This window comes from Halomonas sp. GFAJ-1, from assembly GCF_000236625.2.
Taxonomy (GTDB): Bacteria; Pseudomonadota; Gammaproteobacteria; order Pseudomonadales; family Halomonadaceae; genus Vreelandella.
Genome location: NZ_AHBC01000061.1, coordinates 1 through 56,398, shown reverse-complemented (window position 1 = coordinate 56,398; position 56,398 = coordinate 1). Strand labels below are relative to the sequence as shown.

General features: G+C 55.8%; 54 protein-coding genes and 1 pseudogene. 20 read left to right on the top strand and 35 right to left on the bottom strand.

Features of this window, described 5'->3' with window-relative positions; genetic code table 11:
* Both MOY_RS15925 and MOY_RS15920 read left to right on the top strand, forming a co-directional pair.
* Window positions 1-231 (top strand): annotated as a pseudogene (locus MOY_RS15925) (TauD/TfdA dioxygenase family protein); the annotation flags it as partial.
* Between the two features lie 43 nt (window positions 232-274).
* The gene (locus MOY_RS15920; RefSeq protein ID WP_009101801.1) at window positions 275-1,132 is read left to right on the top strand and encodes an alpha/beta hydrolase; all 858 of its coding nucleotides are present in this window, start codon (window positions 275-277) and stop codon (window positions 1,130-1,132) included.
* Here MOY_RS15920 and MOY_RS15915 read toward each other — a convergent pair.
* The gene (locus tag MOY_RS15915) at window positions 1,123-1,827 is read right to left on the bottom strand and encodes an NAD(P)H-binding protein (RefSeq protein WP_009101800.1); all 705 of its coding nucleotides are present in this window, start codon (window positions 1,825-1,827) and stop codon (window positions 1,123-1,125) included. The two genes, MOY_RS15920 and MOY_RS15915, sit on opposite strands and share 10 nt — an antisense overlap.
* 169 nt (window positions 1,828-1,996) lie before the next feature.
* On the opposite strand from MOY_RS15915, the gene MOY_RS15910 reads away from it, so the two are divergent.
* The 8 genes from MOY_RS15910 (at window position 1,997) to MOY_RS15875 (ending at window position 11,329) form a co-directional block, all read left to right on the top strand.
* Window positions 1,997-3,031, top strand: a complete 1,035-nt coding sequence (locus tag MOY_RS15910; protein ID WP_009101799.1) for a phosphotransferase family protein — start codon at window positions 1,997-1,999, stop codon at window positions 3,029-3,031.
* A 25-nt stretch (window positions 3,032-3,056) separates the two neighbouring features.
* Window positions 3,057-4,271 (top strand): ABC transporter substrate-binding protein, encoded by a 1,215-nt coding sequence (locus tag MOY_RS15905; protein ID WP_009101798.1) that lies wholly within the window; start codon window positions 3,057-3,059, stop codon window positions 4,269-4,271.
* A gap of 4 nt (window positions 4,272-4,275) precedes the next feature.
* On the top strand, window positions 4,276-5,958 hold the full coding sequence (locus MOY_RS15900) for an ABC transporter permease (protein WP_009101796.1): 1,683 nt from the start codon (window positions 4,276-4,278) through the stop codon (window positions 5,956-5,958).
* On the top strand, window positions 5,955-6,590 hold the full coding sequence (locus tag MOY_RS15895; RefSeq protein WP_009101793.1) for an ATP-binding cassette domain-containing protein: 636 nt from the start codon (window positions 5,955-5,957) through the stop codon (window positions 6,588-6,590). Before MOY_RS15900 ends, MOY_RS15895 begins: the two co-directional genes overlap by 4 nt.
* Window positions 6,577-7,284, top strand: a complete 708-nt coding sequence (locus MOY_RS15890; protein ID WP_009101791.1) for a TIGR04283 family arsenosugar biosynthesis glycosyltransferase — start codon at window positions 6,577-6,579, stop codon at window positions 7,282-7,284. Before MOY_RS15895 ends, MOY_RS15890 begins: the two co-directional genes overlap by 14 nt.
* A complete protein-coding gene (locus tag MOY_RS15885) occupies window positions 7,274-7,906 on the top strand; it encodes a TIGR04282 family arsenosugar biosynthesis glycosyltransferase (RefSeq protein ID WP_009101789.1) in 633 nt (210 codons plus the stop codon). The genes MOY_RS15890 and MOY_RS15885 overlap by 11 nt, the downstream gene beginning before the upstream one ends.
* A 76-nt stretch (window positions 7,907-7,982) precedes the next feature.
* A complete protein-coding gene (locus MOY_RS15880; protein ID WP_009101787.1) occupies window positions 7,983-10,127 on the top strand; it encodes an FAD-dependent oxidoreductase in 2,145 nt (714 codons plus the stop codon).
* On the top strand, window positions 10,127-11,329 hold the full coding sequence (locus tag MOY_RS15875; protein WP_009101785.1) for an FAD-dependent oxidoreductase: 1,203 nt from the start codon (window positions 10,127-10,129) through the stop codon (window positions 11,327-11,329). Before MOY_RS15880 ends, MOY_RS15875 begins: the two co-directional genes overlap by 1 nt.
* Before the next feature lie 32 nt (window positions 11,330-11,361).
* On the opposite strand, the gene MOY_RS15870 is transcribed toward MOY_RS15875, so the two are convergent.
* From MOY_RS15870 to MOY_RS15860, 3 genes are read right to left on the bottom strand one after another with little or no spacing between them, the layout of a single operon-like run.
* Window positions 11,362-11,781, bottom strand: coding sequence for an META domain-containing protein (locus tag MOY_RS15870; protein WP_443134869.1), 420 nt, complete (start codon window positions 11,779-11,781; stop codon window positions 11,362-11,364).
* Between the two features lie 59 nt (window positions 11,782-11,840).
* Entirely contained in the window at window positions 11,841-12,281 is a 441-nt protein-coding gene (gloA, locus tag MOY_RS15865; RefSeq protein WP_009101781.1) for a lactoylglutathione lyase, read from the bottom strand.
* A gap of 18 nt (window positions 12,282-12,299) precedes the next feature.
* Window positions 12,300-12,749, bottom strand: a complete 450-nt coding sequence (locus MOY_RS15860) for a DUF411 domain-containing protein (RefSeq protein WP_009101779.1) — start codon at window positions 12,747-12,749, stop codon at window positions 12,300-12,302.
* A gap of 75 nt (window positions 12,750-12,824) precedes the next feature.
* On the opposite strand from MOY_RS15860, the gene MOY_RS15855 reads away from it, so the two are divergent.
* The gene (locus MOY_RS15855; RefSeq protein WP_009101777.1) at window positions 12,825-13,904 is read left to right on the top strand and encodes a metal-dependent hydrolase; all 1,080 of its coding nucleotides are present in this window, start codon (window positions 12,825-12,827) and stop codon (window positions 13,902-13,904) included.
* A 30-nt stretch (window positions 13,905-13,934) separates the two neighbouring features.
* Here MOY_RS15855 and MOY_RS15850 read toward each other — a convergent pair whose 3' ends face one another.
* The 8 genes from MOY_RS15850 to rho all read right to left on the bottom strand — a co-directional run bounded on the left by MOY_RS15850 (window position 13,935) and on the right by rho (window position 20,797).
* Window positions 13,935-14,663: an MliC family protein gene (locus MOY_RS15850; RefSeq protein WP_009101774.1), complete on the bottom strand. Its 729-nt coding sequence runs from the start codon at window positions 14,661-14,663 to the stop codon at window positions 13,935-13,937.
* A 47-nt stretch (window positions 14,664-14,710) separates the two neighbouring features.
* Window positions 14,711-15,223 carry a DUF3087 family protein gene (locus MOY_RS15845; protein ID WP_009101772.1) on the bottom strand — a complete coding sequence of 171 codons (513 nt, stop codon included), beginning with the start codon at window positions 15,221-15,223 and terminating at the stop codon, window positions 14,711-14,713.
* Between the two features lie 91 nt (window positions 15,224-15,314).
* The gene (locus tag MOY_RS15840) at window positions 15,315-16,385 is read right to left on the bottom strand and encodes a 3-deoxy-7-phosphoheptulonate synthase (protein WP_009101770.1); all 1,071 of its coding nucleotides are present in this window, start codon (window positions 16,383-16,385) and stop codon (window positions 15,315-15,317) included.
* A 340-nt stretch (window positions 16,386-16,725) separates the two neighbouring features.
* A complete protein-coding gene (locus tag MOY_RS17290; RefSeq protein WP_158003275.1) occupies window positions 16,726-16,869 on the bottom strand; it encodes a hypothetical protein in 144 nt (47 codons plus the stop codon).
* Window positions 16,870-16,954: 85 nt separating this feature from the next.
* The gene (locus MOY_RS17690) at window positions 16,955-17,083 is read right to left on the bottom strand and encodes a hypothetical protein (RefSeq protein WP_257790896.1); all 129 of its coding nucleotides are present in this window, start codon (window positions 17,081-17,083) and stop codon (window positions 16,955-16,957) included.
* Window positions 17,084-17,148: 65 nt separating this feature from the next.
* Window positions 17,149-17,928 carry an NAD(P)H-flavin reductase gene (locus MOY_RS15835; RefSeq protein WP_009101768.1) on the bottom strand — a complete coding sequence of 260 codons (780 nt, stop codon included), beginning with the start codon at window positions 17,926-17,928 and terminating at the stop codon, window positions 17,149-17,151.
* A gap of 42 nt (window positions 17,929-17,970) precedes the next feature.
* On the bottom strand, window positions 17,971-19,464 hold the full coding sequence (gene ubiD / locus MOY_RS15830) for a 4-hydroxy-3-polyprenylbenzoate decarboxylase (protein WP_009101766.1): 1,494 nt from the start codon (window positions 19,462-19,464) through the stop codon (window positions 17,971-17,973).
* Between the two features lie 73 nt (window positions 19,465-19,537).
* Entirely contained in the window at window positions 19,538-20,797 is a 1,260-nt protein-coding gene (gene rho / locus MOY_RS15825; protein ID WP_009101764.1) for a transcription termination factor Rho, read from the bottom strand.
* Window positions 20,798-21,253: 456 nt separating this feature from the next.
* On the opposite strand from rho, the gene ppx reads away from it, so the two are divergent.
* Window positions 21,254-22,792 carry an exopolyphosphatase gene (ppx, locus tag MOY_RS15820; protein WP_009101762.1) on the top strand — a complete coding sequence of 513 codons (1,539 nt, stop codon included), beginning with the start codon at window positions 21,254-21,256 and terminating at the stop codon, window positions 22,790-22,792.
* Here ppx and tilS read toward each other — a convergent pair.
* The 18 genes from tilS to rpsB all read right to left on the bottom strand — a co-directional run bounded on the left by tilS (window position 22,770) and on the right by rpsB (window position 43,494).
* The gene (tilS, locus tag MOY_RS15815) at window positions 22,770-24,059 is read right to left on the bottom strand and encodes a tRNA lysidine(34) synthetase TilS (RefSeq protein WP_009101760.1); all 1,290 of its coding nucleotides are present in this window, start codon (window positions 24,057-24,059) and stop codon (window positions 22,770-22,772) included. The genes ppx and tilS overlap by 23 nt on opposite strands.
* Window positions 24,040-24,996 carry an acetyl-CoA carboxylase carboxyl transferase subunit alpha gene (gene accA, locus MOY_RS15810; protein ID WP_009101757.1) on the bottom strand — a complete coding sequence of 319 codons (957 nt, stop codon included), beginning with the start codon at window positions 24,994-24,996 and terminating at the stop codon, window positions 24,040-24,042. Before accA ends, tilS begins: the two co-directional genes overlap by 20 nt.
* A 132-nt stretch (window positions 24,997-25,128) precedes the next feature.
* Entirely contained in the window at window positions 25,129-28,632 is a 3,504-nt protein-coding gene (dnaE, locus tag MOY_RS15805; protein WP_009101755.1) for a DNA polymerase III subunit alpha, read from the bottom strand.
* Window positions 28,633-28,670: 38 nt separating this feature from the next.
* Window positions 28,671-29,288: a ribonuclease HII gene (gene rnhB, locus MOY_RS15800; protein WP_009101752.1), complete on the bottom strand. Its 618-nt coding sequence runs from the start codon at window positions 29,286-29,288 to the stop codon at window positions 28,671-28,673.
* Window positions 29,278-30,477, bottom strand: a complete 1,200-nt coding sequence (gene lpxB / locus MOY_RS15795; RefSeq protein WP_009101750.1) for a lipid-A-disaccharide synthase — start codon at window positions 30,475-30,477, stop codon at window positions 29,278-29,280. The genes rnhB and lpxB overlap by 11 nt, the downstream gene beginning before the upstream one ends.
* A gap of 30 nt (window positions 30,478-30,507) precedes the next feature.
* Window positions 30,508-31,275 carry an acyl-ACP--UDP-N-acetylglucosamine O-acyltransferase gene (gene lpxA, locus MOY_RS15790; protein ID WP_009101748.1) on the bottom strand — a complete coding sequence of 256 codons (768 nt, stop codon included), beginning with the start codon at window positions 31,273-31,275 and terminating at the stop codon, window positions 30,508-30,510.
* The gene (gene fabZ, locus MOY_RS15785) at window positions 31,272-31,715 is read right to left on the bottom strand and encodes a 3-hydroxyacyl-ACP dehydratase FabZ (protein ID WP_035540934.1); all 444 of its coding nucleotides are present in this window, start codon (window positions 31,713-31,715) and stop codon (window positions 31,272-31,274) included. Before fabZ ends, lpxA begins: the two co-directional genes overlap by 4 nt.
* 135 nt (window positions 31,716-31,850) lie before the next feature.
* Window positions 31,851-32,888: a UDP-3-O-(3-hydroxymyristoyl)glucosamine N-acyltransferase gene (lpxD, locus tag MOY_RS15780; RefSeq protein ID WP_009101744.1), complete on the bottom strand. Its 1,038-nt coding sequence runs from the start codon at window positions 32,886-32,888 to the stop codon at window positions 31,851-31,853.
* 52 nt (window positions 32,889-32,940) lie between these two features.
* Window positions 32,941-33,441: an OmpH family outer membrane protein gene (locus MOY_RS15775; protein ID WP_009101742.1), complete on the bottom strand. Its 501-nt coding sequence runs from the start codon at window positions 33,439-33,441 to the stop codon at window positions 32,941-32,943.
* Between the two features lie 16 nt (window positions 33,442-33,457).
* The gene (gene bamA, locus MOY_RS15770) at window positions 33,458-35,809 is read right to left on the bottom strand and encodes an outer membrane protein assembly factor BamA (protein ID WP_443134868.1); all 2,352 of its coding nucleotides are present in this window, start codon (window positions 35,807-35,809) and stop codon (window positions 33,458-33,460) included.
* Window positions 35,810-35,909: 100 nt separating this feature from the next.
* Window positions 35,910-37,268 (bottom strand): RIP metalloprotease RseP, encoded by a 1,359-nt coding sequence (gene rseP, locus MOY_RS15765; RefSeq protein ID WP_009101738.1) that lies wholly within the window; start codon window positions 37,266-37,268, stop codon window positions 35,910-35,912.
* Between the two features lie 58 nt (window positions 37,269-37,326).
* Window positions 37,327-38,514, bottom strand: a complete 1,188-nt coding sequence (ispC, locus tag MOY_RS15760) for a 1-deoxy-D-xylulose-5-phosphate reductoisomerase (RefSeq protein WP_009101736.1) — start codon at window positions 38,512-38,514, stop codon at window positions 37,327-37,329.
* Window positions 38,511-39,332, bottom strand: a complete 822-nt coding sequence (locus MOY_RS15755; protein ID WP_009101734.1) for a phosphatidate cytidylyltransferase — start codon at window positions 39,330-39,332, stop codon at window positions 38,511-38,513. Before MOY_RS15755 ends, ispC begins: the two co-directional genes overlap by 4 nt.
* Window positions 39,325-40,110: a polyprenyl diphosphate synthase gene (gene uppS, locus MOY_RS15750; protein ID WP_009101732.1), complete on the bottom strand. Its 786-nt coding sequence runs from the start codon at window positions 40,108-40,110 to the stop codon at window positions 39,325-39,327. The genes MOY_RS15755 and uppS overlap by 8 nt, the downstream gene beginning before the upstream one ends.
* A gap of 91 nt (window positions 40,111-40,201) precedes the next feature.
* Window positions 40,202-40,759 carry a ribosome recycling factor gene (gene frr / locus MOY_RS15745; protein WP_009101730.1) on the bottom strand — a complete coding sequence of 186 codons (558 nt, stop codon included), beginning with the start codon at window positions 40,757-40,759 and terminating at the stop codon, window positions 40,202-40,204.
* A 4-nt stretch (window positions 40,760-40,763) separates the two neighbouring features.
* Complete coding sequence (gene pyrH / locus MOY_RS15740; protein WP_009101728.1) at window positions 40,764-41,534, bottom strand: UMP kinase; 771 nt, start codon at window positions 41,532-41,534, stop codon at window positions 40,764-40,766.
* Window positions 41,535-41,653: 119 nt separating this feature from the next.
* Window positions 41,654-42,523 carry a translation elongation factor Ts gene (gene tsf, locus MOY_RS15735; protein ID WP_009101726.1) on the bottom strand — a complete coding sequence of 290 codons (870 nt, stop codon included), beginning with the start codon at window positions 42,521-42,523 and terminating at the stop codon, window positions 41,654-41,656.
* A 218-nt stretch (window positions 42,524-42,741) separates the two neighbouring features.
* Window positions 42,742-43,494: a 30S ribosomal protein S2 gene (gene rpsB / locus MOY_RS15730; protein ID WP_009101724.1), complete on the bottom strand. Its 753-nt coding sequence runs from the start codon at window positions 43,492-43,494 to the stop codon at window positions 42,742-42,744.
* A 350-nt stretch (window positions 43,495-43,844) separates the two neighbouring features.
* On the opposite strand from rpsB, the gene map reads away from it, so the two are divergent.
* The 7 genes from map to MOY_RS15695 all read left to right on the top strand — a co-directional run bounded on the left by map (window position 43,845) and on the right by MOY_RS15695 (window position 51,589).
* Window positions 43,845-44,636: a type I methionyl aminopeptidase gene (gene map / locus MOY_RS15725; RefSeq protein ID WP_009101722.1), complete on the top strand. Its 792-nt coding sequence runs from the start codon at window positions 43,845-43,847 to the stop codon at window positions 44,634-44,636.
* Complete coding sequence (locus MOY_RS15720) at window positions 44,636-47,311, top strand: [protein-PII] uridylyltransferase (protein ID WP_009101720.1); 2,676 nt, start codon at window positions 44,636-44,638, stop codon at window positions 47,309-47,311. The genes map and MOY_RS15720 overlap by 1 nt, the downstream gene beginning before the upstream one ends.
* Before the next feature lie 90 nt (window positions 47,312-47,401).
* Entirely contained in the window at window positions 47,402-48,598 is a 1,197-nt protein-coding gene (gene dapC, locus MOY_RS15715; protein WP_009101718.1) for a succinyldiaminopimelate transaminase, read from the top strand.
* A gap of 8 nt (window positions 48,599-48,606) precedes the next feature.
* Complete coding sequence (locus MOY_RS15710) at window positions 48,607-48,948, top strand: Spx/MgsR family RNA polymerase-binding regulatory protein (RefSeq protein ID WP_009101716.1); 342 nt, start codon at window positions 48,607-48,609, stop codon at window positions 48,946-48,948.
* A 70-nt stretch (window positions 48,949-49,018) separates the two neighbouring features.
* Window positions 49,019-50,044, top strand: a complete 1,026-nt coding sequence (gene dapD, locus MOY_RS15705) for a 2,3,4,5-tetrahydropyridine-2,6-dicarboxylate N-succinyltransferase (RefSeq protein ID WP_009101713.1) — start codon at window positions 49,019-49,021, stop codon at window positions 50,042-50,044.
* Window positions 50,031-51,203 (top strand): succinyl-diaminopimelate desuccinylase, encoded by a 1,173-nt coding sequence (gene dapE, locus MOY_RS15700; protein WP_009101711.1) that lies wholly within the window; start codon window positions 50,031-50,033, stop codon window positions 51,201-51,203. The genes dapD and dapE overlap by 14 nt, the downstream gene beginning before the upstream one ends.
* Window positions 51,200-51,589, top strand: coding sequence for a hypothetical protein (locus tag MOY_RS15695; protein ID WP_009101709.1), 390 nt, complete (start codon window positions 51,200-51,202; stop codon window positions 51,587-51,589). Before dapE ends, MOY_RS15695 begins: the two co-directional genes overlap by 4 nt.
* A gap of 54 nt (window positions 51,590-51,643) precedes the next feature.
* Here the strand turns inward: MOY_RS15695 and MOY_RS17735 are convergent, their stop codons facing one another.
* Entirely contained in the window at window positions 51,644-52,177 is a 534-nt protein-coding gene (locus MOY_RS17735; RefSeq protein WP_009101708.1) for a cold-shock protein, read from the bottom strand.
* Window positions 52,178-52,287: 110 nt separating this feature from the next.
* Between MOY_RS17735 and MOY_RS15685 the strand changes: the two genes are divergently transcribed.
* Window positions 52,288-52,536 carry a SlyX family protein gene (locus MOY_RS15685; protein WP_009101706.1) on the top strand — a complete coding sequence of 83 codons (249 nt, stop codon included), beginning with the start codon at window positions 52,288-52,290 and terminating at the stop codon, window positions 52,534-52,536.
* A 64-nt stretch (window positions 52,537-52,600) separates the two neighbouring features.
* On the opposite strand, the gene ald is transcribed toward MOY_RS15685, so the two are convergent.
* From ald to mutM, 4 genes are all read right to left on the bottom strand, one after another.
* Window positions 52,601-53,722 (bottom strand): alanine dehydrogenase, encoded by a 1,122-nt coding sequence (ald, locus tag MOY_RS15680; protein ID WP_009101705.1) that lies wholly within the window; start codon window positions 53,720-53,722, stop codon window positions 52,601-52,603.
* A 195-nt stretch (window positions 53,723-53,917) separates the two neighbouring features.
* Window positions 53,918-54,364, bottom strand: a complete 447-nt coding sequence (locus tag MOY_RS15675; RefSeq protein WP_009101703.1) for an acyl-CoA thioesterase — start codon at window positions 54,362-54,364, stop codon at window positions 53,918-53,920.
* A gap of 48 nt (window positions 54,365-54,412) precedes the next feature.
* Complete coding sequence (locus MOY_RS15670; RefSeq protein WP_009101701.1) at window positions 54,413-55,603, bottom strand: class I SAM-dependent rRNA methyltransferase; 1,191 nt, start codon at window positions 55,601-55,603, stop codon at window positions 54,413-54,415.
* 75 nt (window positions 55,604-55,678) lie between these two features.
* Window positions 55,679-56,398, bottom strand: a 720-nt coding sequence (gene mutM / locus MOY_RS15665; RefSeq protein WP_050949585.1) for a bifunctional DNA-formamidopyrimidine glycosylase/DNA-(apurinic or apyrimidinic site) lyase, incomplete at its 5' end; no start/stop codon positions are given.

The following is a 56,398-nucleotide window of genomic DNA, read 5'->3' as shown; positions in this document are numbered from 1 at the left end:
AACTGGGCGCTAGCGCACCGGGCGGCGCCAGAGGCGCATATGTCCGCAGAAGAACAAGGACTGCGGATCATGGACCGTGTAACGGTGAAATCTAGACAGAACCTGGCGCCTCATTTTGGGTTGCCGCAGTACATCAATCTGGATGGGCCACACCCTTTTAATCGCGACGGCATTTGGAAAGCCGGTGGCGTAGGGTTTCGCTGGAAAGATGATATTCCCATGCAAAACTAATGCATGTGTTTTACCGTCGATATTTATCCGACGAGCCGAATCTATGGCGAGAATGATGGCGAAAACAGTGCTATCCCTGGCGATAATCTATGCCCTGTTGGTGGCATTGATGTGGGCCTTCCAGGAGCGTTTATTGTACCTGCCTAACGCTGGCCGCGAGCATATTGCCACTCCGTCCGACCGTGGCTTGGTATGGGAAGCGGTGACCCTGACCACTGAGGACAACGTGGCCCTGGATGCCTGGTGGGTACCCGCCCCGAATCCTCGCGCTAGCCTGCTGTTCTTTCACGGTAATGCGGGCAATATTTCCCATCGGCTTGAGAGCATCGCCCAGTTCCAGAGGCTGGGCTTGTCGGTATTGATCATCGATTACCGTGGTTATGGCCGCAGCGAAGGCAGCCCATCAGAGGCAGGCACGGCACTGGATGCTCGCGCCGCTTGGCAATGGCTGCGCGATGAAGGAAACGAGACCGACGAAATAGTGGTATTCGGCCGTTCATTGGGAGCGGCAGTGGCCGCAGAGCTTGCGGCAAGCTTAGAAGAGCACCACGCGGCCCCTGCAGCAGTGATCCTTGAGTCACCGTTTCGCTCGGTGCCCGAACTCGCCCAACAGCTCTATCCATTCCTACCCGCGCGCTGGCTGGCACGTATTGACTACCCAGTGGAAAGCTATGTTACGCAGATATCCGCACTACTACTGGTCATTCACAGCCGCGACGACGAGATTATTCCCTTTGCCCAAGGAGAAGCGGTGTACCAAGCAGCCCAGGAGCCAAAGCAGTTACTGGAGATTCAAGGAGGTCATAACACCGGCTTTCTTGACAGCGAACCGACCTACTCAGAGAGCATCGACGCCTTTCTGCGCGAGGCAGTCGGACTCGCCAGCCTCAATCAAGAGTGAGGCCGCCGTGCCGGTGACGTTAGTGAATGCATGTCAGCATTTGATAGCACAAACATCGGCCGCTTCTGCTCAGTGCTAAACGCCACCTCAATCATGGCAGCTGCAACGCGCTGTGTCGCAATCGGACGTACTGCTTTTGGTAGCAACGGCGCCATCGGCGTCAACAGCTTTTCAGCGATATTTTCTGCAACCCGTCCATCATCCGGCCGCCCCAGCAGCAGCGAGGGCCGTGCAAAAAATACGCTCGGCAACCCCAGCGCTTGGATATCCTGCTCCACGTCGCCTTTAACGCGATTATAAAAACTGGCAGAACGCGCATTGGCACCAACCGCAGTGACTACGCCTAGCTGGCTCACTCCAGCGGACATACATGCACAAGCAAATGCCAGAACCAGACCATGATCAATAGCGCGAAAAGCCGCTTTACTACCCGCCTGTTTTTGCGTTGTACCTAATGCCACAAAAGCTACTGAACCGGCAGGTATTAAGGCCGCAGCCTGCTCTTCCAGTTTGTTAACATCAATCACCCGCAGGCTGATTTTAGCGGCAACGGCATCCGGAAAAGCCTGCGATACATCTAACTCACGACGCGACAGCACGATGACAGTGGCAACCTCATCACGCTGGGTTAACTGGGTGACTAACTGCGTGCCTACAGCCCCTGTTGCACCCAGCACGATAGCCGTCTCAAACATGTTTGCGCCTCCTGGTACGGCGTAATTGGGGATGGGTAAAGATAGCGACGTTTTGGCCACCGCGCCCTTCTGCCACGCCTTAATCACTTTTTTATCATAACCGTGTAAGGTTGGTACAAGAACAGCCACTTAATGGCATTGCTAAACTTATACTGACACGGATGACGCTATGCCCACACCTTTAGAGGTACGTTTGCAGACACTGGAAAATTCACTGCAACAGGCGGGGATCACTTACCAATCACTTTCACCAATGGCGGACACCGGGCTTGCTCACGATCATGTATGGATGCACCGCCATGGCGATGATTGGGTAGCCCGGCTGCCCAAACAGAGCCAGATGGATCTAGCGCCCGCAGATAACCTTGCCTATGAAGCAGCGTGCTACGAGCGCGCCAGCCAAGGTGGCCACGTACCCCGTTTACACGGCACCTTGCCAGTCAGCGACGCACTACCCCGTGGTGGTCTGCTGGTGGATGCCATTGATGGCCGGCTGGCGCAGTTGCCAGAAGATTTACCGTGCATTGCCGACACTCTGGCCAGCCTGCACCAGCTGCCGTTGCCAGCACATCCCGCGCCACTGCTGGCCCCGGCAGACCCCTGGCAGGCTATGTGTGAGGAAGTCAGCCGCCAAGCCGAGTGGCTGGAAAAAGCTGACCTGAGTGGCGCTGTTATTTCACGTGTTCGCGACGAACTGAACGCGCTGCCCGTCACGCTACCTGATGCCGAGCGCTGCCTAATCAGCTTTGACACCCACCCCGGCAACTTCCTGATGACAGCAGAAGGCCGTGCGATCCTTGTGGACTTAGAGAAGTGCCGCTATGGTCTGCCGGGGATTGATCTCGCCCACACCTCGCTTTACACCTCAACCACCTGGGACATTAACAGCCAAGCAGTGCTCACCCTGGACGAAGTCGTCGCCTTTTATCAGCGCTGGCAGGCACGTATGGCCAAATCACCCAGTGCGGAAACTCTAGTGGCATGCCGCCGCGCCACCTGGCTGTGGTCGTTGACCTGGTGCGCCAAGTGGCGCGCCCAGCATTTGCACACTCAGGATACGGCGCATCGCGGCCAGGACTGGTCAGCAGAGCTCACCGATGCCGCCGTCATTGAGCACGTGCGGGACCGGGTCGAGCACTATTTGTCACTGCCCATTATTGAGCGGGTGCATAGTGAACTTAAGCACCTACAAACAGCTCTATAACCCATTGATTTCAAGAGATGTCACTATGAAGCCACGCGCTATCCTAACCACCGCCGTTGCCACTGCCATGCTGTCACTCACCGTGCCCGCCGCCGCCGCACCAGACCCAAGCGACTGGGAGGCGGTCTTAGAAGAAGCCAGCGGCCAGACCGTTTATTGGAATGCCTGGGCAGGCGAAGAGCGTATTAACACGTATATCAGCTGGGTAGCGCGGCAGGTAGAAATGCAGTACGGCATAGAACTTGTCCACGTCAAATTGGGTGACACCTCGGAAGCTGTTTCGCGGGTGCTGGCTGAGAAGCAGGCCGGCAACGATGACCGGGGTAGCGTCGATATGATCTGGATTAATGGCGAGAACTTTGCCGCCATGAAAGCCAATGGCCTACTGTTTGGGCCCTGGGCAGACGCCATGCCCTACTACGCGCTGACCGACCCTGACAACACCCCCGCCGTACGCTACGACTGGACCATTCCGGTCGACGGTTTAGAGTCCCCCTGGAGCAGCTCTCAGGTAGTTTTTTACTACGACACCGCGCTAGTAGAAAACCACCCCAACAACATGTCAGAGCTGCTGGAGTGGACTAAACAGAACCCCGGTGAGTTTACCTATGCCCAAGTGCCTAACTTTCTGGGCAATGCCTTTATTACTCAGGCGCTGCTAGAGCTAAGTGATACCACGGATATCTTTTATGACCCCATGCAAGAAGAGGACTTCGACGCCGCAACAGCACCACTATGGGAATTTCTCGATGAGCTTCACCCTCACCTGTGGCGCTCCGGTCGTGCGTTCCCTTCCAACAGTGCTGATCTGCGCAGCCTGATGGGCGACAGCGAAATCAGCATTGCGCTGTCGTTTAGCACCACCGAAGCCTCGGGCGCTATCGCTAACTACGAACTACCCGACACGGTAAGAAGCTATGTGCATGATAGCGGCATGATTGGCAATATGAGCTTTATGGCCATTCCCTATAACGCCCAGCACAAAGCAGGCGCGATGGTGGTGGCCAACTACCTAATGTCGCCAGAAGCACAGGCGGAGAAACAGGATCCAGAAGTGTGGGGTAGCAACACTGTGCTGGCTATGCACACGCTCTCGCCTGAGGAGCGCGCGCTGTTTGATGATATTGACCTGGGGATCGCTACCCTGCCGCCTAGCGAGCTAGGTGACGTGCTAGGCCAACCGCATCCAAGCTGGGTAGACGCAATAGCTGACGCGTGGCAAGAACGCTACGTGAACTAAGCCGATGCTGCTGCGTCTAGCCCCTTGGGTAATGATAAGCGTGTTAACCCTGCCGCTAGCGACAGGGTTGCTTATGGTGATTCTTCCGGCCTTTGGCTATTTGCCGGTGCTTGGGGGGGATACGTTCCACCTGGAGGCATGGCAAGCCCTATGGGCGCGCGCGGGCCTGCACCGTTCTGTTCTGCTGAGCTACTTTAGTGGACTTATCACTACGCTGGTGTCGCTGCTGATCGTAGTGCTGTTTTTGGCGGCTAGCCAAGGCACTTGGCTTGATCGTGCTATTCGGCGGATGGTCTCACCGCTGCTGGCCATTCCCCATGCCGCCGTGGCGTTTGGGCTCGCCTTTTTGATTGCACCTTCAGGGTTGCTAGTGCGCTGGGTCTCTCCTGGGCTCACTGGGTGGGAACGCCCCCCTGACCTGCTGATCGTCAACGACCCATTAGGCTTGGCGCTGATGGCAGGCCTAATCCTCAAAGAAGTGCCCTTTTTGCTGTTGATGAGCCTGGCGGCGTTGCCACAGCTACGCCCCGAGCTGCGTGTCACTCTGGCGCGTTCGCTGGGCTACGCGCCTAGTATTGCCTGGCTAAAGTGCGTTCTCCCTGCACTTTACCCACTGATTCGCTTGCCGGTATATGCAGTCATTGCCTACGCCACCTCGGTGGTAGATATGGCGTTGATTCTTGGCCCCACCCTACCACCAACGCTGAGCGTTTCGATTCTCACCTGGTTTAACGACCCCGATTTAAGCCGCCGCTTTATGGCCTCTGCCGGTGCCTTGCTGCAGCTCGGCGTTACCCTGGCGGCACTGCTGACCTGGTGGTTAGGCGAACAAGGGGTTAAACGACTTAGCCGGCGCTGGCTGGTTAATGGAGCGCGTAGTTCATGCTCAAGGGTGATTGCATTTGGCGGCCGTGCACTGCTGTTAACCGTCACGCTGTTGGCGATAAGCGCGCTAGGCGGGCTTGCACTTTTTTCAGTGGCGGGTTTTTGGCGCTTTCCAGACGCGCTGCCGGGTTCCTTCACGCTGGATCACTGGCAGCGCATCTTGCCCAGTGTGACGACACCGCTGATGAATACGCTGAGTGTTGGGCTGGCCGCAACGCTCATCGCTGCGGGACTGGTGGTAGCCACATTGGAGCACGCGGCGCGCCACCACCTGCCTGCCAGGCGAGCACTCTGGCTGCTGTACCTACCGCTTATTGTGCCCCAGGTGGCGTTTCTATTTGGCTTAGTGGTGGCTGCTGAAAGTGCTGGTCTTCGTCCTCAGCACGCCTTGGTTGTCGCCGTTCATCTGTTATTTGTGGTGCCGTATCTCTATTTATCGCTGTCAGAAGCCTACCGGCGGCTGGATCCCCGGTGGGTGCAGGTGGCGCTGTCGCTAGGTGTTACCCCCTGGCGAGCTTTCTGGCAAGTGCGCCTGCCTCTGCTGCTGGCGCCGTTACTCACCGCCTGTGCGGTAAGCTTAGCCGTCAGCATCGGGCAGTATTTACCAACGCTGCTGTTGGGCGGTGGGCGTGTTCCTACCATCACCACCGAAGCTGTGGCCATGGCGTCTGGTGGCAACCGCCGGCTGGTGGCGGTATTGGCACTACTTCAAGCGCTGCTGCCCTTTATTGGCTTTAGTCTGGCACTCTTGATTCCCCGCCTTGTATGGGCAAAACGCCGCCAAATGCGAGGAGCTGCATGACCCATAATCTCCAAACGCTGCATATTAAGCAGATGAAAATTACGCTCGCAGACGAAACGCTGCTAGCGATGCACCGCGACATAGCACCAGGGGAAGTGTTAACTGTCATGGGATCTTCCGGCTCGGGTAAATCCACGCTATTGGCCTATCTAGCGGGCTTTTTGTCGCCTGCCTTTCAGGCCCAGGGTGAACTCTATCTTGGCGATAAACGCCTGGACACACTGCCCGCTGAACGGCGCGGCATTGGCCTGCTGTTTCAGGATCCCATGCTATTTCCGCATTTAAGCGTAGCGGGAAATTTGCGCTTTGGCCTGCCACACCGTACCAACGACAAGCGCCAGCAGGTCGCCCAAGCGCTAGAGCAGGTAGGGTTAGCAGGCTTTGAAGCCCGTGACCCTGCTACCCTTTCCGGCGGCCAGCAAGCCAGGGTAGCGCTGATGCGCCTGCTGCTTTCACAGCCCCGCGCCGTGCTGCTGGATGAGCCATTTTCCAAGCTCGACACGGCATTGCGCCAGGAAATGCGCACGCTGGTGTTCGGCCAGTTGCGGGCCGCAGGCCTACCCACGCTGCTGGTCACCCACGATGAAGCCGATGCCAATGCCGCCGGAGGGCCGATCATTGTCCTTGGTTAACCCAGGCGCAGAACCCCCTACGCTTAGCATTGTGATACCGATGCTGAATGAGGCCATGGGAATTGAAACGGCGCTGGCTCTGCTGCAACCGCTACGGGAGACCAGAGTGGAAATCATTGTGGTCGATGGCGGCAGTACCGATCACAGCGTGGCGCTAGCTACCCCGCTAGCGGATACAGTAGTGGTTAGTGACACTGGCCGGGCACGGCAGATGAACCTAGGCGCAGAACGCGCGCACTCACCGGCGCTGCTGTTTTTACATGCCGATACTCAACTTCCCGAAGGGGCTGTTGAACAGATTAGTCAGGCGCTAAGCACGCACTGCTGGGGGCGGTTTGATATTCAGCTTGAAGGCCATAGCCGCTGGCTGCCCGTCGTCAGTACTCTGATGAACCTACGCTCACGGCTGAGCGGTATCGCCACTGGCGACCAGGGCATGTTCCTACGCCGGGAGGCGTTTGACGCAGTGGGCGGCTTTCCCGATCAGCCGCTAATGGAAGATATCGCGTTAAGCAAGCGACTGAAGGCACTTTCTCCCCCCGCCTGCCTTGGCATCAAAGTGGTAAGCTCAGGCAGACGCTGGGATAAGTTCGGCGCCTGGAAAACCATTCGCCTGATGTGGCGGCTGCGTTACCGCTACTGGCGCGGCGTAAGCGCCACTCAATTGGCCAAGGAGTATCGCAATGCCCGTTAAGCCAACCATGCAGCCCCACTTACACCTGCTGGCCAAGGCGCCACTGCCAGGGCAGGCGAAAACGCGCTTAATTCCTTACCTGGGGCCAGAAGGCGCAGCGCAAGCCCATGCCACTATGGTTCGCCACTGCGTTGCTACCGCCTGCCAGGCGTTGGGAGCAGTAAACGTCACGCTATGGACCTCTCTGGAGCATCAACATCCGCTGTTTTTGGAGCTTCAGGCGCACCACGGCATAGCCCTTGCCGCTCAACAACAGGGTGACGTGGGAATGCGCGTTCGTCATGCACTAAATAGCGCACAAGGCCCGGCGATGGTGATGGGCACCGACTGCCCAAGCATTACCGTTGGCATGCTGAAGCAGTGCAGTGAAGCGCTTGAAAGCGCACCCGTGGTGATTTTACCTGCCGAAGATGGCGGCTACGGGTTGATTGGCACTCACAACGACCACCCTAGCCTGTTTGAGGGAATACCCTGGGGAACTGAGCACGTGCTCAAGGTCACCCGCCAACGGCTTGCCGCGCTGCGTTTAAACGCCACCTTTCCCGACACCATGTGGGACATTGACCGACCAGAAGACTGGCAGCGCTGGCAACAAACCCTGAAAAACGCTTCCAAGGTGTAATGAATCCGCGCTGTGCGCCACTAATACTTAACAAATGTTCTGCTTCTAACATCGCAACGCCAAACCGGAGCCTGCCATGAACCGTCAGCGCCTGCTGATTATCACCCTGCTGCTACTGGCCGTGCTCGGCTTTTACCTGAGCGGCGCCCACACGTTTTTCACCTTGGAAACCCTACAAGCCTATCGCAGCGATTTTCAGGCAGCGTTTCAACAGTCGCCTTGGCAGGTTGCGGGGATTTTCTTTGCCGTGTACGTCGTCATGACAGCACTGTCGCTACCGGGTGCGACACTGCTCACTCTGCTGGGTGGGGCGCTCTTTGGCCTCGGTTGGGGACTATTGATTATCTCCTTTGCCAGCACCATCGGCGCCACACTGGCCTTTTTAGTTTCGCGGTTTCTATTTCGCCAACCGATTGAGAAGCGCTTTCCCCGCCAGTTTGAAACGGTCAATCGTGGCGTAGATAAAGACGGTGCTTTCTATCTTTTCACCCTTCGCCTGGTACCGGTGTTTCCGTTTTTTATGATCAACCTGGTGATGGGGCTAACGCGGCTCAAAACCACCACATTCTATTGGGTGAGCCAGCTTGGCATGCTGCCCGGTACGGCGGTTTACGTGAATGCAGGCGGCCAACTGGGCGAGCTGGAAAACCTTAGCGGCATTATTTCCCCTGGATTGCTGGCATCGTTTGCGCTGCTGGCCGTGTTTCCCTGGATAGCGCGTCGTATTGCGCTACTGGTGCAAAAACGCAATGCCTACCGTGGTTATACTCGTCCATCCCGCTTTGATTACGACATCGTAGTGATTGGCGGTGGCTCGGCAGGTCTTGTTACTAGCTACATTGGCAGCGCCGTAAAGGCCAAAGTGGCGTTGGTAGAAAAGCACAAAATGGGCGGCGATTGTTTAAATACCGGCTGTGTGCCCTCTAAGGCGCTGATTCGCGCCGCTCGCGCCGCCCATGAAATCCGCACGGCGCAACGCTTTGGCATTAGCGCCAGCGAGCCAGAGATAAATTTCGCCGACGTGATGGGCCACGTTCATCAATCAATTACCGACATCGAACCCCACGATAGCGTCGAGCGCTACTCAGGACTTGGGGTGACGGTGTATCAAGATCACGCCACCCTAACGTCTCCCTGGGAAATTAAAGTGGGTGAGAAAACCCTGACCGCCCGCCATATCGTGCTGGCCACCGGTGCACGCCCCCGAGTGCCTTCGCTTCCTGGCATTGAGCACGCACCGATTCTCACCTCGGAAAACTTATGGTCGCTCACCGAGCTGCCTAAACGCTTGATCGTACTGGGTGGCGGTGCGATTGGCTGCGAGCTAAGCCAAAGCTTTGCCCGCTTAGGCAGCCACGTAACACTCGTGGAAGGCGCGCAGCAGCTGCTTAGCCGTGAAGACACGGAAGTGGGCGAGCACGTTGCGCGCACGCTTACCCAGGAAGGCGTGACCGTGATGACCAGCGCTAAAGCGCTGGAGGTCTGCCAAGTCGGCCAGGAACACCAGCTTGTAGTGGAGCATAATGGCGAACGGCTCACTGTCGAATTCGACTACCTGCTGGTGAGTGTTGGCCGCCAAGCAAATGTTGAAGGCTTAGGGTTGGAAGCGCTGGGCATTACCACCACAGAAGGCGGCACGCTAGCGCTGAACGAGCGCCTGCAAACCCGCTTGCCCAATATTTGGGCCTGCGGCGACCTAGCCGGCCCTTACCAGCTCACCCACGCCGCCGCGCATCAGGCGTGGCACGCGGCAGTCAACGCGCTGTTTGGCGAGTTGAAAAGCTTTGCAGTGGATTACCGCTTTATGCCTGCCGTCACCTATGTGCAGCCGGAAGTAGCGCGGGTCGGGCTAAACGAAAAAGAGGCCACCGCCAAAGGAGTAGCGTTTGAAGTTACCCGCTACGCCATGAGCGAAAGCGACCGCGCCATTGCCGAAGGGGCCACAGAAGGTTTTATCAAGGTGCTCACCGTGCCCGGTAGAGACAAAATACTCGGTGCTACCATCGTGGCGGAAAACGCCGGGGAGTGGCTGGGTGAATTTACCATTGCGATGAAGCATGGGCTGGGGCTGAACAAACTGCTGGGCACCATTCACCCCTACCCAACGCTGGGTGAAGCCGCCAAGGCCACCGCGGGCGTATGGAAAAACGCCCACAAACCCGAGCGTATTCTCACCCTGCTTGCGCGCTACTTCCGCTGGCGCCGTGGCGAGGAAAAGTGATGCCGCCCATGAAACACCTGGTGCTGATTGGCGCGGGCCATGCCCACGCCTTTGTGCTGGAAGCCTTTGCCCAGCGCCCAGACCCTGCGATAGCAATTACCGTGGTCAGCGATAGCAATCTGGCCGCCTATTCCGGCAGCGTGCCCACCTGGCTGGCTGGGGAATGCACGCTACGCGAAACACAAATTGATGTGGCGGCACTATCGCAACGGGCAGGTGCCCATTTAATCACCTCGCCTGCAGTGGCTATCGATCCCACTAAGCGCCGAGTAACGCTAGCGAATGGCGAGGTGATCCAGTTTGATGTGGCCTCCTTTAACGTGGGCTCCACGTTACGGTTGCCCGAACAGTCATTGCCAGAGCAGAAGTTTTCCAAAACCCATGACGAACTGCGCCCCTACTTATTGGCGATGCGTCCACTAAGCTCACTGCACCACCGCTGGCAAGCGCTAAGAGAGAAGATCGACCAACTCCCTACGGGCACTCACCAGCGGGTGGTGAGCGTAGGCGGCGGCGCGGCAGGCTGTGAAACCTTGATGAGCGTGCTAGCGCAGCTTCGTCAACAGCGCGCCGACATTACCTGGCAAGGCACGCTAGTCAGTGCATCACCAACGCTGCTACCCGGCGCCGGTCGGCTGCCCCGCTGGTTAACAAAGCGGGCGCTGCACCGGGCAGGTATTACACTGCGTCACGGCGTGCGTGGTCAGGCGCTAATAGCAGGTGGCGTGCGCACCTCTGAAGGGGAACTCATTGACGCGGATATCGTGCTATGGGCGACCGGTGCCGTTGGCCAAGCCTGGCTTAAAGACACCGCGCTGCCGCTAGATCAGCATGGGTTTATCCAGGTGAATAAGACCCTTGAAGTAGCGAGCCAGCCGGGGCTGTTCGCCGCTGGCGACTGTGCGGCTTTCAACCCACCACTGCACACTTCTCCACTGCACGTTTCTTCTCTACCTAAGGCCGGCGTGTACGCGGTGCGCATGGGGCCACTGCTCGCCGACAATCTGCGCGCCGCCTGCCACCATGAACCGCTGGCCGCGTGGCAGCCACCTAAACGCGTGCTGGCACTGATTGGCACTGGCGATGGCCACGCGATTGCCAGCCGTGGTGAGATCGGTTTTTCAGGCCGCTGGGTATGGGAATGGAAAAAGCGGATTGATGCGCGCTTTATAGCGCGCTTCAATCCGCCTTTTAAGTCATAAATAATGGCGGCGCTCAGGTTGTGACTAAAGGCTTAATTGGCTTCGCGCCAGCCGCCTAACACGCGACTATCTGGGCCAAAGAACACCAGCCGGTCGTGGTCAATCAGATAGCGATAAGCCGTATCGAGCATATCGGTTACCCGTTTGGCATCTTCCATATTAGGGCAGGCCATGCGGGTGGACGCCAGCTCGCTAAACTCAATCCGCTGACTTTCGCCTAAGCTCACGCTACCGGTAAAGCGGTTACAGCCATCCGAGCCACTTACTTTACCGTCGCGCTCAATGCGGAAAAACGGGGTTTCCTGCATGGAGAGCCGCTCATCGGTGCCTACCAGCAACAAGTTCCAGCGCTGCTCGACAATCGGGCCGGACAATTCAGTGCTTTTCGGGGCATCCACACGCTCTTGCTGAGGGGCGCTGCTGCACGCACTGACCAAAAGCGCCAAGCCCATTCCGAGCACGGCATTACGGGGTAGTCCTTTCACCTTACGGTTACTCCTCATTTTTAACGTTACCAGCTTCCGCTATTTTCCATTGACGCCCATGGCTCCTGGGGCGAGAGCGCATCGCCTTTTTGCAGTAGCTCGACAGAAATACCGTCGGGCGACTTTACAAACGCCATATGTCCATCCCGAGGTGGGCGGTTAATGGTGACACCATTATCTTGAAGCTTTTGGCATAGCGCGTAAATATCGTCAACGCGATAGGCTAAATGACCGAAGTTGCGCCCACCGGCTACCTCTTCTGGATCCCAGTTATAGGTCAGTTCTAGCTCCGGAGCCGTTAAACGTTCTGAGCGTGCCTCATCCTGCGGTGCGGCGAGAAAAACCAGCGTAAAACGGCCTTTTTCGTTCTCTTTACGACGTACTTCTTTCAGCCCCAACAGGTCGCAGTAAAACGTCAGCGACGCGTCCAGGTCAGTTACCCGTACCATAGTGTGCAAAAACTGCATGTCACTCTCCCTTTGTGATTACTGGGTATATTCGCTAAAGATAGCAGGGGGACTGTCGTTACGAGTCCAGCTGAGCACGGCATAATCATCTACACGACCTGTTTCCATCCCCGGCGAACCGTGGGGCATACCCGGTACCGTTAACCCAACAACGTCCGGACGCTCTTCCAGCAGGCGTTTAATATCCGACGCGGGGACATGGCCTTCAATCACGTAGCCATCCACCAGGGCGGTATGGCAGGAGGCCAGTTCAGGAGAAACGCCGTTGGCCATTTTAATGGCACGGACATCGCCATCACGGTGGTGATTAACGTCAAACCCTGCCTCTTCAAGATGAGCCACCCAGTCACTACAGCAGCCGCAGTTAGGGTCACTGTGGACGTCAATAGTAGGCGCTGCCAAAGCACTTAACGAATAGGCAGCCAGAAGACCACCTGACAAGCATTTAATTAGACGATTTCGTGACATTCAACCACCCTCCTCACAGATCTGTATAATAGTACATCGACTACTTTGCGTAGGGGCCACCCCAAGGAGCCATCAGTGGATTCGATTACCCAAGCAGCATTAGGGGCTGCCGTTGGCGGCGCCATTTTAGGCCGCCGGCTGGGCCGTAAAGCCGTGTTGATTGGTGCGCTGCTCGGCACGCTGCCCGACCTAGACGTCGTGCTCGACTACGGCGATGCCGTGGCCAATGTAACGGAGCACAGAGGCTTCACCCACTCACTGTTTGTGCTGACCGGCCTAGGTACTCTATTTGCCCTGCTGGCTACACGCTTTTTTCCAGCAACAGCAGCACGGCCTATTCACTTTCACCATTGGTGGTGGTTTTTCGTGCTTTGTCTGACCACTCACCCGCTGCTTGATTCCTTTACTACTTACGGAACTCAGCTATTTTGGCCGCTAGACGTGCCGCCCGTGGCATGGCCTATCGTGTTTATTATCGACCCTTTTTACACGCTACCGCTGCTTATTGCCTTGCTTATCGGGATTACCACTAAAAAAGTGCGTAATGCCTGCGCCATAGGCCTCGCGCTCTCCAGCGTTTACCTACTGTTAGCGGCGGGTGCGAAGTGGAGCGTTGAACAGCGCCTCGCGCCGGTCCTGGCTGAGCAAGGGCTTCAGCAAGCGCCCATCTTGATCCAGCCCACGCCGTTTAATATTGTGCTGTGGCGCGCCACCATTATCGATGACGACCGCTATTACGAGAGCCTAGTGGGTTTATTCGATCGCCAGCGCTCCTTAACGCTTGAGCCGCTTAGGCGCAATGTAGCCCTTGAGGAGTATGCACTGGCGGGGCCGCGTGGCCAGCGATTGGCGTGGTTTACCGGTCCTTTTTTGCGCTATGAAACACGCCTTATAGATGGCCAGGAAACGTTGATTGCCACGGATATCCGCCTCGGCTTTCCAGGTTTCCACCCGTTCAGCTTTACGCTGGCAACGCGGGATGGGGACACATGGAGACCGGTAGAAACGAGCGAGCAGCTCGAAACCTCACGGGACCTCCGCCTGGAAACGCTCTCTAGACTCGCCTCCAGAGCGGCAGGTGATGTTACCGCGCTTTGCGCTAGCGACTTTATTGAGCCCCAGTGGCGTGCAGAACCGTTCCTTTACCACTGTTAAAACGCTAGCGCTATTATGATAAGCCGCTGATTACGGGGCGATGCCTTGACCACAGCCGTTGTACTGCTCGCCGTCTATCGTCAAGGTGACGCGGGCAGGATAAGGCTGACCTTTCATGTCATCAAAACATGCGCCGGCTTCGATACGGACACGGAAAAAGTGCTCGGCGTTGGCGTTTTCAATAACGACACGGCCCGCTTCGTTATCCATCACGCTCACCATATAAGGCAGGGTTTGCGTTTCAGTGCCGTAGGCGGTCGTCCACGTCATCACAGGGGCGTCGTGCGCTAGCTCAATCGACCAGCCCGGCTCGTTGCCACGCCCTAGGAACATCACGCCGGGATGATTGGCGCGGGTTGATGCTTCTCGCACGAGTCCTTGCTGACACTGAAGCTGGCCACGCGGCGTTTCTACCTGGGCTTGGTCACCCCGGTTCCAGAAGCTGATTTCGCCGTCCTGATAGCGTGCACCGCTGGCAACCACGGCTTCAGGTAACCGCCAAGCACCGTGCAGCGACCAGAGGCGCAGATTATCGTCGTTTACCGCAGTGACTAGATTCTGGTTCGCTGGTTGACACTCCCAAGCATCAAATCTCTCGGCGCTACCAGGGAACAGAGCAGCAGGAAGCAAAGGCGCACTGCTGTTTACCGTCATATTGGCAGACTCACTCGGCGCCGTTGTAGACGTGGCACAGCCAGCGATAGCCAGTGTTGTGGTCACCATTGCCATGGCGACGAACGATTTTTTTGCGTGGATCATGACTCAATGCTCCCTGTTGGATAACTCTAACGGCATTAAATACAGCTCTAGCGGCGTTTAAAAGCACTCAAATCCTGTGGGTCAAAGCGATTAACCTGCTCTGGCAGCCCTAGTTCTTCGCGCTTTAATTTTATCTGCATTTTTTCAGCAAGGCGCTCAGCATCATCGTCAGTGGTACGGCCATTGAGCTCAGCCAACTGGGTCATTCCCTGGTGGTAGAACGTCACGATATCCAGCGCTACGCGATTGTTCTCTTCCACACCTCGGCGTAGAGGCTGTAAGTAGCCGCTAATATGCGAAAGGTGATGTTTGAGCTGCCAGACGTAACGCATTTCAGTCATCCAGGGCCGATCACGCAGCACAGCGAACATCGCGCTAGTGGCCAGCAACCCAAGCAGCACGCCCAGGGCGTTCATCCAGAAGCTGCCGCCAAAGGTGGCGGCTAATAGCATTGAAAACAGCAGCCCAAAAACCACTAGCTGCCCTGCCATCACGATACTGATCATGCGCGCTTTGCGACGGTAAGCATCTGGACTATGTTGTTCAAGCGTAAAAGCCATGGCCAACCTCATTATCAATAGAAGGCTCTTATGATACGGGGCTGACCCAGCCAGACAAGAGGTTATCTAGCAATGCATAGAGATTGCTGGTTTAGCCCATTCGCTCGGCGGCCGTTTTAAGCAGCCGCTCCGTTGCTTCCCAGCTAACGCAGGCGTCAGTCACCGACACCCCGTAGCGCATACTGCTGGGTTTAAGCGCTTGCTTACCTTCAAACAGGTAGCTTTCAAGCATCAACGCTACTAGGTTAGCATCGCCTGCTTTACGCTGAGCAAGCACGTCCAGCATAACCTCGCTTTGGCGGCGATGATCTTTACGCGCATTGGCGTGACTGCAGTCCACCATCAAACGTGGGTTTTGACCTGCTTTGTGTAAGGCATTTACCGATGAGCGCACATGGTGGGCCTGGTAATTGGGCTCGCCGTGACCGCCCCGCAGTACCAGGTGGGTATGAGGGTTACCAGCACTTTCCTGCATGACTGGCCGACCTTCACTGTCGATGGCAAAACGCTGATGAGAATGCGCTGCTGCTTGCATAGCATCAATGGCTACCTGCACATCGCCACTGGTGGCATTTTTGAACCCCACGGCAGCGCTTAAATCGCTGGCCAGCTCCCGGTGCAGCTGGGACTCTGTGGTGCGCGCGCCAATCGCTACCCAGCTCAGCAGGTCATCCAGGTAGGGCGCCAGCATTGGCTGCAAAAGCTCGGTGGCCACCGGCAGGCCTCGCGCTGCTACTGCGTGCATGAGCTCACGGGAGAGTGCAATCCCGCGGGGCATATCGCCGCTACCGTCTAGATCTGGGTCGTAGGCGAGGCCTTTCCACCCGACGGTGGTGCGGGGCTTTTCGACATATACACGCATGACCGGCAGAATTTGCTCGCTGATTTCATCGCTCAGCGCCGCTAGCCTATCGGCGTACTCAAGGGCCGCGTCCGGGTCATGAATCGAGCATGGACCTACAACGAACAGTAGCCGATTGTCTTGGCCATTGAGAACGCGCTGGACTGCGTGGCGCTGCTGGGTAATTTGCTCGCTCAACGGCGCACTAATGCCGATACGTCGGCGAAGCTCTACAGGCAGCGGCAACGGCTGAGTCGTACCCGTAGGGCCATTAGTTAATGACGATAGCGGTGACTTTGCAGGACTGGCATGGGCATTCATTATTTATCTCTCCGAAAGCGTGTGACATCGCGTATAACTTCGCGTATGACTTCGCGTATGACTTCGCGTGACTAACTGGCCACCCAAGCAGGCACGGTCGGAGGTGGCAGCTTGCACCGACCGCGCGCCGCTAAATCGCCAGCCATAGCCATAACCGATATAGCGGGGGGCAATGGAAGAGGCGATAGCGTGTACGCGGTAAGACATGGTGCAGCTCCTTGATGAATGTTCTATGGACGGTGTTGATAGGCTTAAAACAAAAGAAGCCTCGGTTGGGCTACCAACCGAGGCTTCTTTGCATGCGGCAGGCAACCGAGGTGGTGTGCCTGTTAGCGCGACCTTATCGGTCGGCCAGGGGCACACCGTGGCTAAACCAATACGCAGCATAAACAAACGCAAACGCACTTAAACACTCAGATATCCACGCGCTAACCGCCGTTTCCGGCTTGGCGTTGGGGCGCTGTGTAGTGAGTGCAATGTGCATAACATTATCCAATGTTTAATAAATTCGCCGAAGACGTTGGGTCTATTGGCTTAATCCTGCCTGCATACGGGCAAAATGGCAACTATCAGCCACTAAATGCTTGTATCCAACCAATCGTTGCAGGCAGCGCGCTCATGCTTACCAGCACCACAAGGCCCAGGACAATGGCAAGCAAACCAGATTCATCTTTAAAGTTGTCGTCATGATCGGCCATAAAGCCTCCTTGTTATCGGGATAGGGAGTTAGCGAGACAGAGATAGCATGCGTTGGTCGGCCATTTTATTGAGGACGCGGTGCGTAGGCAAATACATCCGAAAACATACGCTCAATACCAACACCTTGGCGTTCAAGGATAGCAACACAGGCATACACCATTCCCGGCGAGCCAGAGAGGTAAATGTCGCAATCGCTGGGCCGAACAGGAGCTTTTTCAGTGGCTTTCATCAACGCCTTTTCCAACACCAGATCAACCCGCCCCTGGTAATGGGAGATACGCTCACCCGGCGCTAATGGTTCAGTCAGCGGAAACTCAGTCACTGCTTGAAAAGAGACATTGGCGTGCTGCTGTGCCCACTGGGTAGCTAGGTTTTCAGCATAAAGATCGCGGTGTTCACGCGCAGCCCACCAGAGCGAGATAGGCCGTTCTGGTTGGCTTTGCAGGGAAGCTTCCATGATCGCTTTCATTTGAGCGAAACCGGTTCCTGCAGCAATCAGCAACAATGGGCGCTCACTTTCAGTATCCAGTACACACTCGCCGCTGGGCAGACGCACCGTTAACTGATTGGCCACTTGCAGCAGATCACGCAGGCGCGCTGAATTATCGCGCTCTGGCCAGTGCTGAATATGCAGCTCGATGGTGCCGTCTCGACGGTCGGCGCTGGCAATGGAAAATGGCACCCAGGTTTCGTCGTCTAGTTTGAGCTCTAGATATTGTCCTGGTGCATGCTGCATGGCTTCAGCGCGCCCTTCGACGGTCACCCCAAATACGTCAGGATTTAAATCCTCAACAGCGGTGACTTGGCAGGTTAGCGTTTTACACGTTAACGTCGTTGCGCTCATTAAAGCCTCTTTGTGAAAAGTCGTTTGAACCGCACCGTCAGGTTAACTGTGGCGAGGCGCGGGTAACGGAATATCGATGCCCAACTCATCCCAACGCTCATCGACTCGCGTCTTCACCGCGTCATCCATCACAATCGGCGTGCCCCACTCGCGGTCGGTTTCGCCGGGCCATTTATTGGTCGCATCCAGCCCCATTTTGGACCCTAGCCCAGAAACAGGCGACGCAAAATCGAGATAGTCGATGGGGGTATTTTCCACCATGACCGTATCCCGCGCCGGGTCCATCCGGGTGGTGATCGCCCACATGACATCTTCCCAATTGCGCGCATCCACGTCGTCGTCCAGCACAATGACAAACTTAGTGTACATAAACTGGCGTAAGAAGCTCCATACACCCATCATCACGCGCTTGGCGTGACCGGGATACTGCTTTTTCATCGTCACTACGGCCATGCGGTAGGAGCAGCCTTCTGGCGGCAGGTAGAAATCGACAATTTCAGGAAACTGCTTAGCCAAAATCGGCACAAACACTTCGTTAAGCGCGACGCCTAAAATGGCGGGCTCGTCGGGTGGGCGGCCTGTATAGGTGGAGTGATAAATGGCGTCGCGGCGCATGGTCATCCGCGTCACGGTGAACACCGGGAAGTGGTCAACCTCGTTGTAATAACCGGTATGGTCACCAAACGGCCCTTCTGGTGCCATATCATCCGGGTAAATAAAGCCTTCAAGAATAATCTCAGCGGAGGCGGGCACTTCAAGATCAGCGTGGCCACACTTAACAAGCTCAGTGCGAGAACCGCGCAGTAGCCCGGCAAAGGCATATTCAGAGAGCGAATCGGGCACGGGGGTCACTGCACCCAAAATCGTGGCCGGGTCAGCGCCTAGCGCGACAGCGACCGGAAACGGCTCACCCGGATGGGCTTTTTGAAACTCAAGGAAATCCAGCGCGCCGCCGCGATGGGAAAGCCAGCGCATAATCAGACGGTTTTTGGCGATTTTCTGCTGGCGGTAAATACCCAGATTTTGACGCTTTTTGTGGGGGCCTTTGGTAATCACCAGGGGCCACGTCACTAAGGGAGCTGCATCGCCAGGCCAGCAGTGTTGGATGGGCAATCGGCCTAGATCAACCTCATCGCCTTCATAAACGACATCCTGCACCGGCGCGCGCTTGACACTTTTTGGCCCCATGCTAAGCACTTGCTTGAAGATCGGCAGCTTGTCCCAGGCGTCTTTTAGACCTTTGGGCGGATCTGGCTCTTTTAAGAACGCCAGTAGCTTACCTACTTCACGCAGCGCCTCTACTGAATCCTGCCCCATGCCCAGAGCTACCCGCTTGGGTGTACCAAACAGATTGCCCAACAGCGGCATGTCGTGTCCCTTCACATTCTCAAACAATAATGCAGGGCCACCGGCACGCAGCGTGCGGTCGCAGATTTCAGTGATTTCCAGGTAAGGATCAACTTCAGCTTTAATTCGCTTGAGTTCACCCTGTGCTTCTAGGGCCGCAATAAAATCGCGCAAGTCGTGGTACTTCAAGGCTCTCTCCTCAAGGCACTTCACCCCGGCTGTCAGGCGTTGCTATCGCTAGTGCTTAGCCGTAATGCAGCGCCTAGCGGCGCTTCATTGCTTCAAAGAATTCCAAGTTCGTCTTGGTATCTTTCAGACGATCAATCAGGAATTCGGTGGCAGCCGTATCTTCCATCGGGTTGAGCAGCTTGCGCAGAATCCACATACGCTGCATTTCATCTTCAGAGGCCAGCAGGTCTTCACGGCGGGTACCGCTGCGACGAATATTGATCGCCGGGAAGACACGCTTCTCAGCTAGCTTGCGGTCAAGGTGCGCTTCCATGTTGCCGGTACCCTTGAACTCCTCGAAGATGACCTCGTCCATTTTCGAACCGGTATCTACTAGCGCAGTGGCAATAATCGTCAGGCTGCCGCCCTCTTCGATATTACGCGCAGCACCGAAGAAACGCTTTGGCTTCTCAAGCGCGTGGGCATCTACACCACCGGTCAGTACTTTGCCGGAGCTCGGTACCACGGTGTTGTATGCACGGGCCAAACGGGTGATGGAATCAAGCAGAATCACCACGTCCTTTTTGTGCTCAACCAGACGCTTAGCCTTTTCGATGACCATTTCGGCAACCTGCACGTGGCGGGCCGGTGGCTCATCAAACGTAGAGGCAACGACTTCACCGCGCACGGTGCGCGACATCTCGGTTACTTCCTCAGGGCGCTCATCGATCAGCAGAACGATCAGATGACACTCAGGGTTGTTACGCGTAATCGATGTCGCGATGTTCTGCAGCATCAGTGTCTTACCCGCTTTCGGCGGCGACACCAGCAGGCCACGTTGGCCTTTGCCGATCGGCGCGGTCAGATCAATGATCCGAGCGGTCAGGTCTTCAGTAGACCCGTTGCCGATCTCCATGCGCATCCGGTCATCCGGAAACAGCGGCGTTAAGTTCTCAAAGAGAATCTTATGCTTGGCGTTTTCGGGACGGTCAAAGTTGATCTGACTAACTTTGAGCAGCGCAAAGTAGCGCTCACCCTCTTTCGGCGGGCGGATTTTGCCGGAAATGGAGTCGCCTTTACGCAGATTGAAACGACGAATCTGTGACGGCGATACGTAGATATCGTCCGGTCCGGCGAGGTAGGAGCTGTCGGCGCTGCGCAGGAAGCCAAAGCCATCCTGGAGAATTTCCAGCACACCATCGCCATAAATATCCTCACCGCTTTTGGCGTGCTTCTTGAGGATAGCGAAAATGATGTCCTGCTTGCGCGAACGGGCTAAGTTGTCGATACCCATCTCGCGGGCGATATCGAGCAGCTCGGGAACGGATTTTTGCTTGAGTTCAGTGAGATTCATCGGTGTGTTAGAAAGTTGCTCATGAAAGCTGGACGCTAGGCGCCGGGAATAAGACAGGAGGCGTGGTCATTCCGCCGAGTGATGCGTTCAGAACCCATCTAGGCACACTCTCGAATACTGAAGGCTGGGCAGTCTTGAATCAGATACCAAATTAAGAAGTGACGGCATCAATGACTGCTTAGCGAGAGGGTGCTAATAAACTAGTTAATCTGATCGGCACAGAAAAATGCTGTTTCAGCGGGTTATCTGACGACTTGGACATCTGGCTGATGCCATCTGGATACGTACTGCTCGGGATAACCGAGTCACTACGCTTGTTAAATAGACGAACAAGCCAACTCGGATCAAGCCAGTAGCTCGATGGTAGTCAAGGGCTGCGATAAACGCAAGCCTTTGACAATTGACAATAGTCAGAGGGCGCCGCAACCTTGGCATAGCCAACAGGAAGGATAGCTCATGCCCAAGGACATTTCACTCCCTACCACCGCAGTAAAGGAAGACGTTGACTATGGTGATCCGCAGCGCTTAGCTGCCATCGACCTAGGTTCAAATAGCTTCCATTTACTGGTGGCTAACTACCAAAACGAGCGCCTACAGGTGGTCGCTCGTCTGGGAGAAAAAGTGCAGTTAGCCGCCGGGCTAGATGACCAGGGCTACCTAAGCGAAGCCGCTATGCAGCGAGCATTAGACTGCCTAGGCCGATTTGCGCCCTTTCTAAAAGATATTGAAGACGCCCACCTGCGCATTGTGGGCACTAATGCATTGCGCGATGCCAATAACAGCCAAGCCTTTATTGAGCGCGCCGAAGCCCAGCTCGGTCATGCCATTGAAATTATTGCCGGCCGAGAAGAAGCCCGTTTGATTTACTTGGGGGCTGCCCACGCTTTAGCAGAAAATGGCCGACGTTTGATTGTTGATATTGGCGGCGGGTCTACCGAATTTATCATTGGCGAGTCCTTTGAGCCCAAAGCGCTGGAAAGCCTGCGGATGGGCTGCGTTACCTTTAGCCGCCGTTTCTTCCCCGATGATGAGCTAAGTGAAAAGCGCATGCGCCGCGCTGAGCTGGCGGCGTTTTCTGAATTAGCCAACATTCAACGTCCTTACCAGCGCCTTGGCTGGGACGACCCCGTAGGTTCAAGCGGAACGATTAAAGCCGCTGCAAGCGTGCTATACGCCTACGGCGACACGCCTCAAGAGGGCGTTATCACCCGTAGTGGCTTGAAAAAGCTCCGTGAACGTCTGCTGAAGTGCAAACATTTGGATAAAGTTGAACTAGACGGCCTAAAACCCGACCGGGCAAAAGTTTTTCCGGCAGGTATCGCCATTTTGAGCGCTATCTTTGAAGCCTTTAACCTTTCCCAAATGCGCTTTGCCGATGGCGCCCTGCGGGAAGGCGTGCTGTACGACATGGCTGGACGCAACAGCGCAGAGGATACCCGCTCCAAGAGCGTGGATGCGCTAAAACGGATTTACGATGCTGATTCCCGACAAGCGGAAAACGTCGCCGATACCGCCGCTCGCTTGTTTCATAAAGTAAAAAAGGCATGGGGACTAACCAAAACACAGGGCCACTACCTCATATGGGCCAGCCATGTGCATGAAATTGGCTTAGCCATCTCGCATAGCCAGTTCCATCGTCACGGTGCTTACTTGCTAGAGCACTCCGACTTGGCAGGTTTTTCACGCCCGGAGCAGCGTTTATTGGCGTTTTTAGTACGCGCCCACCGACGCAAATTCCCGCTCAAAGAGTGGCAGGCACTGCCCATTTCACATCAGGAAGGGTGTGCAAAACTGGCCCGCTTGCTGCGCCTTGCCGTACTGATCAACCACTCGCGGCCCGAGAGCGCCCCCCCTTTACCGGAAATTAGCGTGGAAGACTCAATACTGACAGTGACACTGCCTAGTAGCGATGAGCCCACCCTACTCAGCACCGACATGGAGCAAGAGCAGGCGTTTATGGTCGCGGCTGGATTTACGTTTGCCGTTCGTCAGTAACAGTAAAAATAGTCTCTTTCGCCTGCCATAGCACCTGGGCAGGCGGTTGAATGACGCCAACGCACCTCTCCCCCTCTAGCACCACTATTAAGCGCTTGCGTTCCCAAGGCGGCAGCCCGCTCTCTTGCAGCAGCCGCTTTAAATCCCGGCGACCGCGGCCTGGAAGATCAATAACCTCGCCCCCCTGACGCCAGCGCAGCGTCATCGAACGCGAGGATGGCATTGAAACCATCAGTTTGCCCAGCGGAGTGGAAAGTCCTGCCTGACCATCCCAAGCCGTTTCCCAGTCAGGCAGCGGTGGCAAAGCGGCCATAAGATAGAGCCGCTGACGCCATACCCGCGCCTCAACGCCCAGCCATACCACCTTCACCTGTGCATCGGTGGAGACGGCCAGCTGCGCCAACAGGCTGTCTAAGCGTTTCTGGGGCGGAGTAGGTAAGCCTAACTGTTGGCAGAAGGTACGCACCAGCAAGCGCTGGCGGGGGAGACTACGCTGGCCTAGCGCGGTGGTGTCAAGGCAACCCTCTCCCACCGCAAGGCTTGCCAATTCGCTCGCCGCATACTCGACCAGTAGCTGGTCAGCTTCCCCAGCGTGCTGGGCACTTTTTGCAAGCGAGCTTGCGGCGCCTGGCCAGCGCGTTTGAAGCTGCGGCATCACTTGGTGACGCAGGCGATTACGGTCAAACGCCACATCCGCGTTGGTGGGGTCTTCATGCCACTCCAGCGCCAGCTTCTTGGCGGTTTCCGCTAGCGTGCGCCGGCTAATACTCAACCAGGGGCGCAGTAGGGTTAATCCTTCCCACACACGCCGGTAGGGCATGCCCGCCAAGCCCCGGATACCGCTGCCCCGCAGCGCTGCCAGTAGCAAGGTTTCCGCCTGGTCATCCTGATGCTGGGCCAACCAGAGCGTATCGCCGTGGGGGATCGACTGCTTGAAGGCGCTATAACGCGCATGCCGTGCAGCGCCCTCAATGCCCTCTCCGTGGCTGTCCACCACCACATGAACCACGGTCAGCGGCACACCTAGGCCATCACACAGTAACCGACAGTGCGCCTCGAAGGCGCTGGCCGCTGATTGCAGCCCATGGTTGATGTGGATAGCGCGCAGCGGGCGACTCGCATCTCGGCAAACGTGAGCAGCAAGCGTCAGCAGCAGCGACGAGTCCAGCCCGCCGGAAAGGGCTACCCAAATAGTACGCCCTGGCGGGGTCTCCGCCAGGGCGTCATTTAGCAAGCGGAGCAGCGGCTTAGGCAGCTGGGGCGCCATAGCTCATCAGGCGCTTGTAGCGGCGATCAAGCAGCGCATCGGTATCTAGGCGTTGTAGGCGATCAAGACTACCTGCCAAGGCTTCTTTAACACGCTCGGCGGTGGTCAGCGGGTGGCGATGAGCGCCGCCCAGCGGCTCTTTGATCAGCTCGTCGACAAACCCTAACTCTTTCAGACGTTCGGCGGTAATCCCCATGGCCTGAGCGGCATCGGAGGCTTTTTCCGCGCTCTTCCACAGGATAGAAGCACAGCCTTCTGGTGAAATTACCGAGTAGGTAGAGTACTGCAACATATGCAGCTCATCACACACACCTATCGCCAGTGCGCCACCAGACCCCCCCTCACCAACAACAGTGGAAATAATGGGGGTTTTCAGACGCGACATCACGGCCAGGTTATACGCAATGGCTTCTGACTGACCACGCTCCTCAGCATCGATACCCGGGTAAGCGCCAGGCGTATCGATAAACGTCAGAATCGGCATTTTAAAGCGCTCGGCCATTTCCATTAAACGGCAGGCTTTACGATAACCTTCTGGGCGCGGCATGCCGAAGTTGCGGCGCACCTTCTCTTTTACATCACGGCCTTTTTGATGGCCGATGACCATTACCGGCGCATCATTCAAGCGCGCAATACCACCGACCAGTGCCGCGTCGTCAGCAAAATTTCGGTCGCCGTGAAGCTCATCAAAATCGGTAAAAATATGCTCAAGATAATCCAGCGTGTAAGGGCGCTGAGGGTGGCGAGATATCTGGGAAACCTGCCAGGACGTTAAATCCTTGAAGATCGATTCGGTTAACTTGCGACTTTTCTCTTCCAGCCGAGCAATCTCATCGGAGAGATTCACCTGGCTATCAGAGCTGACCAAACGCAGCTCTTCAATTTTTGCCTGGAGTTCGGCAATGGGCTGTTCAAAATCGAGGTAATTAGGATTCATCGGCTCTGCCTGATCAAAGTAAGCATGCATATGTCATTAGAAAATAAAGGGCATTATCGCACCCTGACCCTGCCACGCAAGTTGGGTACACGCCCTACTGCTATTTAACCGTGCATTATCTATCGGTGAGCGTTATCGATAGCGCAGTTGCACACCTGCCTGTCCTTGAACATCGCGCAGCGCAAGCAGCAAGTCATCGCTGGGGGCTACCTTCCACTCATCGGCTAGCTCCAGCCATGCCACCGCATCCGGGTGGCGATACTGCAAACGCACGGGCAAGCCCGCTTCATCCCGGTAGGGGGTGAGGCTGTCGCGTAGGCTTTCCACCAACCGGCCGTTGATCTGCTCGGCATCCAGTGCCAGCTCCACTGCCTGCCCGTAGCGTATCCGAGCCGTCACCATGGGCGTTACGTCTTTGCCACGCAGGCGCATGCCGCCAGAAAAGTCATCATTTGAGACCTCACCTTCGACAATAATCACCTGATCAGACTCAATCTGGCCGCGTAGCTGCTCAAACAATTCACCAAACAGCGAGGCTTCAATGCGCCCGGTACGGTCATCCAAGGTGATAAATGCCATGGTATCGCCACGCTTAGACTTCATCGTACGCATCGCCACTACCAGCCCCGCCACCCGCTGCGGCTCGCGGGAAGGTTTTAGATCGCTGATGCGTGTCGAGACAAAGCGTTTTAGCTCCCGCTCGTACTCATCAATTGGGTGACCTGTCAGGTAGAGGCCCAGGGTATCTTTTTCCCCTGAGAGCCGCTCGCGGTCAGTCCATTCACGGGCGTTATGATATTCAGCGTAAGGGTCGCTTGCTTCCTCTTCTGCGCTGAACGACTCACCGAACATATCCAGCATACCCAGGTTCTGGTTCGCGTGGTTTTGAGCAGCGGCTTTTAGGGCGTCTTCCATGGCGGCGGCAAGCACTGCCCTGTTGGGCCCAAGCGTATCCAGCGCCCCTGATCGAATCAGCGCTTCCAAGGTCCGCTTATTCATCCGTTTGGGGTCGAGGCGGCGACAGAAATCAAACAGATCTTTGAACGGGCCATCGGTATTGCGGGCCTCAACAATGGCGCCAATCGGCCCTTCGCCGACACCGCGTATCGCCCCCAGCCCGTACACCACACGGCCTTCGGTATCGACAGTAAATCTGTAACCACCGACGTTAACATCCGGCGGGGTAACGGTAAGCTTGAGGTTGCGGCACTCCTCAATTAACGGCACCACTTTATCCAGGTTATCCATTTCCGTGGACATAACCGCGGCCATAAACGGCCCTGGGTAGTGAGCCTTCAGCCAGGCGGTTTGATACGACACCAAGGCGTAAGCTGCGGAGTGGGACTTGTTAAAACCGTAGCCCGCAAATTTCTCCACTAGATCGAAGATGTTGCCCGCCAGATCTTTGTCGATGCCGTTGTCGGCGCACCCTTCCATAAAGCCTGCGCGCTGTTTGGCCATCTCTTCGGGTTTTTTCTTACCCATGGCGCGGCGCAGCATATCCGCCTGCCCCAGCGAATATCCCGCCATCACCTGAGCGATCTGCATGACCTGCTCTTGGTACAAGATAATGCCGTAGGTGGGGCTTAGCACCGGTTTCAACAGTTCGTGCTGATAATCAGGGTGTGGATAAGAGACTTCAGCGCGGCCATGCTTACGGTTGATAAAATCATCTACCATGCCCGACTGCAGCGGCCCTGGGCGGAACAGGGCCACCAGAGCGATCATATCGTCTAACGAATCCGGCAGCAGGCGCTTGATCAGCTCTTTCATACCGCGAGATTCCAACTGGAAGACGGCGGTAGTTTCAGCCCGCTTGAGCATCTCAAAGGTTTTGCCATCGTCTAACGGAATGGCGTCGATATTCAGCGGTTCTTGGCCGTTAACACCCCGCACTTTATCGACCATTTTAAGGGCCCAGTCGATAATCGTCAGCGTACGCAGCCCGAGGAAGTCAAACTTGACCAGCCCAGCTTCTTCAATGTCATTTTTATCAAACTGAACCACTAAGCCTGAGCCATCTTCATCACAAAGCAGCGGCGAAAAGTCGGTCAGCTTGGTGGGCGCAATCACCACACCCCCGGCGTGCTTGCCGGTGCCTCGGGTGGTGCCCTCTAGCTTGAGCGCCATCTCCCAGATCTCTTCGGCCTCTTCGTCCTTCTCGATGAACTCTTTTAGCGCGGGCTCTTGTTCAATCGCTTTGGCAAGGGTCATGCCCACTTCAAAGGGAATCAGCTTCGAGAGCTTGTCGCCCAGCGAATAGGGCCTGCCCTGGGCGCGAGCCACATCGCGCACCACCGCCTTGGCGGCCATGGTACCGAAGGTAACAATCTGGGAAACCGCATTACGACCGTAGCGGTCGGCGACGTAGTCAATTACTTTGTCGCGCTTTTCCATGCAGAAATCGACGTCAAAGTCGGGCATGGAGACACGCTCGGGGTTTAGAAAGCGCTCAAACAGCAGGTCGTAACCAATGGGGTCAAGGTCGGTGATTTTTTGCGCATAGGCCACCAGCGACCCCGCGCCCGAACCACGCCCCGGCCCTACCGGTACGCCGTTATCCTTGGCCCACTGAATAAAGTCCATAACGATCAGGAAGTAACCTGGGAACTTCATCTGGATAATAACGTTCAGTTCAAACTCAAGCCGGTCCCGGTAGCGCTGGTCGATCTCACGAAATGTCTCGCTATCACGGGGATATTGCTCGGCAGGAAAAAGAAAATCCAGCCGCTCGGTTAAACCGTCGTGGGAGACCTTGCGGAAAAACTCATCCTGGGTCATGCCTTCGGGAATTTCGAACTCGGGTAGGAAAATCTCACCCAGGCGCACATCCACGCTGCAGCGCTCGGCGATCATTACGCTGTTTTCTAGCGCCTCAGGTATGTCAGCAAACAGTGCGGCCATTTCCTCGGGGCTTTTCAGGTACTGTTCTTCGGTATAACGGCGCTCGCGACGCGGGTCGTCTAGCGCTTTGCCTTCGCCAATCGCCACGCGGGTTTCGTGGGCCCAAAAGTCCTCACGCTCTAAAAACCGTACGTCGTTAGTGGCGACTACCGGCGTATTTGACTCAATGGCCAGTTGAACACTGGCGTGAACACACTCTTCCTCAAGCGGCCGCCCCGTACGAATCAGCTCTAGGTAGAAGCGATCAGGAAAGGCGCGCTGCCACTCCTCCAGCAACAGCCGTGCTTCACGTTCATGCTCAGATAATAAGTGGCGGCCAATCTCCCCTTCACGACCGCCGGAGAGGGCTATCAAGCCGTCGCTTTGATCTAGCACCCACTGTTTATCCAGAATAGCGCGCCCCTGCCGCTGGCCCTCACTCCACCCTTTGGAAATTAACTCGGTGAGGTTGCGGTACCCAACCCCGTCCATGGCCAGCAGCGTAATACGGTACGGATGCGCATCATCATTGGGGTTATGCAGCCATAAATCACTGCCAATGATGGGCTTAAGCGCGGCTCCTTGGGCGGCTTTGTAAAACTTCACCAAGCCAAACAGGTTGGCCTCGTCGGTCAATGCCAACGCCGGCATCCCGCGCTCAGCGGTGGTACTGATCAATGACTTGAGTTTGACCAAGCCATCAACCAGAGAGTATTCACTGTGCAAACGTAGATGAACGAACGGAACCGTCATGGGACTCTCAGCAACAGAACTAGATAAATAGAGAAGGCTTACAGCAGCGCTAACTGACGCTGTACCGGCGCGAAACTGCGGCGATGCTCGGCAAGTGGCCCATGAGCGGCCAGTGCTGCCAAGTGCTCTTTCGTGGGATAGCCTTTATGTCGGGCGAAACCATACTCAGGATAGCGCATATCCAGCGCCACCATCTGCGCATCTCGAACGACTTTGGCTAAAATAGACGCGGCGGCAATCGCCGGATGACGAGCATCGCCCTTTACCACCGCCTGGCCCGGCAGTGCGTGCCCCGGCAAGCGGTTGCCATCTACCAGCAGATACTCTGCTTCAGGGGTCAAGGCATCTACTGCCCGGCACATCGCCAGATGGGTCGCATGGTAAATATTGAGCTGATCCACCTCTGCTGCGCTCGCTTCGGCTACAGCAAACGCCAGCGCCCGTTCGCGGATCTGCACGTCCAGCGCTTCTCGCTTACGGGCGGTAAGCTTTTTTGAATCTGTCAGACCTTCAATAGGCTGGGAGGGGTCAAGAATCACCGCCGCGGCCACCACGCTACCGATCAGCGGGCCTCGGCCGACTTCATCCACACCCGCCAGACGATCACCCTGGTAATGAATGACCAGCGCTGGATAGTCAGCGAGTTTAACGGCCATGATGTCGCTCTTCTTGGCCCGCTATTTCATCGTTATCTAAAGGTTCGCCTGCCACCAGCGAGGTGATTGCCTGGGCGGCGCGCTGACTGGCGTTGCGCTGGAGCGTTTGATGCATGCGTGCAAAACGTGCTTCCAGAGCGTGCCGCGCCGCCTCATCCGCCAATAGCTGGTCAAGCCGATCGGCAATCGCTTCCGATGTGGCAGCCTCCTGAATCAATTCAGGCACCAGGCTCTCTTGAGCAATCAGATTGGGCAGTGAAATCCACTGGGTTTTCACCAATCGTTTTGCCAGCCAGTGAGTAGCCGGGGCCATTTTATAGGCCACTAACATCGCACGATGACATAGCATCGCTTCAAGGGCAGCGGTGCCCGAAGCCAGCAACACGGCGTCGCTTGCAACCATGGCCTCGCGGGCTTGGCCATCCAGTAGCGAGACGCGCTCGCGTAAGGAGGGATAGCCTACCAGTAGCTGGCTGATTTCCTGATAACGCTGCGGGGTCGCCGCGGGAATAACCACGTGAAGCGTCTCATGGCGCTGGCAGAGCAACTCGGCGGCGCGTAAAAAAGTCGCGCCTAAAAAACGAATTTCATTGCCCCGGGAGCCGGGTAGCAACGCGACAATTGAAGCCTCAGAGGGAAGTCCAAGCGCTTGACGAGTAGCGTGACGGTCATTCTCAAGGGGCAGCTCATCGGCCAACGGGTGACCCACAAAGGCGACGGGCACATGATGGCGATGGTAAAAATCGGCTTCAAAAGGCAGCAGAGTTAACATCCCATCAACGGCCTTAGCGATCTTTTTGACTCGCCCCTGCCGCCACGCCCATACCGAGGGGCTAACGTAGTGGGCAGTTTTAAGCCCGGCATCGCGTAGCTGTTTTTCTAGGCCAATATTAAAGTCGGGGGCGTCAATACCAATCATGATATCGGGCTGCCAGACAAGCGCTTCTTCGCGCAGCGTGCGGCGCACGCGTAACAGCTCAGGAAGATGCTTAACCACCTCAACCAAGCCCATGACGGATAGCGTTTCAAGGGGAAAGCGGCTGACAAGCCCTTGCGCTTCCATGCGTGGCCCACCCATACCGCGAAACTCGACGCCGGGATGACGAGCGCTTAACTCGCGCATCAATCCAGCACCTAAGATATCGCCGGAAAGCTCGCCAGCCACAAGGTATACGCGCTCAAGGGTCATAAGGACGGAAAAACCGATTAGAGGTGAGTGTTAGCGCACAATGCCACGGGTGGAGCGATCAATGGAGTCAGCAAAGAGAACAACTTCCGGTAACTCGAAGCGGCTACGCATCTCACTCACCGCCTGCTCTACAGTCAGCCCTTGGCGATACACCATTTTATAAGCGGTGCTGAGCGCGTTAATAGCGTCACGACTGAATCCACGACGCTTCAACCCCACCAGATTAAGGCCTCGGGCTTCGGCGGGGTTACCGTTAATCATCACATAGGCAGGGGTATCTTTAGTGATAATCGAGCCGCCACCCGCCATAGCGTGCTCGCCAAAGTGGCAAAACTGATGAACCGCTGACAAACCGCCAAGTATAGCGAAGTTGCCAAGGGTGACGTGACCGGCCAACGTTACCTGATTAGCCAAAATACAGTCGCTACCAATCACGCAGTCGTGCCCGACATGGACATAGGCCATAAATAAGTTGCGCGAACCAATAGTGGTCTCACCACGATCCTGCACCGTTCCGCGATGGAGGGTAACGCCTTCACGGATCACGTTATCATCGCCCATCACCAAACGCGTTGGTTCACCAGCGTACTTTTTATCCTGGCAATCCTCGCCCACCGAGGCGAACTGAAAAATGCGTGTACGCTCACCCAGCACCGTTGGCCCTTTGATCACCACATGGGGGCCAATGATTGAGCCGGCGCCAATCGTAACGTTTGCTCCAATAACGCTAAACGGGCCCACCTCAACGTCATCAGCAAGCTGCGCCGTCGGGTCAACCAGTGCAGTAGGATGTATCAAGCAACCTTCCTCTCGGCACAAATAATTTCAGCTTCGCACGCCAGTTCACCATCAACCGTCGCGCGGCAAGCAAATTTCCAAATTCCCCGCTTCCCACGAATCACATTTGCTTCCAATACCAGCTGGTCGCCAGGCATCACGGGGCGCTTAAAGCGTACTTTATCACTTCCTACCAAATAATAGACGTAGCCATCAGCGGGCAGTTTATTAACTGTTTTGAAACCTAAAATACCGCACACTTGGGCCAAGGCTTCAACCACCAGCACACCGGGCATAATTGGGTGATGGGGAAAGTGGCCATTGAAAAACGGCTCATTAATACTAACATTTTTGAACGCAACGATGGATTCGCCAATGGTTAATTGCGTCACACGGTCCACCAGTAAGAACGGGTAGCGGTGCGGCAAGTATTCGCGAATTTCGTTAATATCCATAACCATCGTAACGACCTCTAAAATGACAAAAGGCCTGAAAAAAATCAGGCGCTCACCAGCTCAGCGGCTGGTCAAAAGGCAGTGGATTATAACCTGCTGCAAGCAAGCCTCAAGCCACTGCCTAAGAAATTCAAGCGACCACTATTCTGAACGCTGACTTTTTTCCATCCGCAACAATCGCTTGGCAATATCATCGAGCTGTTTAAAACGCACGGCATTTTTTCGCCACTGCGCATTACTCATCGCCCCCGTGCCTGAGGAGTAAACACCCGGCTCGTGAATTGAATTAGTAACAAGGCTCATTCCAGTGACTTGCACGCCATCGCAAATAGTTAAATGCCCTGAAAGCCCTACTCCACCGCCTAACATGCAGTGTTTACCCACTTTGGTTGAACCTGCAATACCCACGCAGCCGGCCAGTGCGCTGTGATCGCCAATGGTGACGTTATGCGCGATCTGTACTTGGCTGTCGATTTTTACGTCGTTGCCAATCACCGTATCGCCAAGCGCACCACGATCAATGCTTGAGCAACTACCTACTTCAACATCGTCACCCAGCACAACACCACCCAACTGAGCAATCTTATGCCAGCCTGCACCGTCATGAGCAAAACCAAATCCATCACCGCCAATGACGCAGCCACTTTGCAGAATGCCACGCTTACCAATAACCACACCGTGGCACACGGTGACATTGGGATGCAATCGTGTGCCTTCACCAATGATACTATCTGCACCAACCACACTGCCCGCCCCAACCACCACACGGTCGCCTAGCACTACGCCAGCTTCAATCACCGCATGGGCCTGAATCGACACATCTTTCCCTAGCGTAATGCCTTCTGCGACAACTGCAGAAGGATGGATTCCGGGTACATCCCGTGCAGGAAGCGGGTCGAACAGCTGAGACAGCTTGGCATAACCCAAGTACGGGTTTTCCATCTCTAAGCGAGGAACCGGGCAGTGCCTGCCGTGCTCAGGATGCAGCAAAACCGCGGCGGCACGAGTCGTGGCAAGGTCTTTAAGATACGCACGATTGGCAAGAAACGCGACCTGATCGGATGTCGCTTCCTTGAGCGTTGCTAAACCACGAATAGGCTGGTCTGCGTCGCCCTGAAAATCAACCTCCAGGTGACGTGCGATATCGGCTAGGGTGAGGTGGTGAGAAGCGTGCGTCATGGGAACCCAGAAAAGCTATGGTGCGAACAAGCCCGCACCAGCATTCATAAAATTAGTTTAACGAATCGAAAATCTGTGTGACCTCATTGGTCACGTTGGGTAAGTCTGTCGCAGAGTGCAATACGCCTTGAGGCTCTACTAACACATCAATATTGTGGCGTTGCAGTACCTGCTCAACGGCGCGCTCAAGCTTAGACTCTGCACCTTCCAAAAACTGCTGTTCAGAGCGCTGCTGGGCTTGAAGCACTTCACGACGCAGTTGTTCAAAACGGCTGCCCTTCTCTTGCAGCTCGGCAATTAACGAATCACGCTGGGATTGCGACATGGTTTCGCCTTCGCGCTGCAGCCGCTCTTGCAGTTGCTGAAGTTCATTGCCTAGCGACTGCGCTTCGCGCTGCTGGCCGCCAATTTGTTGCTCTAGCTGGCTTAGCGAGGACTGGGCTGATTGGGTGTTCATCAACGCGGCGCGCCAATCGAGCACTGCAACCTCGGCGGCGTGAGCGGGTAGCACCATCGCTCCAAATAGACACACAGCTGCTGCCAATTTACGCATCATATAGCTCCTTCGATTAGAACGTTTGACCCAGCGAGAACTGGAAGAACTGAGTGTCATCACCGCTTTCGTCATTCAGCGGCTCGGCAATACTGAACGTTAGCGGGCCTACCGGTGTTAGCCAGGATAGACCAATACCCACACTGTAGCGCAGATCGTTAAGGTCAACGCCTGAACTGCACTGTTGACGTGCGGCATCCTCTTCTAGCACGTCATAGCAGGAAGTCAGGAATGTGTTACCTGCATCCACAAACAGCGATGTTTGCAGTGAACGCTGATTTTCAATAAATGGCAGAGGGAAGAGCACTTCAGCGCTACCCTGAACCAAAACATTACCGCCCATTGTACGATCACGACCGCCTTCACGCGCAGGCGTTGTACGCTGGCCTAACGTGTTTGAGGTAAAGCCACGCACGGAGCCTAGGCCGCCTGCGTAGAAGTTCTCATAAAAGGGGTACGGGTCGTTGCTGCCAAGGGTGTCGGCATAGCCTAGGTGACCGCTAAATTTAAGCGCCCAGGTTTGATCATCGTTAATCGGGAATAGCTGCTGACCACGCGCTTGCAGCTTGTAGTACTCTGCATCGCTGCCCGGCACGCCGGTTTCCGCGGAGACCCGCTGGTAATTACCGGCCGTAGGCATGATGCCTCGGTTCAGATTATTGCGCGTCCAGCTTGCCGTTAATTTAAGGCTTTGCGCATCTGCGCCTTGGTCTTCCACGTAGCGACGAATTTCTGATGCCGTGTCGTTAAACGTTCTCACCGTCAGATCTTCGATGCTGGCGCCGAAATTGAGCCGCGAAAGCTCGCTTATTGGGTAGCCAAAATTAATCCCCGCACCATAGGCGTCTGTTGAGAACGTTGATATGTCCGAATCAGCGTAGTCAGTCTCACGGTAGAAAAGGTTATAGCCGCGAGAGATACCGTCTAGTGTCCAGTAGGGATCCGTAAACGCGAAGTTGACGCTGGTAAACGTATCGCTACGCTGGGCGCCGATATTGACGCGGTTCCCCGTACCTAGGAAGTTATTTTGAGCAAGCCCAACGCCGTAAATCACCCCGGCGCTTTGCGAGAAGCCAACGCTGGCAGAAACCGAGCCAGAGGGCTGCTCTTCTACGTTGTAGGTAACGTCAAGCAGGTCAGGCTGGCCTGGCACAGGCTGAGTATCGACTTCAACCTGGCTAAAGAAGCCAAGGCGCTCAAGCCGCTGACGAGACCGGGTGATCGACTCAGTTGACGCAGGCGCCCCTTCCAGCTGAATCATTTCACGACGCAGCACCTCGTCTTGAGTCGTGGTATTACCGAAAAACTCAATACGACGCACGTACGCACGCTGCCCTGAGTTAACAGCAATCACTAGATCAACGGTTTCACCATCGTCCGCCATTTCTGGCACGCCCTGAACCTCTGCAAACGCAAACCCTTCGGCACCCAGGCGCTGACGCAATGCTTCGGTGGAGGCATTCACCTGCCCACGAGAGAAGGTATCCCCACTACTAATTTCCAGCAGTTGGCGGGCCTCATCTTCACTAATCTGTAGGTCGCCAGCAAAACGGATATCACCCACGCGATACTGACTACCCTCATCAATATTGAGCGTAATAAATATTTCAGACTTCTCTGGACCGATAGAAACCTGGGTAGAAGTGACATCAAAGTTCACGTAACCACGATCCAAGTAGAAAGAGCGCAGACGCTCAATATCGCCGGAGAGCGCCTCTCGGGAGTACTCATCCCGAGAGAACCAGCCAAACACTCGCCCTGGACGGTCATTGAGTTCAAACACAGAGCGTAGCGTGTCATCGTCAAAGTCTTCGTTACCAACAATATTGATTTGACGAATTTTCGCTACTTCACCTTCATTGATATTAATGTTGACCTGAACTCGGCCCTCATCAATTTCATCAACGTCGACATTGATGCCTGCACTGTAGCGCCCCTGAGATTGATAGACGCCTTCCAGCTCACGCTGAATCTCTTCCAACGTAGAAAGCTGCAGCACCTGGCCTTCTGATAAACCCGATTCGCGAAGCCCGTTGCGTAAATCCTCTTCAGAAATTTGCCGGTTGCCACTGATGTTCAACCGCGCAATCGTGGGGCGTTCGACCACCTGAACAATGAGGACATCGCCCTCTCGTGCGAGGGAAACATCCTCGAACAGGCCCGTTGCAAACAGATCGCGTGCGGCAGCAGATAGCTGCTGCTCACTTACGCGGTCATTTGCACTCACAGGAAACGCATTAAAGACCGAGGCGGCGGAGACCCGCTGTAGTCCTTCCACACGAATGTCCGAAACATCAAAGGATTCTGCTTGGGCGCTGCTGGCGCCTGCCAGCAAAAGTGCCGCCATTCCAAGGGTCTTGATTTTCATGCAGTCAGTTCGCTCGCGTTGGTCTGCCTGTCGTTCCAGACAGGCACCATATACATTTGTGCAGGCAGATGACAAGGCATCCAGCGCGCTACACGCGTCATTACCACAGGCGCATCAGATCAAAATAGAGAGCCATCAACATGAGGGTACCTACCATGGCAAGCCCGATGCGAAGCCCTACCGCTTGAGTTTGTTCAGAGACCGGCCGGCCACGCACGACCTCTATAAAATAATAAAGCAGGTGCCCACCATCGAGCACAGGGATAGGCAGTAAATTGAGCACCGCCAGACTAATGGAAAGATACGCTAGAAAGCCAACAAAGGCTTCCATCCCTGCACGGGCAGAGTCGCCAGAAATTTGCGCAATCGTGATAGGCCCAGATAAATTAGAGGGTGAAATCAGTCCCACCAACATTTTGCGAATCGCATCGACCGTGAGTAGCGTCATTTCACCGGTGCGAGATAACGCTTGTCCAACAGCCTCTACTGGCCCATATCGAATTTCTCGCTGCAGCTCGTCAGGCCAGGAGACCTGCTGTACACCGGCACCAATGTAGCCAATTTCTCGCCCCCCCTCGACGGTATTACTGCCAGGCGTGAGCGACAGCGTACCCTGCTCTTCGCCACGCTGATAGCTAACGTCTAAGGTTTGGCCTGCGCTATCACGGATCATGGCGACAAACTGCATCCAGTCGCTCACCGCCTCACCGTTTAATGAAAGAATGCGATCACCCGGCTGAAGCCCTGCCTGAGCGGCAGCTTGGCCATCTACCACTTGACCCAGTACAGCTGGCAAATCAGGGCGCCACGGGGTAATGCCTAAGCTTTGCAGCGGCTGTGGTGGGTCCTGGCGAACCAGATAATTATTGACCGGCAGCTGGTATACCCGAGGAGTGTTCGACCCCTCGGGCAATGCTTCAACGGTCACCTCCCCGCTAAAGCCAATAATGGAAACCAGCTTAAGGTTTATCTCTTCCCAGGAGCGCATCGCGTCGCCCTGGATAGCGGTAATTTCGCTGCCATGGGCAAGGCCTGCTTCGGCAGCAGGCGAATCTGGCTCAACTTCACCTACGATAGGCATTACCGTTGTAGTGCCTGCTACAAACAACGCCCAGTAGGCGACGATAGCCAGTAAAAAATTAGCCAGGGGGCCAGCGGCAACAATGGCGATTCGCTGCCAAACATTTTTGCGGTTAAACGCCTGATCAAGCTGCTCATCCGGCACGGGCGCTTCACGCTCGTCAAGCATTTTTACGTAGCCGCCTAGCGGTATTGCCGCCACAGCGAACTCGGTGCCATGCCGGTCTACGGTCGACCACAGCGGCTTGCCAAAGCCGACTGAAAAACGCAGCACCTTGACTCCACAGCGTCGCGCGACCCAGAAATGGCCGAATTCGTGGAAGGTCACCAGCAACCCAAGCACCACGATTACCGCTAAAATATTTTGTATCAGGCCCACACTTCGCTCCTTTACACGCTGCTCAGCGAATGGCTGAAACCTACGCGCCCTGCATGTTTTATCGCGGTATTTTCAATGCCGCCTGTTCACGAGCCCACTTATCCGCGGCTAAAACTTGTTCAAGCGAATCAGCGTTACCTTCAAAAGGCTGGCTCATGACCTTAGCAACCACCTCTGCAATAGCGCTAAAACCAAGCCGCCCTTCCAAAAAGGCGTCTACTGCGACCTCATTAGCAGCGTTGAGAATTGCCGGTGCTGCCCCGCCTTTTACCATCGCCTCCCGGGCTAGACGCAGGCACGGAAAGCGCGTTTCATCCGGCGCTTCAAAGTCGAGCCTGGCAACCTGAAAAAGATCTAATGTCTCAACGCCTGCATCAATTCTCTCAGGCCATGCCAACCCATAAGCAATCGGCGTACGCATATCAGGGTTGCCCAATTGCGCAATAACCGAGCCGTCATCGTAAGCCGCCATGGAGTGGATCACGCTCTGGGGATGCACGACCACTTGAATTTGTTCAGGGGTAGCATCGAACAGCCAACATGCCTCTATCAGCTCTAGTCCCTTATTCATCAGGGTGGCACTATCCACCGAAATTTTACGCCCCATCGACCAGTTAGGGTGAGCGCAGGCTTGCTCGGGCGTCACTTTGGCAATGTCTTCCGGGCGCCAAGTACGAAATGGGCCACCAGAGGCAGTCAAAAGCAGTTGCCGGACACCGTGACGCGCAAGGCCACCTCGGTGCTGAGCTGGTAGACACTGATAGATAGCATTATGTTCTGAATCAATCGGCAAGAGCGTTGCACCGGAACGCGCCACGGCATCCATAAACAGCGCTCCGCTCATTACCAGCGCTTCTTTATTGGCGAGCAGTACACGTTTACCCGATTCAGCCGCTGCCAGCGCGGGCAGTAACCCTGCAGCACCGACGATAGCCGCCATCACCGTATCGACTTGAGCCTCACGGGCTACGTCGCACAGCGCCTCTGGCCCCGCCTGCACCTGAGTAGAGATACCTGCCTCAACTAACGCATCACGCAGCCACTGCGCGTCAATCGGGTCGTTAAGTACCGCCACGCTAGGCTGGTGCGTTTTGCACTGATCTAGCAAGGCCTCTTTCGAAGTATGGGCCGTTAACGCATATACCCGGTAGCGGTCAGGGTGGCGGGCAATCACATTAAGCGTACTATTGCCAATTGAGCCGGTAGAGCCAAGCACCGTTACGTGCTGAAGGGGCGGCGGACTCATAATGCACTCACCTGTAGGTGAAGTACCTGCAGGTAGAACAGCGCAAAGATTGGGATAGCCGCCGTTAAGCTATCAATGCGATCCAGCACGCCACCATGGCCGGGCAATAACTGGCTAGAGTCTTTAATATTGCGATAGCGCTTCAGCATGCTTTCCAGCAAATCACCCAGCACCGAGACCAGTGTCACCAGTGCGGTAATGATTATCAGCGTTAACCCAACGGAAACGCCCAGTGCCTGCCAAATTGCAAACCCTATGGCTAACAGCGAAGTGGCAACCAGTCCGCCCACAACCCCCTCCCAGGATTTGCCTGGGCTCACCCTCGGTGCCAGCTTGCGCTTGCCCCAGCGGCGACCGGAAAAGTAGGCGCCAATATCCGCGCACCACACTAACAGCAGTACAAACAGTAGCCACACTGCCCCGCTATCACGGAGAACATTGAAGCCAACCCAGCACGGCAGCAGCACCCAGAGCCCCATCAACAAGCGACGTGAAGTGGCCTGCCACTGGTGCCCTACTTCTGGATAGCGGGTAACCCAATAAAGATTGAGCAGCCACCCAATTGCGGCAATCCATAATGGCCAAACGGCTAATACTGCGCCGCTCAGCCACATGATAACCATGAGCAGCGCCAGCCCCGCGACACACTGCAAACGCGAGCGTTGGCGGGTAATGCCAGCTAGGTTTGTCCACTCCCACGCACCCAGCAATACAATGCATGCTGTAAATAGCGCAAAGGCGCCGCCTTGAAGTCCGAATAGGCCGATCAGCGTTAGGGGAGCCAACCAGGCTGCAGTGATAATCCGCTGTTTAAGCACCTTGCGCCTCTATTTGTTCATCAGTCATACCAAAGCGGCGGCGGCGCTGGCAAAAATCATCCAGCGCCGTATCAAACGCCGCTGCGTCAAAGTCAGGCCACAACAGAGGGGAAAAATACAGCTCAGCATAAGCCAGCTGCCACAGCATAAAGTTGGAAAGCCGCTGCTCGCCACTGGTACGAATACACAAATCCACCGGGGGTACCTGGTGGGTGTTCATCGCAACATCGAGGCGCGCTTCATCGATATCAGCTGCCGCCAGTTCCCCAGCGGCAACCTCCTCAGCCAACTGCCTGGCAGCGCGTGCAATATCCCACTGGCCACCATAGTTGGCCGCAATCACCAGATGCATTCCCGTATTTGCAGCGGTAAGCGCTTCAGCGCGCTGGATATGCTTTTGAATAGCATGGGAGAAGCCACGTTGTTCGCCAATAATGGAAAGGCGAACATTACGCTCGTTGAGCTTTTTAACCTCGCGCTTAAGCGCCATTAAAAAAAGCTCCATAAGTGCATTGACCTCATTCGCAGGACGCTTCCAATTTTCGCTGGAAAATGCGAACAAGCTTAAGGTTTTCACACCACGCTCGGCTGCGCGCTGGATCACCGCTCTAACGGTTTCAACCCCCGCGCGATGGCCGCGCACACCAGAAAGCCCACGAGCTCGCGCCCAGCGGTTGTTGCCATCCATAATGATAGCAACGTGCAGCGGCAATGCCTCCTCGGAGTGAGAAGGCGTTGCGCCGCCCGGCTGCTTTTCAGGAAGCTGCGGTGACGTCATGGATTCTCTCACCAAAGATCAGTCATAAGTAAGCCAAGCGCTGGCCCAGCGGGCAGCACTTGGCTGCCCGCGGCTAAATGAACACAGGTAATTATACCTGCATGAGATCTTGTTCTTTTGCGGCAAGTGCCTTGTCGATCTCGGCGATGTACTTGTCGGTCAACTTCTGTATTTCATCTTCGCCCTGGCGCTGATCGTCTTCGGTGATTTCTTTATCCTTGAGCAAAGATTTGAAATCGCCGTTGGCATCGCGGCGCACGTTGCGCACCGCCACGCGGGCGTGTTCCGCTTCGCTGCGGGCTTGCTTGATATAGCCTTTGCGCGTCTCTTCAGTCAGCATCGGCATCGGCACGCGAATAACGGTACCGGCACTTGAAGGATTAAGCCCCAGGTCAGAGGTCATAATAGCCTTCTCAATTTTAGGCACCATGCCCTGCTCCCAGGGAACTACTGCCAGCGTCCGCGCGTCTTCCACGTTAACGGAAGCCACTTGGCTTAACGGCACTTGGCTACCGTAATATTCGACGCTAACGGCGTCTAGAATGCTGGGATGAGCACGCCCCGTACGAATTTTGTTGAAGTTGCCATTAAGCGCTTCAACACTTTTTTTCATGCGGGAATCTGCATCTTTCTTAATGTCGTTGATCACGTTGTTACCCTCTGTCTATCAGCGTGCCTTCCTTGCCCCCTACTACCAAATTCAGCAGAGCGCCAGGCTTGTTCATATCAAATACCCGCACCGGCATATTATGGTCACGTACCAGGCAGATCGCGGTCAAATCCATTACACCCAGCTTCTGCTCTAGCGCATCATCATAGGAAAGCTGGTCATATTTTATAGCGTCGGGATACTTCACCGGGTCCTTATTGTACACGCCGTCTACCTTCGTGGCCTTGATAACCACATCGACGTCTACTTCGATACCGCGTAAGCAAGCAGCCGAGTCGGTGGTGAAGAAAGGGTTGCCAGTGCCTGCCGAGAACAGCACCACGTCGCCAGACGTTAAATAACGGATGGCGGTACGGCGGTCGTAATGCTCCACCACACCGCTCATGGGAATCGCTGACATTACCCGCGAACGAATATTAGAACGCTCCAGGGCATCGCGCATGGCGAGGGCATTCATTACCGTTGCCAGCATTCCCATATGGTCACCCGTCACCCGATCCATGCCCGCTTCATTCAGCGCTGCGCCACGGAACAGGTTACCACCCCCAATTACGATCCCCACCTGAACACCAATACCTACCAACTGGCCAATCTCAAGCGCCATGCGATCCAACACTTTCGGATCGATACCAAACTCGTGCTCACCCATCAGTGCTTCGCCTGAAAGCTTCAGCAAAATACGCTTGTACTTTGACTTCGACTTATCAATTTTAGAGGCAGCAGCGGGGGTAGACTCTTGAATATCATGTGACATGGCATCTCTCCTGAGGCAGAACTAGGCACCGGTGGGCGGGGCAGCCCAATTTAGTAGGGGCCGGATACACGAAGGCGTGCGCTCCCGCGCACGCCATCTTTTTACTAGAACCTCTGACCTTAGCGACGGCCAGCCTGTTCCATGACTTCTTTAGCAAAGTCGACTTCTTCTTTCTCGATGCCTTCACCCACTTCAAAGCGGGTAAAGCCAACGACTTCACCACCGGCCGCTTTCACAAACTCAGCCACGGACTGGTTCGGATCTTTAACGAACGGCTGCTCGGTCAGGCTGTTTTCAGCCAGGTACTTCTTCAGACGACCACCCACCATCTTCTCAGCGATCTGCTCTGGCTTACCGGCCATATCTGGCTGGGCCATGATGATCGCTTTCTCTTTGTCCAACTCTTCCTGGGGCATATCTTCAGGATGAGCGACTGACGGGTTAATCGCGGCCACGTGCATAGCGACGTCTTTAGCGGCTTCGCTGGTGCCGCCTTTCAGCACGGTCAGAACACCAATGCGGCCGCCGTGAACGTATTCGCCCACCAGACCACCTTCAACGGCATCCACGACAACGGCACGACGTACGCCGATGTTCTCGCCAATCTTCTGAACGAGCTGCTCGCGAGCAGACTCAAGGTCGCCTGCCATGACCGCTGCAACATCTTCGTTTTTCGCCGCAAAGAATGCATCAGCGATCTTGTTGGTGAACGCGATGAAGTTGTCGTCACGAGCAACGAAGTCGGTCTCGGAGTTGATTTCAACCATCACGCCGTAGCTGCCGTCTTCGGCGACACGGGTAACCACCGCGCCTTCTGCTGCGGTGCGGCCCGCTTTCTTAGCGGCTTTAAGACCAGAGCTTTTACGTAGATTCTCGATTGCGACTTCGATATCACCGTTGGTTTCAGTGAGTGCTTTTTTACACTCCATCATGCCAAGACCGGTACGTTCGCGCAGTTCCTTAACCTGGGAGGCGCTGATAGCTGCCATGAGAATTCACCTCGGAAATGGTTCTAGCTGAGAGTTAAACGCGCCACAAAGTATAAGCTCGGTTGATGACCACCGCGACTTACTGTGCAGTGCGCTTGCCGGCGTTGCGTAACCGGCGTGTTCGGCCCGCTTGAGCGTACCCAAAGCGGGAAAAAGGGGGCATAAGGCCCCCTCTTAACGCGATGCGGCCTCACTGCCCGCCGCACCTACTACCTTTCTTACTCGGCAGCAGCGTTAGTATCGGCGGAAGCGGCTTCTTCTTCAGCTACTTCGACGAACTCGTCCGGACGACCTTCTTTCGCGCGGTTACAGGCGTCAGCAATTGCTTTCACGTAGATCTGAATAGCGCGGATGGAGTCATCGTTACCCGGGATCACGTAATCAACGCCATCTGGGTTGGAGTTGGTATCTACCACACCAATAACCGGGATGCCCAGCTTGTTGGCTTCGTTGATCGCGATGCGCTCGTGGTCGACGTCGATAACGAACAGTGCGTCCGGCAGGCCGCCCATGTTCTTGATACCACCGATAGAACGCTCAAGTTTATCTTGCTCGCGCGTTGCCATCAGAACTTCTTTCTTGGTCAGCTTATCGAACGTACCGTCTTCGCGCATAACTTCTAGCTCACGCAGACGCTTGATGGACTGACGAATAGTCTTAAAGTTGGTCAGCATGCCGCCCAACCAGCGATGGTTGACGAACGGCTGGCCAACGCGATTCGCTTCTTCTTTGATGATCTTGCTAGCGCTGCGCTTGGTGCCAACAAACAAAATTTTGTTGTTGGATGCCGCCATCTTCTCAATCACATCGACCGCTTCGTTCAGTGCAGGCAGAGTGTGCTCAAGGTTGATGATGTGAATCTTGTTGCGCGCGCCGAAGATGAATTTACCCATCTTCGGATTCCAGTACTTGGTCTGGTGACCGAAGTGAGCGCCTGCTTTCAGCAGGTCACGCATATTAACGTGAGACATGGTAAAACTCCTGAAACTCGGGTTAGGCCTCCACGCACCCCATGGATCCGACCAAAGGCGTCGTTAAACGTCGCCAGCGGCACCCGGGACCATGTGCCGGTGCATGTGTGTTTTCAAGGCTTGCTGTTAAGCAGCGCAGGGGTATCCTTGCTGCTATCAAATTGCCTTCCATCGATCACCCTGCCAGCCAAGAAGCATGGGATGGCGATTGCAGGAAAGCGCGCGGCTTTATACCATAGATCATTGCCAAGATGAAGTCACAGTCCATGTAACGGCTTTACTTCGCCGCTCGCTTTTGCCGTTTATCACTTGCTGTCTACCACTTACTTACGAGCCCACATCGAGAATTCATGAACGTTCCTATTAAGTCGCCTTCTGAAATCGAGAAAATGCGCGAGGCCGGGCGCCAAGCCGCCAGCGCCATTGAAATGATCACTCCGCATATAAAAGCGGGTATCAGCACGGGTGAAATTGACCGTCTGTGTCACGCATATATTGTCAACGAGCTGGGCTCTACCCCAGCGCCGCTTAATTACCACGGTTTTCCTAAAGCCACCTGCACCTCGATTAACCACGTGGTATGCCATGGCATTCCCGATGATGCCAAAAAGCTTAAGAACGGCGACATCATGAACCTGGACATTACGGTCAAAACCGCCGACGGCTATCATGGCGACTCCAGCGTGATGTTCGTGATCGGCGAAACAATCCAGGGCGAGCGCCTGTGCCGGATCACTCAGGAGTGTTTATATAAAAGCATCGAACTCATTAAACCCGGCGTTCGCTTATCAGAACTTGCTCGTGTAATTCAAAAGCATGCCGAAGACCACGGCTACTCCGTGGTGCGCGATTTCTGTGGCCACGGCATCGGCGCTGACTTCCATGAAGACCCGCAGTTCTTACACTACGATGGTTATGCACCGGACGCGGATATCGCGCTGGAAGCAGGCATGTGCTTTACCATTGAACCGATGATTAACGTCGGCGGCTACAAAACCAAGGTTCTGCGCGATGGCTGGACCGCTGTCACCAAAGACCGCAGCCTGTCAGCCCAGTGGGAACACACCCTGCTGGTCACCGAGTCCGGCGTTGACGTGCTAACCGCACGCAGCGACGAAGACTTTAGCTTTCTGAATCGCTGATGCTACTCCACCACTACCGGTTCGAGCCGGACACCGCACTGTATGACCTTGACGCTTTTCGCACCGAGCTTGCAGGAGCACGCTCCCCCGTCGCGCCATTCAAGGCGGCGCTGCGGGAGCTGCAGGCCAGGCTAGATGAACAGTTCCGTGCCGGCGCCGACATTCGCAATCTTGTACGCGGCCGGGCGTGGTATCTTGATCAGCTGCTGGCCATTGCCTGGGCACAGCACACCTGGCCTGATGATAGCGTCGCCCTGGTAGCAGTGGGCGGCTATGGCCGCGGCGAGCTGCACCCCCACTCTGATATTGATTTACTGTTTCTACTAGAGCGCGACGACGACATCCCCTACCGGGAGTCGCTGACCGCTTTTATCACTTTTTTATGGGACATCGGCCTGGAGATTGGCCACAGCGTGCGCTCTCTCAATGACTGCGTGCGTGAAGCCGAAGCGGATGTCACGGTGATCACCAATCTTCTAGAGTCACGGCTGATTGCTGGCCCCGAGTGGCTACGAGAGCAGATGCGCGAGCGGCTTAACGCTGACAACCTTTGGCCTGCCAATCGTTTTTTCGAGGCCAAGTGGCAAGAGCAAATTACCCGCCACTACCGCTATAACAACTCTGAGTATCACTTAGAACCCAACCTTAAAAGCTCACCCGGCGGGCTGCGTGATATTCAAATGATCGGCTGGGTGGCCAAGCGCCACTTTGGCACCGAACAGTACACGGACATCGTCGCCAATGGCTTTATGAACGATGCCGAACTTCGCATTCTAAGCCAGGGCCAAGCCTTTTTGTGGCAGGTGCGTTATGCCCTCCACATGCTGACAGGCCGCGCCGAAGACCGGCTACTGTTTGACCATCAGCGCACCATTGCTGAAATGTTCGGTTTCAAAGACACGCCTGAGCGCCTAGCGGTCGAACAATTTATGAAGCGCTACTACCGGCATGTGACGGCCCTAGCAGGGCTTAATGACATGCTGCTGCAGCACTTTGATGAAGTTATTCTACGCGGCAAAGAATCACTGGAAACGGTGAAGCTCAACGAGCGCTTTGAAATGAAAGGCGGCTACATTCAGGTGCGTTCGCGCAGCCTCTTCCGCGAGCGCCCGGCAGCGATGCTAGAGCTGTTTTTACTGATGGCGAAACACCCTGAGATAGAGGGCGTGCGTGCGGACACCATTCGCTTAATTCGCGACCACCGTCACCAAATTGACGATCACTACCGGGAAGACCCGCGCCACCAGCGGCTGTTTATGGCCATTATTCGCGCACCGGGTAACGTTCCCCGCCAACTGCGGCGTATGAACCGCTACGGCATTCTCGGTAAATACCTGCCAGAGTTTGGCCGCGCCGTAGGGCTAATGCAGCACGACCTATTTCATATCTACACGGTGGATGCCCACACCCTGCGCTTGTTGAAATTTCTACACGGCTTCCGTAAGCCCGATGCCAAAGGCGACTTTCCTGTGGCCGCCACGCTGATCCACCAACTGCCCAAGCTGGACTTACTCTGGATTGCCGGGCTGTTTCACGATATTGGCAAAGGCCGCGGCGGCGACCACTCTGAGATTGGTGCGCGTGATGTTGAGCACTTTTGCAAACGTCACCACGTTTCCCAGCGCGACACCAATTTGGTGAGCTGGCTGGTAGAGCACCACTTATTAATGTCCATGACCGCCCAAAAGCGCGATATCAGCGACCCTGATGTGATCCGCGACTTTGCCCTGGTGGTTCGCGATGAAACCCGCCTAGACTATCTCTATGTGCTCACCGTAGCCGACATCAACGCCACCAACCCCACGCTATGGAACGGCTGGCGTGCCTCACTGCTCCGCCAGCTCCACGCCGAAACCAAGCGGGCATTACGGCGCGGGTTAAATAACCCGCCTGACAGGGATGACTGGGTACGGGAAACCCGCACCGAAGCCCGCTCTTTATTGCAAACCATTGGGGTGGATAGCCACCAGATCGACCAGCTCTGGGAATCCCTGGGCGAAGACTATTTCCTACAGTACGCACCTAGCGAAATCGTTTGGCAAACCCAGGGCATTCTTGCTCATCAGCCCTCACCGCTGCCCCTGGTGCTGATCAGCGCACCCACCGCTGATATGGCGGAAGGCGGCACCAAAGTATTTATCCATACACGCTCGGTAGACGACCTTTTTGCCGCCACCGCGGCGGCCATGGAGCAGCTGGGGCTGTCGATTCACGATGCCCGCATTGCCACGTCCCACAATAACTGGACGCTAAATACGTTTATCGTGCTTGATAACGTTGGCCAGCCTATTCGTGATCTTGAGCGTATTGAAGAGATGCGCCAGCACTTGGTGGAAGAGCTGGACGATCCAGACGACTACCCAGACATTGTCTCCCGTCACACGCCTCGCCAGCTGAAACACTTCAAGGTGCCTACCGAAGTGTTAATTGAGCAGGACCCAGCCAACGAGCGCACGCTTTTAGAGCTAACCGCGCCCGACCGCCCCGGCCTGCTTGCCCGGGTTGGGCGAATTTTCATGGAGCAGGATATCGCCCTCTCCGCTGCCAAAATTGCCACCCTTGGCGAGCGGGTAGAGGACGTATTCTTTATTACCAATAAAGCGGGTGAGCCACTCACCGATCCAGAGCGCCAGCAGCAGCTGCGCGAGCGCTTGATTGAGGTATTAGGGGTTTAATATTTTTTGCAACCCCGGTTAGGTTTGAGCCTACACCGGGGCTTGCCTATAATCGACAGCCTACGCCCGCCAGCCATCAACGGACACGCTATGAACCCTGACTTAAACGCTCTACATCCCTATCCGTTTGAGAAGCTGGCCGCCCTTAAAGCGGCGCTGACGCCACCGGCGGGACTGGAGCACATCCCCCTCACCATCGGTGAGCCTCAGCACGCCCCTTACCCAGCAGCGCTTGAAGCCCTGGTGGCCCACCAGTTGGAAATGGCCCGTTACCCAGCCACCAACGGCCTGCCGGCGCTACGCGAGACCATTGCCGCTTGGGCCACCCAGCGCTTTGGCTTAACCGAGCTTGATGCCGAACGCCAGGTGCTGCCGGTGAACGGCACGAGAGAGGCGATTTTTGCTTTCGTGCAGGCAGCTCTCGATCGCAGCCGCCCTGCCAACGTAGCCGTGCCTAATCCGTTTTATCAAATTTACGAAGGCGCCACCCTGCTAGCGGGCGGGCAGCCACTCTACTTAGACTGCACCGCCGAAAACGACTTTCGCCCGGATTTTTCAGCGGTTGATGCCGCGACCTGGCGTGATGTGCAAATCGTGTTTATCTGTTCGCCGGGCAACCCCACCGGCGCGGTAACGCCGCTTGACGAGTTTAAGCAGCTAATTGCCCTGGCAGACGAACACGACTTTATCATCGCCTCTGACGAGTGCTACTCCGAGCTCTACCTGGACGAAAACACGCCGCCTCCGGGGCTTCTGCAGGCTTGCGCCGAGCTAGGCCGCGATGACTACCGCCGCTGTGTAGTCTTCCATTCGCTCTCTAAGCGCTCCAACCTGCCGGGACTGCGCTCTGGTTTTGTGGCGGGGGATGCGGACCTACTAGCCCCGTTTAAGCGTTACCGCACTTATCACGGCTGCGCCATGTCGCTGCCGCTGCAGCATGCCTCCATTGCCGCTTGGCAGGACGAAACCCACGTGCGTGCCAACCGCGATGCCTACCGTGAAAAATTCAGTGCGGTAACGGAGGTACTTGCTCCAGTGATGGATTTCCCCATTCCGGAAGCGAGCTTCTACCTCTGGCCTGCAGTGCCCGGCGGTGACGATATCGCCTTTACCCAGCGGCTGTTCAGCGAACAGCATGTGAGCGTACTGCCCGGCAGCTTGATGGGCCGCCCGGGGCAGAACAGTCATAACCCCGGTGCCGGTCGGCTACGCTTAGCGCTAGTGGCAGAACTTGAGCCAACGTTAGAAGCGGCCAAGCGCCTACGTCAATTGATCGAACTCAGCTAGGAGGCTGCATGCTGACGCTCTACATGATTAGCAACTGCGATACTTGCCGCAAGGCACGCAAAGCACTGGATGACAAAGCACTGCTTTATAAAACCCACGATCTGCGCAAAGACGGTCTTTCTGCTGCACTACTAGAACATATTTTACATCGCGTCCCCCTAGTCGAGGTGATCAACAAACGCAGCAAAACGTGGCGCGAACTTTCGGATGAAGAGAAAGATTACGACGCGAATTCGGCTCGTCAGCTGCTGCTCCAGCACCCCACCCTGCTCAAACGACCGCTGCTGGAGCTGGACGATGGCACTATTTTGATAGGCTACCGTGAAGGCGACTACGATAAATTAGGCTAGCGCCCTGACGCACACCCTCCCACTCTCTTCACACTTTTCACGCTCTTAAACACTTAAAGGATGACGCGTTATGCTGAGCTTTGCGCTTGGAATTGGCACTCAAAATACCCAGGGCGACTGGCTGGAAATTTACTACCCGGCTCCGCTGCTTAACCCCGCAGAAAGCTTAGTAGCCGCCGCTAAAGAAACGCTGGATGCGCCTACGGGAAATGCACCGGTCAGCTTCTTACCGGAAGATTGCACGCGCTTGGCCAAGGCGCTGGAAGCCGCTGGCCACCCGGAGCAAGCAGAGCTTGCCGAATCACTGGCAGCGAGCCACCGCCCGCTGGTGGCCATGTTCCTGGAGACCGACCAAGCGCCGCAAACCGCCCCTGAGGTATACCTCAAACTCCACCTGCTTTCCCACCGTTTAGTGAAGCCTCACGGGCTGGATCTGACCGGCATGTTCGGCCTGTTACGTAACATTGCCTGGACAAACGAAGGCGCAATCGACATCGAAGAGCTGCCCGCCCGCCGCCTAAAAGCACGTTTGGCTGGCCGTGTGCTGTCAGTAGACTGCGTTGATAAATTCCCCAAAATGACCGACTACGTCGTGCCCACCGGCATTCGCATTGGCGACACCTCACGCGTACGTTTGGGCGCCTACCTGGGTGAAGGCACCACCGTCATGCACGAAGGCTTCGTCAACTTCAACGCAGGCACCGAAGGCCCCGGCATGATTGAAGGGCGCATCTCGGCGGGTGTCATGGTCGGCAAAGGCTCTGATCTCGGCGGGGGCTGCTCGACCATGGGCACGCTTTCTGGCGGTGGCAATATCATCATTAAAGTCGGCGAAGGCTGCCTCATTGGCGCCAATGCCGGTATTGGCATTCCGCTGGGCGACCGCTGCACCATCGAAGCAGGCCTTTACATCACGGCTGGGTCAAAAGTCACCCTGTTGGACGACCAGGGCCAGGAAGTAAAGACCGTGGCCGCCCGCGAGCTGGCGAACCAGGATGATCTGCTGCTACGTCGTAACTCGCAAAACGGTCGCATCGAGTGCCTGACCAATAAAAGCGCCATCGCGCTGAACGAGGCACTGCATGCCCATAACTGAGCCTGACGCGCTGTCGCCTACGCTGAAGCTGGCGTTTGATTTACTCGGCCGTGCATCAGTCACGCCAGACGACGAAGGCTGCCAGGACATAATGATCGAGCGCTTAACGGCGCTCGGCTTTCATGTTGAGCAGCTTCCCTTTGGCGATGTGAAGAATTTCTGGGCGGTACGCGGCCACCACGGCCCAGTGCTTGCGTTTGCTGGCCACACCGATGTAGTGCCTAGCGGGCCGCATACCAGCTGGGAGTTTCCGCCCTTCTCACCCTGCATTGATGACCACGGCATGCTGTGTGGGCGCGGAGCGGCCGATATGAAAGGCAGTTTAGCGGCTATGCTGACCGCCGTTGAGCGTTTCGTCACCGCCCACCCCGACCACGATGGCCGCATTGCGTTTTTAATTACCTCCGACGAAGAAGGCCCCGCTGTCGATGGCACCCGTGCGGTGGTGGAACATCTGCGCGAACGCAATGAGCGCCTGGATTACTGCATCGTCGGCGAGCCCTCTTCCACGGCCCGCTTAGGGGATGTCATTAAGAACGGTCGCCGTGGGTCGCTGGGTGGCGTCCTACATGTTAAAGGTGTGCAGGGCCACGTGGCTTATCCACACTTGGCGCGCAACCCGATTCATCAAGCGATGCCAGCTCTGGATGCTCTAACAAATGAGCACTGGGATGCGGGCAACGACTTCTTCCCCGCTACCAGCTTTCAAATTTCTAACTTCCGGGCAGGTACCGGGGCGACTAATGTGATCCCGGGCGACGTCGAAGTAGTCTTCAACTTCCGCTACTCCACCGAAGTCACCCACGAAATGCTACGCGCTCGCACTGAAGCGATTTTGGATCAGCATGGCCTTGAGTATCACATCGACTGGACACTCAACGGCGAGCCGTTTTTAACCGCCGAAGGCAAGCTGGTGGATGCCGCGATTCGCGGAGTAGAAGCTGTCACCGGCGAACGCCCTAAGCTCTCTACCAGCGGTGGCACCTCCGATGGCCGCTTTATCGCCACCCTTGGCGCCCAGGTCGTCGAGCTCGGCCCGCTCAACGACACGATTCATAAAGCCAATGAGCGCGTGCTCGCCAGCGACCTAGATACGCTAAGCCGCATCTACGAGGCCACTCTTCAAGCGCTGCTAACGACCAACGAGGTAAGCGTATGATGGAGCGGTTTCCAGATATTGAGGTGTACCTTGCACAGGTCGCCCTGGATGATATTAATGCATGGCTGCAGGATGCGCTGAACGCCCCGCCACTTAGCCCCGCAGGTAAAGGCAAGTGGAACACCCGTGGTCAGCATGAAGGGGAGGCAGTGCCGGTGCTGTTAGTAGACCGCGCCGCCGACGGTTTTGCCAGCCTGTGGTTTGATAGCCACCACACGCCGTGGCATACCGATCAAGAGTGCGCCCAGCACGCCGCCGAAGCGCTACAAATTGAGGTACGCTGCTCGCTAGGTGGTTGGCACCCAGGCGATGACCCTGACCGCTTCTGGCAAGTGTTGCCAGGGGGGCAAGAAAAAGCCATTGAGTGGCCAGATTCGGGTCGTTAAACGCAAAACCCCCGCATGCGCGGGGGTTTGCTATTTCAGCAACTGCCTGAAAAATTACTCAATAATACTTACATCGTCGGCTTGTAAGCCGCGTTCATTCTTAATCACGTGATAGCGAACAATCTGACCCTCGGCCAGCATGCGTGGGCCACGGCCACGAATCGCGCGAAAGTGAACAAACACATCTTCACCGTTATCGCGAGTAATAAAGCCGTATCCTTTATTGGTATTAAACCACTTCACCTCTCCCTCTTCGCGGCCATCATTGGGGTCGATGATATCTTCCTCTTCCTCATCATCTTCCACCATAGGCGCCGCCTGGGGCTGGCGGGGTGCGGGCTGTGCACGGGCTATATCTGCTTTTACCACCATAGGCGGCGCCAGGGCAGCAGCGGCTAAAGTACCGATAAACAGCACGGCAAAACAACCCAACGCGACGGCAATATAAGCACCATTAATACCCGCCGCTAACAACTGCTCAGCCAGCAACGCATCCGTTAAATGAACAATCCCCGCCAGCAGCAGCGGCGTGGGGGCGGCAAGTAAGACACTGATGAAGAAACAGCGAAAAACAACTTTTGGATTCATAGATAATAAAAGCTCTCTTGTTGTATGGGTAACAGACGAAGGACAATACTCGGACTACAAGGCCCATTCCTAACAGTACCGAGCATACTACACAAGGTAACGATGTTATCATGACAAACGACTTATCGCCCGCTGAGCTAACTCAACGTTTTGAATCTTTAGAGAGTCGCTTAGCGTATCAAGAGCATTGGCTGGACACTCTTGACCAAGCGGTTGCCCAGCAAGAGCGCCGTTTAGAAAAACTGGAACAGCTAAGCGCCCTAATGCGCGAACGCCTTCGCGAGCAGCATCAGGCGCTACAAGCAAGCGACTCCCAAGGCTCCTCTCGCCCAGAAGACGAAATACCGCCCCACTACTAATACTCACTGGCTAATACTCACTGACGAGCATCCAAGCTCGCAGGTCGTTGCCGTTGGTTTAGTTTTAAACGTTGTTTAACACATCGGCAGGGCTGACGCTTTCCAGACCGAAGGCCTCTGCCACCGCTTCATAGGTGATATTGCCATTGTGCACGTTAAGCCCCGGCAAGAAATGGGCGTCATCCTTAAGCGCTTGCTGCCACCCTTTATTTGCTAGCGCCAGCACAAAGGGAAGTGTGGCATTCGTTAGCCCCAAGGTGGATGTACGCGCCACTGCGCCCGGCATATTGGCCACACAGTAGTGAACAATGCCATCCACCATGTAGGTTGGCTCAGCGTGAGTGGTGGGCCTGCTGGTTTCAAAACAGCCTCCCTGATCGATCGCAACATCGACTAGCACGCTGCCCGGCTTCATATCCGCCAGCATTGCGCGGGTAATCAGCTTGGGAGCCGCCGCACCCGGTATTAGAACGGCCCCTACAATCATATCGGCTGTTTTTACCGCATGATCCAGCGCATCCGCCGTAGAGTAGACGGTCTTAATTCTCCCCTGGTAGCGGTCGTCTAACACTTCCAGCCGAGCAATCGATTTATCGAGAATCGTGACATCGGCTCCTAAGCCAAGCGCCATGCGCGCTGTGTTCTCGCCCACCACGCCGCCGCCAATTACTGTGACGCTGCCTGGCGCCACACCTGGCACTCCTGGCAGCAGCACACCAGAGCCGCCCTGCGCCTTCTCCAGGCTATGCGCCCCCGCCTGCACCGCCATACGGCCCGCTACGGTGCTCATCGGCGCCAGCAGCGGCAGGCCACCTTTAGCATCGGTAATTGTTTCATAGGCAATACAGGTAGCGCCGCTCTCCACCAGGCCATGGGTCAGCGACTTTTCAGCGGCTAAGTGCAGGTAGGTAAACAGGGTGTGATTAGGTGTTAGCCGCGCCACCTCTTCGGCCTGCGGTTCTTTAACCTTTAAAATCAGCTCGGCACTTTGCCATAGCACTTCTACATCCGCTTCTATCTGGGCACCAGCGGCTTCATAGTCGCTGTCGCTAAATCCTGCGCCCTCTCCTGCAGCGGCTTGAACCAACACCGTATGCCCATGCTCGGCTAGCTCGCGCGCCCCAGTAGGCGTTAGTGCTACGCGATATTCATGGTTTTTAATCTCTTTTGGTACGGCGATTTTCATGGGCGTTTTCCTTTTCAGCAGAAGATCAAAATAAGGAGCGTCCGCAATAAACGATAAATAGACGCTGATAGGAAAGTTACCGCACTGATTGCGTTAACCACCACCCCAGCACAGAAAAACAAAAAAAACGCCGGTTAAGGCGCTTTATAGAAGGAAAATATAGTGACTAACGGCTCTAAGCAAAAAAATCATCGCCTAATCGCGACACGACTCTGCTACCACTGCGCCGCCATAGCAGTGCAGGTACTCTTCTGGCAGCCGCTTAGGGCGGCCGCTCGAAAGTGCAACACAGGCAAACCGGGTGCGCGCGTTTAGTAGCGTTTTTTCATCATCCACACGCTTTAACTGAAAGCGGCGCGTTAGGCTAAATCGCCCATCGCACGCCACAATCCATGTCGCAAGCTTGAGCGCATCGCCCATGAAGGCAGGCGCCAGGTAGTCCAGCTCATGGCGATGCACGACCATCGCTCGGTCAAGCGCACGATAACGCTCAAGAGAAAGCCCCAACGCCTCGGAGTGGGCCCAGCTGACTTGTTCAACCCAGCGTAAATACTCGCCGTTATTGACATGCTGGTAGGCGTCGATCGCCTCTTGGGTCACGTGGATATCGATCACAAAAGGATCCGGCAGCGCCCACTCCATTGTCTCCTCCTTGCCTTATCGCCCTACATTGGCCGCCTGCTGACAGGTTTAATCACGAAACACTCGCACGCCTAACGCTTTTAGATACGAGGTTTCAGGAATAGCCGGGTGCACCGGATGGTCAGGCCCCTGGTGGCCCTGGAAAATCACCTGGCCGTGACGATCTTGGTGACGCACCGCACCGCGCACTACGTCAACCAAGCGCTCAGGCGCGAGGTGCATGGAGCACGAGGCTGAAAGTAACAAGCCATCGCGACCCAATAAGCGCATCGCTTCACGGTTTAAGCGGGCATACGCGCGCTCACCATTGGGAATGTCTTTGCGTTTTTTGATAAACGCAGGCGGATCAAGAATCACCACGTCGAACTGTTCGCCGTCGGCTTTCAGCGCCGCTAGGGCCTCAAACGCATCGCCCGCACCCACCGCGACCTGCTCCTGAACACCGTTTAGCTCGGCGTTACGCGCCACTTGATCAAGCGCTGAGGCAGAGGAGTCGACGCACAGCACCTCCGATGCACCGCTAACTGCCGCCTGTACTCCCCAACCGCCCACGTAACTAAATACATCCAGCACGCGCTTGCCTGCCACATGGCCATTCAGCCACGCACGATTAACCCGGTGGTCGAAGAACCAGCCGGTTTTTTGGCCGTTAAGCACCGGCACGGCAAACTGCACACCGTTCTCTTCTAGCAGCACTTCATCGGGCAGTGTGCCTTTCACAACGTCAACGTGAGCTTCCAGGCCTTCCTGACGACGGCCGCCCGTATCATTACGGAAGACAATGGCACTGGGCTTAATAACTTTTTCCAGGGCGTCGACAATATCTTCCGCCAGTGCCTGCATACCCGCTGTATTAAGTTGCACCACGACCACATCGCCAAAACGGTCAATCACCAAGCCCGGTAGCAGATCACCTTCACCGTGAATCAAACGGTAAAACGGCTTATCAAACAGGCGTTGGCGTAGGGCCAACGCTTGGTTAAAGCGGTGTATAAACAACGAACGGTCTAAACGCATTTCCGGGTCGCGAGACATCACCCGCGCACAGATGAGCGAGTGCGGATTAACGTAGGCCACCCCAAGGGTTTTACCGTTCGATGCTTCAATGAGTGCAGGCTCACCTGCGGCAAAATTTTTCAGCGGCGTCTCTTTAATATCTACTTCGTTAGAGTAGATCCATAGATGGCCCGCTTTTAGGCGGCGGTCGGCATCTTTGTTCAGGCGCAGGCGTTGAGTCACAACAATCTCCAAAAGAGCAATCTCACAAAGCACATAGACTCTGAAAGCACAGACAAACAGTAAAAAAAGCGGTCGTTAACGCTGACAGCCGGGACAAAACACACTAGCGCGCTGACCAAGGGTAATGCGTCTAAGCTCCGTGCCACAGCGTAGGCAGGGCTGCCCATGACGCCCGTACACATTGAGTTGCTGGGCAAAGTAGCCCGGCTCACCCTGGCCGCTAACAAAATCACGCAGTGTGGTGCCGCCCTGGGTAATCGCCGCCGCTAATACGTCTTTAACCGCAGTAGCAAGCGCCTGATAACGCGCTAGGGAGATACGCCCTGCCGCGCGACGCGGGTCAATGCCCGCCATAAACAGTGCCTCGGCTGCATAGATATTACCCGCGCCAACCACCACGCGGTTATCCATCAAAAAGGGCTTCACCGCAACGCGCTTATTACGTGACGCGTTATACAACCAGCGGCCGTTAAACGCGTCGCCTAACGGCTCTGGCCCAAGGTGCGCCAAGCGTTTATCTAGGCTGCCATCACCCTGCTGCCAATCAACAAAACCAAAGCGGCGTGGGTCGTGATAACGCAGCACGTAACCCGAGGTAGTCACCACGTCCACATGATCATGTTTTTTCGGCAAATCCCCCACGCGAGCGATGCGCAAGCTGCCCGACATGCCTAGGTGCCACAATAGCGTGGCACCCCCTTCAGGCACTACCAAGGGGATTTGTAAGTACTTGGCCCGGCGTTTTAACACACCAACCCGCGCCCCTACCAGTCGCTCAACAAGATCATCAGGCAC

What these genes read in the sequence shown, in the direction of transcription:
- MOY_RS15920 (WP_009101801.1), top strand. Translation starts at nt 275, where the DNA reads ATGGCGAGAATGATGGCGAAAACAGTGCTATCCCTGGCGATAATCTAT.
- MOY_RS15915 (WP_009101800.1), bottom strand. Translation starts at nt 1,827, where the DNA reads ATGTTTGAGACGGCTATCGTGCTGGGTGCAACAGGGGCTGTAGGCACG.
- MOY_RS15910 (WP_009101799.1), top strand. Translation starts at nt 1,997, where the DNA reads ATGCCCACACCTTTAGAGGTACGTTTGCAGACACTGGAAAATTCACTG.
- MOY_RS15905 (WP_009101798.1), top strand. Translation starts at nt 3,057, where the DNA reads ATGAAGCCACGCGCTATCCTAACCACCGCCGTTGCCACTGCCATGCTG.
- MOY_RS15900 (WP_009101796.1), top strand. Translation starts at nt 4,276, where the DNA reads ATGCTGCTGCGTCTAGCCCCTTGGGTAATGATAAGCGTGTTAACCCTG.
- MOY_RS15895 (WP_009101793.1), top strand. Translation starts at nt 5,955, where the DNA reads ATGACCCATAATCTCCAAACGCTGCATATTAAGCAGATGAAAATTACG.
- MOY_RS15885 (WP_009101789.1), top strand. Translation starts at nt 7,274, where the DNA reads ATGCCCGTTAAGCCAACCATGCAGCCCCACTTACACCTGCTGGCCAAG.
- MOY_RS15880 (WP_009101787.1), top strand. Translation starts at nt 7,983, where the DNA reads ATGAACCGTCAGCGCCTGCTGATTATCACCCTGCTGCTACTGGCCGTG.
- MOY_RS15875 (WP_009101785.1), top strand. Translation starts at nt 10,127, where the DNA reads ATGCCGCCCATGAAACACCTGGTGCTGATTGGCGCGGGCCATGCCCAC.
- MOY_RS15870 (WP_443134869.1), bottom strand. Translation starts at nt 11,781, where the DNA reads ATGGGCTTGGCGCTTTTGGTCAGTGCGTGCAGCAGCGCCCCTCAGCAA.
- gloA (WP_009101781.1), bottom strand. Translation starts at nt 12,281, where the DNA reads ATGCAGTTTTTGCACACTATGGTACGGGTAACTGACCTGGACGCGTCG.
- MOY_RS15860 (WP_009101779.1), bottom strand. Translation starts at nt 12,749, where the DNA reads ATGTCACGAAATCGTCTAATTAAATGCTTGTCAGGTGGTCTTCTGGCT.
- MOY_RS15850 (WP_009101774.1), bottom strand. Translation starts at nt 14,663, where the DNA reads ATGATCCACGCAAAAAAATCGTTCGTCGCCATGGCAATGGTGACCACA.
- MOY_RS15845 (WP_009101772.1), bottom strand. Translation starts at nt 15,223, where the DNA reads ATGGCTTTTACGCTTGAACAACATAGTCCAGATGCTTACCGTCGCAAA.
- MOY_RS15840 (WP_009101770.1), bottom strand. Translation starts at nt 16,385, where the DNA reads ATGAATGCCCATGCCAGTCCTGCAAAGTCACCGCTATCGTCATTAACT.
- MOY_RS17290 (WP_158003275.1), bottom strand. Translation starts at nt 16,869, where the DNA reads ATGCACATTGCACTCACTACACAGCGCCCCAACGCCAAGCCGGAAACG.
- MOY_RS17690 (WP_257790896.1), bottom strand. Translation starts at nt 17,083, where the DNA reads ATGGCCGATCATGACGACAACTTTAAAGATGAATCTGGTTTGCTTGCC.
- MOY_RS15835 (WP_009101768.1), bottom strand. Translation starts at nt 17,928, where the DNA reads ATGAGCGCAACGACGTTAACGTGTAAAACGCTAACCTGCCAAGTCACC.
- rho (WP_009101764.1), bottom strand. Translation starts at nt 20,797, where the DNA reads ATGAATCTCACTGAACTCAAGCAAAAATCCGTTCCCGAGCTGCTCGAT.
- ppx (WP_009101762.1), top strand. Translation starts at nt 21,254, where the DNA reads ATGCCCAAGGACATTTCACTCCCTACCACCGCAGTAAAGGAAGACGTT.
- tilS (WP_009101760.1), bottom strand. Translation starts at nt 24,059, where the DNA reads ATGGCGCCCCAGCTGCCTAAGCCGCTGCTCCGCTTGCTAAATGACGCC.
- accA (WP_009101757.1), bottom strand. Translation starts at nt 24,996, where the DNA reads ATGAATCCTAATTACCTCGATTTTGAACAGCCCATTGCCGAACTCCAG.
- dnaE (WP_009101755.1), bottom strand. Translation starts at nt 28,632, where the DNA reads ATGACGGTTCCGTTCGTTCATCTACGTTTGCACAGTGAATACTCTCTG.
- rnhB (WP_009101752.1), bottom strand. Translation starts at nt 29,288, where the DNA reads ATGGCCGTTAAACTCGCTGACTATCCAGCGCTGGTCATTCATTACCAG.
- lpxB (WP_009101750.1), bottom strand. Translation starts at nt 30,477, where the DNA reads ATGACCCTTGAGCGCGTATACCTTGTGGCTGGCGAGCTTTCCGGCGAT.
- fabZ (WP_035540934.1), bottom strand. Translation starts at nt 31,715, where the DNA reads ATGGTTATGGATATTAACGAAATTCGCGAATACTTGCCGCACCGCTAC.
- lpxD (WP_009101744.1), bottom strand. Translation starts at nt 32,888, where the DNA reads ATGACGCACGCTTCTCACCACCTCACCCTAGCCGATATCGCACGTCAC.
- MOY_RS15775 (WP_009101742.1), bottom strand. Translation starts at nt 33,441, where the DNA reads ATGCGTAAATTGGCAGCAGCTGTGTGTCTATTTGGAGCGATGGTGCTA.
- bamA (WP_443134868.1), bottom strand. Translation starts at nt 35,809, where the DNA reads ATGAAAATCAAGACCCTTGGAATGGCGGCACTTTTGCTGGCAGGCGCC.
- ispC (WP_009101736.1), bottom strand. Translation starts at nt 38,514, where the DNA reads ATGAGTCCGCCGCCCCTTCAGCACGTAACGGTGCTTGGCTCTACCGGC.
- uppS (WP_009101732.1), bottom strand. Translation starts at nt 40,110, where the DNA reads ATGACGTCACCGCAGCTTCCTGAAAAGCAGCCGGGCGGCGCAACGCCT.
- pyrH (WP_009101728.1), bottom strand. Translation starts at nt 41,534, where the DNA reads ATGTCACATGATATTCAAGAGTCTACCCCCGCTGCTGCCTCTAAAATT.
- tsf (WP_009101726.1), bottom strand. Translation starts at nt 42,523, where the DNA reads ATGGCAGCTATCAGCGCCTCCCAGGTTAAGGAACTGCGCGAACGTACC.
- rpsB (WP_009101724.1), bottom strand. Translation starts at nt 43,494, where the DNA reads ATGTCTCACGTTAATATGCGTGACCTGCTGAAAGCAGGCGCTCACTTC.
- map (WP_009101722.1), top strand. Translation starts at nt 43,845, where the DNA reads ATGAACGTTCCTATTAAGTCGCCTTCTGAAATCGAGAAAATGCGCGAG.
- MOY_RS15720 (WP_009101720.1), top strand. Translation starts at nt 44,636, where the DNA reads ATGCTACTCCACCACTACCGGTTCGAGCCGGACACCGCACTGTATGAC.
- dapC (WP_009101718.1), top strand. Translation starts at nt 47,402, where the DNA reads ATGAACCCTGACTTAAACGCTCTACATCCCTATCCGTTTGAGAAGCTG.
- MOY_RS15710 (WP_009101716.1), top strand. Translation starts at nt 48,607, where the DNA reads ATGCTGACGCTCTACATGATTAGCAACTGCGATACTTGCCGCAAGGCA.
- dapD (WP_009101713.1), top strand. Translation starts at nt 49,019, where the DNA reads ATGCTGAGCTTTGCGCTTGGAATTGGCACTCAAAATACCCAGGGCGAC.
- dapE (WP_009101711.1), top strand. Translation starts at nt 50,031, where the DNA reads ATGCCCATAACTGAGCCTGACGCGCTGTCGCCTACGCTGAAGCTGGCG.
- MOY_RS15695 (WP_009101709.1), top strand. Translation starts at nt 51,200, where the DNA reads ATGATGGAGCGGTTTCCAGATATTGAGGTGTACCTTGCACAGGTCGCC.
- MOY_RS17735 (WP_009101708.1), bottom strand. Translation starts at nt 52,177, where the DNA reads ATGAATCCAAAAGTTGTTTTTCGCTGTTTCTTCATCAGTGTCTTACTT.
- MOY_RS15685 (WP_009101706.1), top strand. Translation starts at nt 52,288, where the DNA reads ATGACAAACGACTTATCGCCCGCTGAGCTAACTCAACGTTTTGAATCT.
- ald (WP_009101705.1), bottom strand. Translation starts at nt 53,722, where the DNA reads ATGAAAATCGCCGTACCAAAAGAGATTAAAAACCATGAATATCGCGTA.
- MOY_RS15675 (WP_009101703.1), bottom strand. Translation starts at nt 54,364, where the DNA reads ATGGAGTGGGCGCTGCCGGATCCTTTTGTGATCGATATCCACGTGACC.